The following is a 56477-nucleotide window of genomic DNA, read 5'->3' as shown; positions in this document are numbered from 1 at the left end:
GGTGCCGAACGGCTGGCTCGGCGAGCCCAGCTTGATCGACTTGCGCTTGCGGGCGTCGCGCGACCGCGAGTTGGGGTCGCCGAACACCCGCCGGAACCGCAGGTAGACCCGCTGGGCCTCGCTGTCGGGCTGCGCCTCGGGTTCAGGAGGCGCGGGTGGCGTGGACGCCGGAGGCTGCGGTGCGTCGTCGACGCTCACCGCGCCTCCTCGGTGTCGGCCTCACGGGGCCGCTCGTCGTCGCCCGCCTCGGGGACGACCGCACCGTCACCCGGGCCGCCGGCGGCGGGGGCCTCGTCGACGATCGTCCCCTTGGCGATGCGGACCGTGTGGGCCTTGAGCCGTGAGGGGACGTCGCCCTCGACCGCCGCCGTGATCAACACCTGCTCGTAGTCGGCGACCGCGTCGGCCAGGCGTTCGCGACGGGATCCGTCGAGCTCGGCGAAGACGTCGTCGAGCACGATCACCGGGTCGCCCGTCGGCGAGTCGACCCGCACCACGGCGGCCGAAGCCAGTTTGAGGGCGAGGGCGAACGACCAGGACTCGCCGTGGCTCGCGTATCCACGGGCGGGCAACCCGTTGAGCGAGAGGAAGAGGTCGTCGCGGTGCGGCCCGACGAGCGTCAGGCCCCGTTCGAGCTCGGTCGGTCTGACGCGGGCCAGCGCCTGGCGGAAGACCTCGGGCACCTCGTCGGCGGGGATCGACTCGGTCGGCCCCTCGGCCGCGGTCGTCTCGTCGTCGGGGGTCGCGCCCCGGATGCTCAGGACCGTCGACAACCGCGCGGCGTGGTCGGCGCCGGCCACGGCCGCGTACGCACGAGCCACCTCGGGGGCCAGGTCCGCCGCGAGCCGGTCGCGCGCGACGACGAGTTCACTGCCGAGGGCCACGAGACGTTCGTCCCAGATGTCGAGCGTGCCGAGCTGCCCGGCCTTCACCCCGGAGGCGCGGGCCGATTTCAGGAGCGTGTTGCGTTGCTTGAGCACCCGGTCGTAGTCGGTCTGCACGCCGGCGAACCGGGGCGACCGGGCCACCAGCAACTCGTCGAGGAATCGTCGACGACCCGAGGGCTCGCCCCGGACGAGCGCCAGGTCCTCGGGAGCGAAGAGGACGCTCGTGAAGTAACGCGGCAGTTCGCGCGGCTTGATGGCACCACGGTTGACCTGCGCACGGTTCGGTGACGACCGGTTGATCTGCACCTCGGCCAGGAGTTCGCGGTCGTCGGCGAGCAACCGGGCCCGGACGACGGCCGAGTCGCGTCCTTGACGGATGAGCGCGGCATCGGACGACACCCGGTGGGATCCGAGACTCGACAGGTAGCCGAGGGATTCGACCAGGTTCGTCTTCCCCTGGCCGTTCCTGCCGACGAAGAGGTTCGGCCCGCGCGCGAGGCTGACTTCGGCAGACGTGTAGTTGCGGAAGTCCGTCAGGCTGAGATGCAGTACTCGCACGCGGGCCGGTGGAGGCGCTAGGCCTTCTTGACGGCGTGGCCGCCGAACTGGTTGCGGAGTGCCGCGACGGCCTTCATGGTCGGCGAACCCTCACCCTGACGCGAGACGAAGCGCGCGAAGATCGAAGCGCTGATCGTGGGCATCGGGACGGCGTGGTTGATCGCCTCTTCGAGGGTCCAGCGGCCCTCGCCGCTGTCTTCCACGTAGCCCGAGATCTCGGCCAGCTTGGGGTCGGCCTCGAGGGCGAGCACCATGAGCTCGAGCAGCCAGGAACGCACGACGGTGCCTCGCTGCCAGGCCTTGAAGGTGCCGGTGACGTCCTTGATCAGGTCGCTACGGGCCTCGAGCAGCTCGTAGCCCTCGCCGTAGGCCTGCATGATCGCGTACTCGATGCCGTTGTGGACCATCTTGGCGTAGTGACCCGCGCCGGTGTCGCCGGCGTGGACGAAGCCCTCTTCGCGGGGGCCTTCGGGACGCAGGGCGTCGAAGACCGGCTGCGCCAGGGCGACGTTCTCGGCGGAACCGCCGACCATGAGGCCGTAGCCGTTGTCCTTGCCCCAGACGCCGCCCGAGACGCCGGCGTCGACGTACTTGATGCCCTTGCCGCCGAGGAGCTTCTCGTTGGCGAAGTCACTGGTGAACTTCGAGTTGCCACCGTCGATGACCAGGTCGCCTTCGGAGAGCTCGTTCGAGAGCTCTTCGATGACGCCGGCGGTGATGTCGCCCGCGGGCACCATGACCCAGACGATGCGGGGGGCGGGGAGGGTGGTGGCGAGCTCGGCGAGGCTGGCGACGTCGGAGACGGCGGGGTTCGCGTCGTAACCGGTCACCTCGATGCCGCTGTCGCGCAGGCGGGCGCGCATGTTGTTGCCCATTTTGCCGAGACCGACGAGGCCGATGTGCATGAGGATCCTTTGTTCGTGGCGGTGGGGCCCGGAGGCGGCACCGTTGCGTGCAGAGCGCTCTTAGCGCAGGAGGAGGTTGGGCTGCAGCAGGTACTTGTAGCTGTCAGCACCGGCCTGGTCCCTCGAGGACTGACTGGTGATCAGCACGGGACCGGGCTTGTTCGGATTCTCCGTCTTGGTGAAGGAGATGCGGACGAACTCGGAATGAACCGCTCCGAGACCGTCGAGGAGGAACTGCGGTTTCAACGAGACCACCGTGTCCTCTCCCGTCAACAACGCATCGATCGACTCTGACGCCTGCGCTTGTTCGCTGCCGATGGCCTCGAGCGTGAGGCCGTCGATCGTGAACGTGAACCTGAGTGCCGCCTCGCGCTCGAGCACGAGCGAGACGCGGCGGACCGACTCGACGAGTTCGGCCGTGTTGATCACGGCGTAGTTCTCGACGGTGTCAGGGAAGAGACGCTTCACCGGGGGGAAGTTCCCCTTGATGAGCAACGAGGTGACGGTCTTGTTGTCCGCCTGGAACGCGATGAGTTCGCGCTCGTCGGATCCGGTGATCGAGACCGAGACGGTGCCGGCGTTGCCGAAGGTCTTGCCGACCTCCTGCAGGGTGCGCGCCGGGACGAGTGCGGTCGTCGTGGTCGTGCTGGCCACGGTGCCGGGGTCGAACTCGATGCCACGGACGGCGACTCGGTAGCGGTCCGTGGCGACCAGCGACAGGGCGTTCTCGCTGACCTCGAGCTGGACTCCGGTGATGACCGGGGTGACGTCGTCGCGGGACGCGGCGACCGCGACCTGGGAGACCGCGAGGGCGAAGGAGTCGCCCGGGACGACGCCCGAGCGGTCGCCGACGGTGGGCAGCGTCGGGTACTCCTCGACCGGCATGCTCAGCAGGGAGAAGTTCGCGGATCCGCAGCTGACGGCGATGCGGTTCTCTTCTGTGGAGAAGGTGACCGGTGCGTTGGGGAGACGGCTGGCGATGTCGGCGAGCAGCCGGCCCGAGACCAGGATCGTCCCCGGTTCGTCGATCTCGGCGGGGATGCTCGTCTGGGCGGAGACCTCGTAGTCGAAGGACGAGAGGGTCAGCCCGTCGGGGTCGGCTTCGATCAGCACACCGCTGAGGATCGGCAAGGTGGTGCGCTGGGGCAGCAGCTTGACGGCGAAGGAGACCGCATCGCTGAAGACGTCACGGTTGACCTGGAACTTCACGCGGGGACCCCTATCGACTTCGCTCTCGTGGATGGCCGGTTAATAGTGGCACAGCATCGGGGTCCGCCCTTCCGGCGGGTGAAAGCCGAGGGCCGGGGCCCGGATCGATCCACAAGGTTGTCTCTCCATCAATTTCTTGTAATCGGGATTAACAGTCTTAACCGTTGTGCACAGTGTGGATAACCTGTTTAAAACCCCGTGCCTCAACGGAACTACACGCGTGTGACTTGTGGACGGGGTGTGGAACGGAATGACAAGAATCCTGATGGGTGGTCGTCCGGGCCGAGCGGGATCCCACAGGTCCCCCGGATCCGTGAACAACGTCGTCGAGGTTATCCACGAGTTTCCACAAGTTATCCACACTGTGTGGAACGTGCCTCCTCAGGGCCCCTCGAGACGCGTCCGGCGCCCCCTGGGACGACGAACGGGCGCCGACACGTGGTCGGCGCCCGTTCGGGACGGTCGTGGCGGACGGGCCGGCCTGGCCCGCCGACCGGTCACTTGTAGCGGGTGTCCTGCTTGATGCGGCTGGTCAGCTCGGTCACCTGGTTGTAGATCGACCGGCGTTCCTTCATCAGTTCGCTGATCTTCTTGTTGGCGTACATGACCGTCGTGTGGTCGCGGTTGCCGAACAGCTGACCGATCTTCGGCAAGGACAGGCTCGTGAGTTCACGGCACAGGTACATGGCGATCTGTCGGGCGGTGGCGATGGCCTGCGAGCGGGACGACCCGTACAGGTCGTCGACGGTGAGCTTGAAGTAGTCCGCCGTGTGGTTGATGATGTCGACCGGCGCGATGATGTTGTCCTCGTCGAGCGTGATGAGGTCCTTCAGGACGGTCTGCACGAGGGCCAGGTCGACGGCGGTGCGGTTGAGGCTGGCGAAGGCCGTGACCCTGATGAGGGTGCCCTCGAGTTCGCGGATGTTGCTCGACACCTTGGTCGCGATGAACTCGAGGACCTCGTCGCGGATCTGCAGCTTCTCGCTCTGCGCCTTCTTGCGCAGGATGGCGATGCGGGTCTCGAGGTCGGGAGCCTGCACGTCGGTGATCAGGCCCCACTCGAAGCGCGACCGCATGCGGTCCTCGAAGCCGGTGAGGTGTTTGGGCGGCAGGTCGCTGGTGATCACCAGCTGCTTGTCGTGGTCGTGCAGGGTGTTGAAGGTGTGGAAGAACGCCTCTTGGGTGCTGTCCTTGCCCTGCAGGAACTGGATGTCGTCGATCAGCAGGATGTCGATCTCGCGGTACCTCTGCTGGAAGAGGCTCGACCGGTTGTTGGCGATCGAGTTGATGAAGTCGTTCGTGAACTCTTCGCTGCTGACGTACCGGACGCGGATGCCCGGGTACATGGTCTCGGCGTAGTGGCCGATGGCGTGCAGCAGGTGGGTCTTGCCGAGGCCCGACTCGCCGTAGACGAAGAGCGGGTTGTAGGCCTTGGCCGGAGCCTCGGCGACGGCGACGGCCGCGGCGTGGGCGAACCGGTTCGACGCCCCGATGACGAAGTTGTCGAAGCTGTACTTCGGGTTCAGGCGGGAGTCGTTCCGCTTGCCGCTCGCGCTGGTCTCGACCGGCGCCGGCACGAAGGGCGCCTCGATGTAGTGGACCGGCTCCGACTGCTCGACCTGCTGGGTGAGGGTGTCGGGGGTGATGTCGGGGTTGACGGTGATGGCGAAGCTCGAGACCGTGGTGTCGCCCAGTCCGGCGATGGACTCGAGCAGCGGCTCACGGATCCGTTGTTCGAGCATGCCCCGCGTCAGGTCGTTGGGCACCTCGAGATAGAGGGTGCCGCCCAGCACGCCCTTCGGCTCGACGAGGCTGATGAAGCCGTGCAGCTGCGGCGTGATGCGGTCGTCGGTCGTCAGCGTCGCGAGGACGGAACGCCACAGGTCCTGGACCGGGTCGACGGTGTGCGCCACTGGGAGTCTCTTTCTCGCGGTTCGGCAGCGGACGGATCCGACCGCCTCCGCGTGCGGGTCGCGTTCACCCGCCGGTGTTCGAAGGGTACGAGTGCGGGACGAGTTATGCACAGCTTTCTCCACCGATCGGTTGGCGCCGTTCGGGCCGGGATCGCTGCGTGTTCCCCGTCGTCACGCGGAAGTACCGCGAGAAGTACCCACCTTAGTTCGACCGGGTGTGGAGTCCGCAACCGGAGTTTTCAACACTGTGGACAAGCGCCTCCAGAAGTCGCCGTTTGACCGCGGCTCCGATCACGCGTACTTTTAATCAGTTGATTTCAGCCGCGTTGGCTGTACAAGACTTCTCGGATCGTGGCAACAGGCCTGGTCCGCTTTCCTGGAGGACCACCATGAGCAAGAGAACGTTCCAGCCGAACAACCGTCGTCGCGCCAAGAAGCACGGTTTCCGTGCCCGCATGCGCACCCGCGCCGGCCGCGCCATCCTCGCCGCCCGTCGTGGCAAGGGCCGCACCGAGCTCTCGGCGTAGCCACCTCCGTGTTGGCCCGGGCCAACCGGATCGTCCGCGCAGACGATTACCGAACCACCGTGCGCCGTGGCCGCAAGTCGGGCACGGCGCATTCGGTCGTTTACGTCCGTCGTCGTGACGACGACCTGGTCCGGTTCGGCTTCATCGTGGCCAAGACCGTGGGCAACGCGGTCGTCCGCAACACGGTCCGTCGTCGGCTCAAGGGTGTCTGTCACGAGATGTTGCCGACACTCCCCCGGGGGCTCGACATCGTGATCAGAGCCTTGCCAGGCAGCCCCGACGTTGCGTGGTCTACCCTGCTGTCGGATATCTCCGAGGTCGTCGACAGGGGCGTGAAAGCGTGACAAGAGCTGTGCAGTTCGTCGCGTTGCTTCCCCGCAACGCGTGCGTCCTCGTGCTCCGCGTCTACCGCGCCGTCGTCTCCCCGCTCTACGGAGACGTCTGCCGCTACTACCCGTCGTGTTCCCGGTACGCCCTCGAGGCCATCCAGCTGCACGGCGTCGTGCGGGGCGTGGCCATGGGCAGCTGGCGCATCGCCCGGTGTCACCCCTGGGCAGCCGGAGGCGTCGACGACGTCCCCGAGCCCCGTACACAGAAGTACCGCGTCACGAAGTCCGGCTTCGTGACACCGCGATCCGGCACCACCACCCCCGAACTCGTCGGGGCGGGCCGCATCGTCGCACAGAGCCACGGAAAGGGCTGACCCGAACACCATGGACTTCATCGGCACCATCCTCTGGCCCCTGAGATGGGTCGTCGAGGCGATCCTCGTCGGCTTCCACAACGTCCTCACGGCGTTCGGCATGGACACCGCGGCCGGCAGCACGTGGGTGCTCTCGATCGTCGGCCTGGTCCTCGTGGTGCGGGCCTGCCTCATCCCGATCTTCGTCCGGCAGATCAAGAGCCAGCGACGCATGATGGAGATCGCGCCCCGGCTCAAGAAGATCCAGGACAAGTACAAGGGCAAGCGCGACCAGTTCAGCCGCGAGGCCATGTCGCGCGAGACCATGGCGCTCTACAAGGACACGGGTACCAACCCGCTCAGCTCGTGCCTGCCGCTGCTGATCCAGATGCCAATCTTCTTCAGCCTCTACACCGTGTTGCACAACGCCCAGCAAGAGAAGGTGGGCATCGGCCTGCTGAACTCGGCGTTGTCGAACTCCTTCGGTGAGTCGGCGCTCTTCGGTGCACCCCTGAAAGAGACATTCCTCGGTGCCACCACCTGGGAGGTCCGCCTGATGGCCGGCGCCATGGTGGTCATCATGACGGCGTCGCAGTTCATCACGCAGCTGCAGATCGTCTCGAAGAACATGTCGCCCGAGACCAAGGCGAGCCCCATGTTCAAGCAGCAGCGCATGCTCCTGTACTTCCTGCCCCTCGTGTTCGTCTTCTCGGGTCTGTCCTTCCCCCTGGGCGTCATGTTCTACTGGCTCACCTCCAACGTCTGGACCATGGCCCAGCAGTTCTTGGTCATCCGCAACATGCCCACGCCCGGCAGCGAGGCGGCTCTGGCGCGTGAGGAGCGCCTCGCGCGCAAGCAGCAGCGCAAGGGCCTGCCCAGCATCACCGTGACCGAGATCGAGTCGGCGCCCGCCGTGCCGAAGACGACCCAGCGCACCCAGCCAGTCGGCAAGAACCGCTCCAAGAAGCAGAACGGCCCCAAGAAATGACCTCTGACGACTCCACGACCGACATCGTCGAGCCCGCCGCCGAGAACGACGGTGCCGTCGCCTCGAGCGACGACCAGGAGGCGCGGGTCGGCTCGGACGACGCGGCCGACGTCCTCGACGAGGGCGACATCGCAGCCGACTACATCGAGGAACTGCTCGACATCTGCGACTTCGACGGCGACATCGACATCGAGGTCCGCGGCGGTCGTTCGTACATCTCCGTCGACTCGAGTGGCGAGCAGAAGCTGCGCGTCCTGTCGAAGCCCGACACGGTCAATGCCCTTCAAGAGCTGACGCGCATCGCGGTGCAGACCAAGACAGGCGAGTTCTCGCGTCTCATCCTCGACATCGGAGGCTCGCGTGCCACGCGCGAGACCGAGCTCGGCCGCCTGGTCGACGTCGCCGTCGCGAAACTCGAGGACGGTGCCACGTCGGCCTCCCTGCCGCCCATGTCGTCCTACGAGCGCAAACTCGTCCACGACATCGTGGCTGCGCGGGGCTTCACCTCGGAGTCCGAGGGCGAAGGCCGCGACCGTCACACCGTCATCACCCGTCCCTGAGCGCACCGACATGACCGACACGTCGACCCTCGAGGTCGAGCCGGCCGTCGCGGCGACGATCTTCGGCGACCGACTCGACGTCGTGCGCCGCTATGTCGCCGACCTCGCCCAGCACGGTGAAGAACTCGGCCTGATCGGACCGCTCGAGCTGCCGCGTCTCTGGACCCGCCACGTCGTCAACTGCGGTCTGCTGGCGCCCCTGTTGGTCTCCGGCCGCGTCGGCGACATCGGGTCGGGTGCCGGTCTGCCAGGACTCGTCCTCGCCGCCGCTCGCCCGGATGCCACGCTCGTCCTGATCGAGCCGATGGAGCGACGCGTGGACTGGTTGACGGCCGAAGCCGAGCGCATGGGTCTCGACAACGTCGAGGTCGTCCGTGCCCGTGCCGAAGACGTACAGCTGGACGGTTGGCTCGATCAGGCGACCGCCCGTGCGGTGTCGGCTCTGTCCAAGTTGATCCCGCTGACCGCCCCGCTGGTGAAGACCGGCGGACAACTGCTGTTGATGAAGGGCGCGCGGGTCGACGACGAGATCGCTGCTGCGCGCAAGGTCATCGCCCGCCATCACCTCATCGATGTCGAGGCCCGTGAGCTCGGCGTCGGACTCGTCGACGAGACGACCCGGGTCTTCGTCGCGACTCTGGACTGATCAAGCGGTCAAACTCAGCATGAGGGCCTGCTGACCAGGGATTATGCCCCAACTGGTCGTTCAGGACGATCCGCGGGTGCTAGGTCTCGTCGGGCACGCGGACGCGGGGTCCCTGTCTTTGTCGGGGCCTGACGATAGACTCGGCCTTCGATCCCCGATGATCACCGAGCCGTTTGCGAGCGGCGTGGTGTCACACCTCCGGGCTGGTCGTTTCACGTGAAACATGGCGATACGGAGACCCCTTCAGTGAGTTCCTCGGCTGACGACGACAGAAGCACTCCCCTGGCTCGGGAGCTCGCCGACTTGAATCGACGCAAGCAGGCCCTGTCGCGCGAGCCCCTCCCCTCCCCTGCCGAGACACGGGTCATCACCGTTTCCAATCAGAAGGGTGGTGTCGGCAAGACGACGACCACCGTCAACCTCTCGGCGGCCCTGGCGCGGAGTGGGGCGAAGGTGTTGGTGATCGACCTCGATCCGCAGGGCAATGCCTCGACGGCCTTGGGCGTGGAACACCGCGCCGAGACGCCCAGCGTCTACGACGTCGTGGTGAACGACGGCGAGGTCGCGGACGTCGTCCAGAAGAGTCCCGAGTTCGACACGCTGTTCTGCATCCCGGCCACGATCCACCTCGCCGGTGCCGAGATCGAGCTCGTCTCGCTCGTCGCTCGTGAACAGCGACTGAGCAGAGCCTTGTCCGAGTACCTCAGCGCCACCGAGGAGGCCGGCGAGCGGTACGACTACGTCTTCATCGACTGTCCCCCGTCTCTCGGCCTGCTCACGATCAACGCCTTCGTCGCCGCCAGTGAAGTGCTCATCCCCATCCAGTGCGAGTACTACGCGCTCGAAGGATTGAGCCAGCTGCTGCGCAACATCCAGCTGATCGAGAAGCACCTGAACCCCAAGCTCAAGGTGTCGAGCATCCTGCTCACGATGTACGACGGACGGACGAACCTCGCTCAGCAGGTCGTCGCCGACGTCCGCGAGCATTTCCCTGATGAGGCGTTGAACACGTTGATTCCGCGGTCGGTCAGGATCAGCGAGGCACCTGGTTACGGTCAGACGGTCATCAGCTACGACACCAACTCCCCCGGTTCGATCTCGTACCTCGAGGCGGCCGCCGAACTAGCACGTCGAGGAGCACCCCAGTAATGGCAACGAAGCGAACCGGACTCGGGCGCGGCATCGGCGCCCTCATCCCCGTCTCGGACGAGAGCCAGGACCGCCCGGTCGACGTGTTCTTCCCGACGGCGCAGCAGACGGCCGACGAACTCATCGCCGTGCCGGGCGCACGCCTGGCAAACCTCAACCCGTTGGACATCACCCCGAACGCGCAGCAGCCGCGGGCCGAATTCCGCGCCGAAGAGCTCGCCGAGTTGGTGACGTCCATCCGCGAGGTCGGTGTGCTGCAGCCCATCGTGGTCCGTCCGATCAAGAAGAGCGGCAAAGGGGCAGCGCAGTACGAGCTCGTCATGGGCGAGCGACGCCTCCGCGCGACCAAAGAGCTGGGTCTGGCGACGATCCCCGCCATCGTCAAGGACACTGCAGACGACGCGATGCTGCGCGACGCCCTGCTCGAGAACCTCCACCGAGCGGAGCTCAACCCACTCGAAGAAGCGTCCGCTTATCAGCAACTTCTTGCCGATTTCGGCATCACGCAGGACGAGTTGGCGACTCGCATCGGTCGTAGTCGTCCGCAGATCACGAACACCTTGAGGTTGCTGAGGCTGCCTGCAGCCGTCCAGCGCCGGGTCGCCTCGGGCGTCCTGACGGCCGGCCACGCCCGAGCCATCCTGAGCACAGGTGACCCGGTGCTCATGGCTCGTCTCGCAGATCGCATCGTCAACGAAGACCTCAGCGTGCGTGCAGCCGAGGCCATCGCCGCGGGTGGGAGTGCCAAGCCGAAATCCACGCGGACGTCGACCCCGGGCAAACACCAGGCTCACCTGGACGAGGTGGCCGAGAGTCTTGGCGACCGGTTCGAGACCCGTGTCAAGGTGTCGTTGGGTGCTCGCAAGGGGTCGATCACGATCGACTTCGCCTCCATGCAAGATCTCGATCGCATCCTCGGCCAGCTGGGACACGAGCAGGAGGAATAACGCTGCGTTCACAGGCGCCGCGTGTCGCCTGTTTCACGTGAAACATCGACGGCCCTTGCTCCTTGGAGCAGGGGCTGTTGTTGTCGAGGCAGACCGTCAGTGACTTAGACCGCGTGCTCAGAGTGTTTCACGTGAAACCCCTCGCATTCAGGCGCCTACCCCACTGCTCGCTCGGTCGTCGAATGGACCCTGGATGACAGTCGAACGTGCGCGCTCATGGCAGGCGTAGTCTCCGGCGTCGTGTGGAGGTGACCTTTCCGCTCGTCATGCCGGTGAAGGCTGAGCCTGGTGGTCAGGAACTCCGTCCCACTCTGATGGGTGACCCCCTCATCGAGAGGGACGACGTCGTTTCGGCCGGGCGCGCAAGGCCTCGCCGAGACACGGCGGGTGACGGGGTTCCTCGAGCCATCTCGAGTTGGCAGAACACACGCGGGCCGGCAGAGGTCAGAGGACCAAGCCAAGCTGCTCGATCAGAATGCACTCACGACTCTCAGCCGAGGACGATCAGGCTGGTCACGACCGGTTTGAACCCGATTGCGTCAGAGCTTGGCGGCCATCCCTCTGAGTCGATGGTTCGGTCGTGGCCCGAGCGTCTTTACCTCGGATGCATCAGAACGAGCGCATCAGACGCCACGATGACTGGCCGAAGGGCGTGTCCCCACGGGGACGCGACGCACATCAGGCGGCGCTCATGGTTCTGAAGACAGGACGGTTTCACGTGAAACGAAGGGCGGCGCGGCGCGGCGAGGCGCGGGAGCTTCTCAGCGCCGGTGGTCGGCGACGGCCTTCTCGGCGAGGGCGGCGTAGAACATGCCCAGCTCGTAGCCGGCCGACTCCAGTGCCATCGGAACCAGAGACGTCTCGGTCAATCCGGGCAGGACGTTGACCTCGAGGAACCACGGGGTGCCGGCGGCGTCGACGATGAGGTCGACCCGGGAGAGGTGACGGAGCCCCAGGGCTTCGTGAACGGCCACGGCGGCTCGAGCGGCAGCCTCGGAAGCCGCGGAGTCCATCCGTGCGGGAGTGTAGAACATGGTCTCCCCTGCGTTGTAGCGGGCCTCGAAACCGTAGAAGCCCTGACGAGGCACGATCTCGACCGCAGGCAGGGCGAGGGGTCCGTCACCGGTGTCGATGACCCCGACGGCAACCTCGGTACCCGTGATCTTCTGCTCGACGATGACGTCGTCGCAGTACGTGTACGCATCGACCATGGCCCGCGGCAGCACACCGATGTCGTCGACGACCGTGACGCCCTGGGCGGAGCCACCCCGTGCCGGCTTCACGACGACGGGCACCGGGTGCTCCTCGGCGATGGCGGCCAACACGCCGACGGCGCCGAGCTCGCGGAAGGCGTCGTGAGACAGGGTGATGCCTCGCGGGGTGGAGACCCCGGCACGTCGGGCGAGCTCTTTCGCGGTCGGCTTGTCCCAGGCAAGTCGCGCCGCTGCCGCCGTGCTGCCGACGAAGGGGACGTCTAGTGCTTCCAGCAGGCCGCGCAGTGCTCCGTCCTCACCGCTTGCTCCGTGCAGGGCCGGCCACACGACGTCGGGACGTGATGCGGTCAGGTGACCGAGCAACGCGGCGTCGGGATCCCGGAGCTCGACCTGGATGCCGTGGGTGACGAGACTGTCGACCACGCGCCTCCCCGATCGGAGGGAGACGTCGCGTTCGTGCGAGATGCCTCCGGCGAGAACGGTGACGGTACGCAGCTCACTGGATGCCATGGGGGTCTCTTTCTCGTGTCACGACGGCGGCCGGTCTCGGGTGCGGAACACCCACCACGCACCGAAAGTCCTGGTCAGTTGGTGTTCGGCGGCGGGACGACGACGCTCTGCGGGCGAGTGGCCGGGTTCGAGAGGCTCGCGGGTGAGAACGTGCGCAACAGGTCGAGTTCGCCGTTGACGACGTTCGCCAGGCGGGCCACACCGGTGCGGATCGACTCGGGAGTCGGGTAGCAGAACGACAAGCGGATGTTCTGCCGACCGTCGCCGTCGGCGAAGAACGCCGTGCCGGGCGTGTAGGCCACGAGCTCCTTGACCGCTCGGGGCAGCATGGCCTTCGAGTCGAGTTCGGCCGGCAGCCCCACCCAGACGAAGAAGCCCCCGTCGGGCACGTTCCACGTGAGCGACGGCAGGTACTCCCCCAGCGCCGAGATCATCGCGTCACGCCGCTCGCGGTACAGGTCGCGGAAGGTCTCGATCTGCCCACGCCAGTCGGCCTGGTCGAGGTACTCGGTGATGACGAACTGCCCGAACGAGTTCGGCGACAGCGTGGCGGACTCGTTGGCGAGGATGAGCTTCTCGCGGATGGCGTGCGGGGCGAGGGCCCAGCCCACCCGGAAGCCGGGCGCGAGCGTCTTGGAGAACGACCCGAGGTAGATCACGCCCTCGTCGTCGATCGAGCGCATCGCCTGGGGGGCCGGCTGGTCGAAGTAGAGCAGACCGTAGGGGTTGTCCTCGAGGACGAGGATGCCCGCCGAGCGGCAGATCTCGAGGATCTCGACGCGTCGGGCCCAGGTGAGGGTGACGCCGGCCGGGTTGTGGAAGTTCGGGATCGTGTAGAGGAACTTGATGCGACCCCCACGGGCCGTGACGGCCGCGATGGCCTCACGCAGCGCCTCGGGCACGAGTCCGTGCTCGTCCATCGGGACGTGCACGACGTCGGCCTGGTACGCCTTGAAGACCCCCAGGGCGCCCACGTAGCTCGGAGACTCGGCGAGCACGACGTCGCCGGGGTTCACGAAGAGGCGGGTGACGAGGTCGAGGGCCTGCTGGGAGCCCGTGGTGACGACGACGTCGTCGGCGCTGCCGCGGATGCCCTCCGTCGCCATGATCTGCATGATGTGCTCGCGGATCGCCGGGGTGCCCTGGCCGCTGCCGTACTGCATCGCCATCGCTCCCCCGTCGGCCATGACGCGGTCGATGGCCCCCGTGACGAGCTCACGGGGCAGGGCGGAGACGTAGGGCATGCCGCCGGCCAGCGAGACGACCTCGGGACGCGAGGCGACGGCGAACAGGGCTCGGACCTCGGAGGCGCTGAGGCCGGCCGTACGGTCGGCGTACGAGTCGTACCACGGGTCGAGGTTGGTGCCCTTGTCGCTCATCGGTGTCCCGGTTCTGTCAGAGGGTGATTCGGTCAAGACTATGCCCGTGCGGGCGGGAGACGACGAGAGCCCGCCCAGCGTGTGCTGGGCGGGCTCTCGTCGTGGTGTCGGCGTCGACTACGCGATGAACTCCGCCAGGTCGGCCTCGAGGGCCGGCTTGGGCTTGGCGCCGATGACCGTCTTGACGACCTCGCCGCCGCGGTAGACCTTCATGGCCGGGATCGAGGTGATCTGGTACTTCATGGCGGTCTGGGGGTTGTCGTCGACGTTGAGCTTGACGATCTCGATCTTGTCGCCGTGCTCGGCGGCGATCTGGTCGAGGATCGGCGAGACGGCGCGGCACGGGCCGCACCACTCGGCCCAGAAGTCGACGAGGATCGTCTTGTCGGAGTTGAGGACGTCGGCCTCGAAGGACGCGTCGGTCACTGCTTTGGCGCTGCTCATGGTGTTCCTTTCGTCAGGGTGATCTGGGTTGGCTTCAGGAGGCGCGGGTCAGGCGACCACGGACTCGGACGTCTCGACGCCCTCGGCCGACCCGACGGTCTGCTCGGCCAGGAACGTCTGGTCGAGCGAGGCCAGGTAGTGCTCGACGTCGAGCGCCGCGACGGTGCCCGAGGCCGCGGCGGTCGCCGCCTGCCGGTAGGTCGCGTCGATGACGTCGCCCGCGGCGAAGACACCGGTCAGGTTGGTCTTCGAGCTGCGTCCCTGCACGGCGATCGTGCCGTCGGAGGTCAGGTCGACCTGACCGTGCACCAGGTGCACGCGGGGGTCGTTGCCGATGGCGATGAACAGGCCGTCGAGGTCGAGGTCGGTGGTGCTGCCGTCGACCGTGTCGGTCAGGGTGACGCCGGTGGCCTTCTCGCCGCCGAGGATCGCCGTGACCTGCTTGTCGAAGAGGAACTCGATCTTCTCGTTGGCATGGGCCCGGTCCTGCATGATCTTCGACGCGCGCAGGCTGCTCGAGCGGTGGATCACGTAGACCTTCGAGGCGAAGCGGGTCAGGAACGTCGCTTCTTCCATCGCCGAGTCGCCGCCGCCGACGACGGCGATCGCCTTCTCCTTGAAGAAGAAGCCGTCGCAGGTGGCGCACCAGCTGACGCCACGGCCGCTGAGGCGCTCCTCGTCGGCGAGACCGAGCTTGCGGTACGCGCTGCCCGTGGCGAAGATCACCGTGAGGCTCTCTTCGACGGTGCCGTTGCCCAGGGTGACCTTCTTGACGTCGCCGGTCAGGTCGACGGCGGTGACGTCGTCGAGCAGGACCTCGGCGCCGAACTTCTCGGCCTGCTCTTGCATCTTGAACATGAGCTCGGGGCCCTGGATGCCGTCGGGGAAGCCGGGGAAGTTCTCGACCTCGGTGGTCTTCATGAGCTCGCCGCCGGCCTCGACCGAACTCGCGACGATGAGGGGGCGCAGACCGGCCCGGGCGGCGTAGATGCCGGCCGTGTAGCCGGCGGGGCCGGAACCGATGATGATGACCTGGCGCATGGGCACCTTCCTGGGGAGAACTTCACGAGCGGGAAGACGACCCGCGAGCGGTGGCTCGGGCGGTCGGATCCCTCGATCGTCTGATGGAACGCATCCTACCGACGGGGCATTCCCGCGGGCCTGGCAGTCCGGGGCCCGGCCGTGCTCGGCAAAGGCGCTCAGCGGCGTTCAGCGACGCAGGAGGCGCGAGACGGTCGGTGCGAGACGTGCGGTCACCGGCGTGGTCAGCACCCGCAGCTCGGGGATCCGCGCGAACCAGAGCAGTGCGCCGTAGACCAGGCCCATGACGGCCCCGGCCACGACGACCGTCAGCACGCCCGGCACGCGGCCGGACTGTGCGAAGCCGTCGGCGGAGAAACCACCCAGGACGGTCACGACGACGAGGCCCACGGCCCCGGCGACGAGCGAGAAGACGAAGAACTGGACGTAGCGGCGCAGCACCCAGCGGCCGTCGATGCCGCCCAGCCGCTTCTTGACGACGACGAGCGCGACCACGGCCTGGCTGGAGCCCGCGATCGACGTCGTGACGGCGATGGCCATGGCGATGTGCTCGGGCGACACCACGGCGGCCGAGACCGCGACGCCGGCGACGAAGATGCCCGACTGGACGAGCTGCAGGAAGAACGGCGTGCGCTGGTCGTGCATCGAGTAGAACACCCGCTGCACGATGAACAGCACGCTGAACAGGACGAGGCCGGGCATGTAGCCGAGGATCACCTCGGCGGTGCGGGTCGACCCGGCGAAGTCGACCTCGAAGAACCGGGCGAAGGGGTAGGCCACGACGCACATGGCGACCGCGGCGAACACCATGAACATGCCGATGGCCCGGAGGGACTGCGACATGTCGGTGCGGACGGCCCGCAGGTCGCCGCGCGAGGCGTGGCCGCTCATGCGCGTGAAGTAGGCGGTGCCGATCGACACGGCGATGATGCCGTGCGGCAGCATGAAGAGCAGCCAGGCGTTCGCGAGGACCGCGTTCGAGGCACCCACCTCGCTGCCCAGGGTGGCGACGCGGCTCTGGACCAGCCCGGCGAGCTGGGTGACGAGCACCATGCCGAACAGCCACCCGGCGGCCTTGCCCGTGGCGCCGAGGCCGACGCCGCGCCAGCGGAAGTCCGGGCGGAAGGTCAGACCCGCACGGCGCCAGAACAGCAAGAGGAACGCCGCCTGCGCCAGGACGCCCAGGGTGGCCGTGGCGGCGATGACGAAGATGCGGTCGCCGGTCCAGACGTCGACCGCGGAGTTCTCGACGGCACCGCCGAACATCACCATGAAGACGACCAGGCCGGCGATGGCCACGACGTTGTTGAGCACCGGGGCCCAGGTGAAGGGCCCGAACACCTGTCGGGCGTTCAGCACCTCGCTCAGCAGCGAGTACATGGCGTAGAAGAAGATCTGCGGCAGGCACCAGTAGGCGAAGGCGGTCGCGAGAGCGAGCTGGTCCGAGGTGAATCCGGCGCCGCCGTCCGTGCTCTGTTGCGCGTAGAGCCGCACGAGCACGGGGGCGAGCAGCGTGCCGGCCAGGCCCACGGCCGCGAAGACGATGGTGCCGAGGGTCACGATCTTGTTGATGAACCGCTGCCCCCCGTCGTCGGAGGTCGCCGCCCGCACGATCTGGGGCACGAGCACGGCGCTGAGCAGGCCACCCGCGATCAGCGCGTAGATGTTGTTCGGCAGCTGGTTCGCGAGGGCGAACGAGTCGGCCGCGCGGCTGGCCGACTGCCCGATCGCGGCGGCCAGCACGGCCGCCTTCACGAAGCCGAGGACGCGCGAGACCATCGTCCCGGACGCGAGGAGGATGCTGGCGCGACCGAGACCGCCCTGGTTGCTCACATGGACTCCTGGACGGGCGGCGAGGCGGCCGCATCGGGTGACGGGGCGGCATCGGCCGACGGGCCGTCGCCGGACGACCGGGTCTCGTCGCGCGCCCGGCGGCGCTTGCGGAAGGTGCGGTAGAGGCCGCCGACGAAGAGGGCGGCGAAGGCGACGCCGAAGATCCAGGTGATGGCGGTCTCCCACCCGGCCTGCACCGAGAGCGGCACGTCGACCGGGGTGGCGATCGCCACGCCCGAGAGGCTGACCAGCTGCAGCTGCACCGAGACCGTCCCGTTGGCGACGGACTGCACGGGCACGCTGACCCGCGTCTGGGACTGCGGCTGGATCGTCACCTCGATGGGACTGCGCTCGATCGAGAGGATGGAGTTCGACGGGGTCAGGTTCAACATCACCGTCGCGACCGAGTCGGTCTTGTTCTCGAGGTAGAGGGGGAGGGCCGAGCGGTCGCCGAGGATGGAGATCGGCGAGCCCTGGACGACGGCCACGAGACCCGACGTCGCGGTCGCGTCGGCCACGGCCGAGGCGACCTCGGCGGGGAAGCCGTCGACGTTGTCGCGCCAGGCGTGCGAGGCCAGGGCCATCGTGCGGAGTCGGGCCGACTCGGTGACGAGCTGCGGTTCGGCGAGGGCGGTCGAGAAGTCCACGACCCTCTCGTCGGCGGACACCAGGTCGCGCAGCTGGTCGAGGCGGGCGTCGCTCTCGGGGCTGTCGACGACCGTCGCCGTCGACGGGGTGCTCGCCAAGGCGTCGGTCAGGGTGGCACCGCTGACCCAGGGCAGGCCGTCGACGGCCTGCAGCGTGCGGGTGAGGAACTGACCGGTCGAGGGCCACTCGCGCTCGAGCGTGGTCAGCAGCGTGCGGGCGTCGCTGGGCCGTTCGTAGGCGATGGTGGCGACGGTGGCGGAGAGCCGGGCCATCGTGGCCTGCCACTCGGCCAGGCTCGTCGCCTCGGCGGCCTCGGTGACCAGGTCGGACAACGGGTCGTCCGAGACGACGGCCGGGACGTCACCGATCGTGACCGCGGCGTTCTCGGTCGAGTCGCCGTCGACGTCGACGTTGCCGCTCGAGACGATGGTGGACGTGTACGAGCCGCCGGCGAACGCGGTCAGGTCGGCGGACACGACGGACGACTCGCGCGGCCAGACGACGTCGCGCTGCGTCCACGGGAAGTCGAGCAGCTGGGCGGTGGTCGGCAGGACCACGCCGTCGCCGGGCGTCTCGTCGGGCGACGGCTCGCCGGTCGGCTGGTCGGTGACCCCGTCGCTCGGCAGGGCGGAGGGGTCGGATCCGGCGACGCCGGTGCCCGAGCCGTCGTCCGTGCCCTGGTCCGGGGCCTCGGTGGGCGTGTCGGTCGGTGCGGGCATGTCCTCGAAGCGGTCGGGGTCGACCAGGGTGTCGAGCGAGGTCACGGCCGGGACGGTCGTCGCGCCGGCCTGTCGCAGCCCGGCGACGTCGGCGTCGGCGTACGCCAACGGGAACATGTCGTTCGGCAGCGCCTGCAGCTCGTCGAGCCAGTCGACGGCCGGCTGCGGGGCCTCGGTGCCGAGCAGGCGGATCGACGCGATGATCATCGGGTCGACGCCCAGGGTCGCGCCCGTGCCGGACACCGCGTCGAGTTCGCGTCGCAGCACCCCGCCGTCCGAGGTGTAGGCGGCGAGGGCGGAGGCGTCGAGGACGCCCGTCTCGCTCTCGGGCGTCGTGATCGGCACGGCGACCGCCACGCGGGTCGGCTGGAAGCTGTCGGCGGGGTACCAGACCACGCTGCTGCGGGTCTGCGACACCTGGCCGCCCGAGGCGTCGAGCACGCGGGCCCCGAGGGCGCGCGCCCCGAAGGCGCGGCCGGTCAGGCCGAGGCGGTCGGCGGGCACGACGACGGTGTCGAGGGCGACGGAGGACCCAGCGGGGACCGCGGGCACGTCGACCTGGACGAGCTGTCGCCCGAGGTAGTCGTCGCCCGAGACGTCGTCGGGGTCGAGCCACGAGGCGAGCTTGGACCGTGTCGTGAACGGTTCGCGGTCGAGGTAGATCCGGGCCTTCGTCGCCGCGAGGTCGCTGTCTCCGTCGTTCGTCACGGTGACCCCGAGGGTGAGGTCGTCGTCGGGTCGCAGCACGCCGTCGGAGGCCGGCTCGACGGTCATCGTGACGCCGTCGTCGGAGGGCGCGGACGCCGCTCGTGCCGCGGTGGCGGGCAGCCCCACCGACACGACGAACACCGCCAACAGGGCGGCGATCACGGCGAAGAAGAGTCTCATAGGCGTCAGGTGTCGACGGCGACAGGGGCCGTTCGAGCATGCCGAGTCTAGGCAACGACGACCAAGAAGCAGCGGCGAAGCGCCTGCGAGGTGGGAGGACGGGGTCGCGAGGCGCCGTCGGGGACTCAGCCCGCGCCTCCTCGGCTGTGGCAAGCTGTTTCGTCATGGACAGCGTCGCACGGGCCCTGCAGCGACTGGACGATCTGGCCGCCACCCCCCGCATCGAGAAGCTCGCCGCCGCGTTCGCCGCGGCCGGTCACGAGCTCGCCCTCGTCGGCGGTCCGGTGCGCGACGCCTTCATCGGCCGGCCGGTCAACGACCTCGACTTCACGACCGACGCCGACCCCGACCGGATCCTGGCGATCGTCGTCCCCCTGGCCGAGGCCCACTGGGACGTCGGCCGCGCGTTCGGCACGATCGCCGCCCGCGTCGACGGCGAGACCGTCGAGATCACCACCTACCGCAGCGACGTCTACGACGGCGAGACCCGCAAGCCCGTCGTCGAGTTCGGCGACACCCTCGAGGGCGACCTGGTCCGTCGCGACTTCACGGTCAACTCGATGGCGCTGCGTCTGCCCCAGCGCGTGCTCGTCGACCCGTCCGGCGGCGTCGACGACCTGCTGGAGGCGCGGCTCGCCACCCCGGGCACCGCGGTCGACTCGTTCCGTGACGACCCCCTGCGCATGATGCGGGCCGCCCGGTTCACGGCGCAGCTCGGCTTCACCGTGTCCGACGAGGTGCGCGAGGCGATGACCGCGCGGGCCGAGACCCTGTCGATCGTCTCGGTCGAACGGGTCGCCGACGAGCTGTCGAAGCTGCTCAAGACCGAAACCCCCCGAGACGGTGTCCGCTTGCTGGTCGACACCGGCCTGGCCGACCACGTGATGCCCGAGCTCGCCGCCATGCGCCTCGAGGTCGACGAGCACCACCACCACAAGGACGTGTACGAGCACAGCCTCACCGTGCTCGACCAGGCCATCGGCTACGAGCGGGAGCGGCACCCAGGCGAGGCGCCCGACCTCACCCTGCGCCTCGCGGCACTGCTGCACGACTGCGGCAAGCCGGCCACGCGCCGCCTCGAGCCGGGCGGGGTCGTCACCTTCCACCACCACGACGTCGTCGGCGCCAAGCTCGCCAAGAAGCGCTTGAAGGCGCTGCGCTTCGACAACGACACGATCGCCGCCGTCTCCCGCTTGATCGAGCTGCACCTCCGGTTCTTCGGTTACACCGAGGGCGGCTGGACCGACTCGGCCGTGCGCCGGTACGTCCGCGACGCCGGTGACCAGCTCGAGCGGTTGCACATGCTGACCCGGGCCGACGTGACCACGCGCAACCGACGCAAGGCCGACCGGCTCGGCTTCGCCTACGACGACCTCGAGGCGCGCATCGCCGAGCTGCGCGAACGCGAAGAGATCGACTCGCTGCGGCCCGACCTCGACGGCGACGAGATCCAGCGCGTCCTCGGCATCGGCCCGAGCCGCGAGGTCGGCGAGGCCTACCGCTTCCTGCTCGAGCTGCGCACCGAAGAAGGGCCGCTCGGCGCCGAGGTCGCCACCGAGCGCCTGCTCGCCTGGTGGAACGCACGCGAGGGCGCAGGGGCGTAACCCGTCCTGCGGGTGTCGACCCGCGCCTCCTCGGCTCTCGAAGGCCACTGGCCGCTGCGGCGGCATTGATTCAGGAGGCGCGCTCGGCTACGCTGGGAAGGTTGCGTCTGCCTCACGGTCGACGCCGCGACATGAATACCCTCCTGTCACAGACCGTCTGTGACCGTTAAGTCCGAAGGAGGTGGGTTAGTCATGCACCAGTACGAACTGATGGTCATCCTGGACCCCGAGATCGATGAGCGCACCGTCGCCCCGAGCTTGGACAAGTTCCTCAACGTCATCCGCAACGATGGCGGAACGATCGACAACGTGGACATCTGGGGACGTCGTCGCCTGGCCTACGAGATCAACAAGAAGACCGAGGGCATCTACGCCGTCGTCAACCTGACCTCGAACTCGGCCGCCACGGTCGAGCTCGACCGCCAGCTGGGTCTCTCCGAGGCCGTGCTGCGCACCAAGGTCCTGCGTGCCGAAGAGGCGATCGCCATGGTCGCCGCCGCCAAGAAGGTCAGCGACGAGAAGGCCGCCCGCAAGGCCGCCAACGCCGCTGCCGCGCCCGCCGCCCCGGCTGCTCCCGCCGCCGAGAAGGCTGCCGAGTAGTCCGATGGCTGGCGAGACCGTCATCACAGTGGTGGGAAACCTCACCAGTGACCCCGAGCTGCGCTACACGCAGAACGGGCTCGCGGTCGCGAACTTCACCATCGCGTCGACCCCCCGCACGTTCGACCGCGCGTCGAACGAGTGGAAGGACGGCGAGGCGCTCTTCCTCCGTGCCAGCGTGTGGCGCGAGTTCGGCGAGCACGTGGCCAGCAGCCTCACCAAGGGCAGCCGGGTCATCGCTCAGGGCCGACTCAAGCAGCGCTCGTACGAGACCAAAGAGGGCGAGAAGCGCACCAGCATGGAGCTCGAGATCGACGAGATCGGCCCCTCGCTGCGTTACGCGACCGCTCAGGTGACGCGCGCCGCGTCCTCCCGCGACGGCGCTGCCGGTGGCGGCTCCTTCGGGGGCGGCAACGGCGGTGGCAACCGTGGAGGCCAGCCGGCTCAGGTCGGCGGCGGTCAGGCGCAAGAGCCGTGGGGTCAGCCCGCCGGCGGTCAGCAGGGTGGCAACACCTCTGGCGGCGACGTGTGGAACACCCCCGGTGGCAACGGCACCTACAACGACGAGACGCCTTTCTAGGCATCGCCGTTCCCTTTTAGTACTTCTTCATTCATCGAAAGTAGAAACCAATGGCTGGAAAGAGCAGCGGCGACCGCCGCAAGCCCCTCCGCGGCAAGGGCGGCAAGAACGCCGCTCCCGCGAAGTCGATCCGCGTCGGTGTCATCGACTACAAAGACGTCGCGACCCTGCGCAAGTTCATCTCGGAGCGTGGAAAGATCCGCGCCCGTCGCATCACCGGCGTCTCCGTCCAGGAGCAGCGCCTCATCGCCCGTGCCGTGAAGAACGCCCGTGAGATGGCGCTCCTCCCCTACGCCGGCTCCGGCCGCTGATCGGAAGGACCACCATGTCGAAGGTAATCCTGACCCACGAGGTCTCCGGCCTCGGTTCCGCCGGTGACGTCGTCGACGTCAAGAACGGCTACGCCCGCAACTACCTGGTGCCCCAGGGCTTCGCCGTGGCGTGGAGCCGCGGTGGCGAGAAGCAGGTCGCTCAGATCCGTACGGCCCGCGAGACCCGCGAGCTCAAGACGATCGAAGAGGCCCACGACCTCAAGCAGCGCCTCGAGGCCCAGAAGATCCGTCTCACGGTGAAGACCGGTGCCGACGGCCGTCTGTTCGGCTCGGTCCGCCCGGCCGACGTCGCCGACGCGGTCACCGCCCAGGGCGTCGCGACGATCGACAAGCGCAAGGTCGAGATCCCCACGACCATCAAGGTGACGGGTGAGCACGAAGCCACCCTCCGCCTGCGCGAGGACGTCATCGCGACGATCACGCTGACGGTCGTCTCGGCCAAGTAGCACCCCGGCGCTTCGGCGCCTGCTGAACGCGAGAGCGGCGGTCCCCCTCGGGGGGCCGCCGCTCTTCTGCGTGCCGGGTGCGTGCGGTGCGCCGGCCTGGTGGCGGGTCGCGATGAACCCCGTTCCGTGCGATGAACCACGAAACGTCGTGGTTCATCGCACGGAACGGGGTTCATGGGCTGGGCTGGGCTGGGCTGGCTGGCTGGCTGGCTGGGCTGGCTGGGAGGGCTGAGCTGGGCTGGGAGGGCTGAGCTGGGCTGGGAGGGCGGGGACGGGGAGGCGCGGGGCGGCTGGGGCGGGCACCGCGCCTCCTCGGGGGGCGTCTTGTGTCGCGATGCACCCGGGTTCGAACGATGCACCGCGTTGCAACCGGGTGTTCGGTTCGAAACCGGGTTCTTCGGCACTCGGGGCTCGCGTTGACAGGAGGAGGTGGCTCGTCTACTGTCGTGGAATCGGTTCCATGGAATCGATTCCACGCAGCGGACACGCCCTGCGACCCGCACCACTACGACGAGGTAGAGCCCGATGAACACCGTGACGATCAGGGACGTGGCGCAGCGCGCCGGCGTCTCGGCCGCGACGGCATCGCGTGTGCTGTCGGGCAACCCGGCCACCTCCGCCGAGTCGCGGGCCCAGGTCGAACGAGCCGTGCGCGAGCTCGACTTCCGCCCGAACGCCCAGGCCAGGGCGCTGCGCTCGACCCGCTCCGACACGGTCGGCCTGCTCGTCTCGGACGTCCGCAACCCGTTCTTCGCCGACCTCGCCCACACCATCGAGCAGTCGCTGCTCGAGCTGGGCTACGTCACCCTCCTCGGCAACGCCAACGAGAACCGCGAGCAGCAGGACCGCTACCTCGACACCCTCATCTCGCGCCGCGTCGACGGCGTCATCGTCGCTCCGCAGGGCACCGACTCCGCCAGCATCGACTCGCTGCTCGCCCGCGAGGTGCCGACGGTGTTCGTCGACCGCACGATCCCCGGCGTCGACGTGCCGAGCGTGACGACCGACAGCGTCCCCGGCATCCGAGCCGCCGTGCAGCACCTCGTCGACCTCGGCCACGAGCGCGTCGGCTACGTCGCGGGCCCGCAGAGCGTCTCCACCGGGCGCGAGCGACTCGAGGCGTGGACCGCCGCGGCCGCCGAGCTGGGACTCAGCACCGACCCCGACCTGGTCTACGTCGGCGACTTCCAGTCCGCCAGCGGGTCGGCCGCCGTGCACGCCCTGTTCGAGCTCGACGAGCCGCCGACCGCCCTGCTCGCCGCCGACAGCCTCATGGCCGTCGGAGCGATCGCCATGCTCAACCGGCTCGGCATGCGCATGGGCACCGACGTCTCGGTCGTCGCGTTCGACGACATCGAGTGGTTCTCGCTGCTCGACCCGGCCCTGACCGTCATCGCGCACAGCGTCGAGGAGATGGGCCGCATCGCCGTCCAGCTGCTGCACGAGGTCATCGACGGGCGCACGCCCGACTCGGTCGTGCTGCCCAGCGAACTGATCGTGCGCGAGTCGACGACCCGCGCCTCCTCGACCTCGACGGACCCGACAGACCCCACCCCACCCCGACCCCTCGGCAGGAACTGACCCATGCCCCACTCGATCGACGACGATCGCCCCCTGCTCACGCTCGAGAACGTCAGCAAGTCGTTCGGCCCCGTGCGGGTCATCGACGACGTCACCGTGCACGTCCGGCCCGGCCGCGTGCAGGTGCTGCTCGGCGAGAACGGCGCCGGCAAGTCCACCCTGATCAAGATGATGTCGGGCGTGTACCAGCCCGATGCCGGCCGTGTGCTGGTCGACGGCGAGGCCGTCCACCTGCCCAACACGCACGCCGCCGAGAAGCTCGGCATCGCGACGATCCACCAAGAGCTCAACCTCGTCGCGTCGCTCAGCGTCGCCGAGAACGTGATGATGGGGCGGTTCCCGACCCGGTTCGGCCTGGTCGACCGTCGCGAGCTGAAGAAGCGGGCCCGCGCGGCCCTCGACCTGATCGGGCTCGACGTCGACGTCGACCAGAAGGTCGGCGAGCTCGGCATCGCCCGCCAGCAGCTGGTCGAGATCGCGAAGGCGCTGAGCATCGACGCGCGCATCCTGATCCTCGACGAGCCGACCGCGGCGCTGACCCGACACGAGACCGAGATCCTCTTCCGCGTCGTCGAGCAGCTGCGCGCCCGCGGCGTCGGCATGCTCTTCATCAGCCACCACCTGGACGAGATCGCCGAGATCGGCGACACCGTGGCCGTCCTGCGCGACGGTGCGTTCGTCGCCGAGGTGCCCGCGTCGACCGGCGAGGACGAGCTCGTCCGCCTGATGGTCGGTCGCGACATCGCGCACCAGTACCCGCGCACCCCCGGCAGCGAGAGCGACTCCCCCGTCGTCCTCGAGGTGCGGGGCCTGACGTCGAAGACCTTCCGCGACGTCTCGTTCGAGGTGCGGGCGGGCGAGGTGCTCGGCATCGCCGGGCTCGTCGGCGCCGGTCGCACCGAGGTCGTCCGCGCGATCGCGGGGGTCGACAAGTACGACTCCGGCAGCGTGACGGTCCGCGGCAAGCGACTCAAGAAGGGCGACGTCGCCGGGGCCATCGCCGCGGGCGTCGGCCACGTGCCGGAAGACCGCAAGGCGCAGGGGCTCGTGCTCGGCGCCTCCGTCAACGACAACCTCGGCTACGCGACGCTCGCCAGCAGCGCGAAGGCCGGCCTGGTCGACTTCGCCGGCCAGCGTGCGAAGGCCGACGAGGTCGCCTCGACCCTGCGCATCCGCATGCGCGACATCGACCAGGAGATCGGCTCGCTATCGGGCGGCAACCAGCAGAAGGCCGTGTTCGGCCGCTGGATCATCGCCGGCTCGACGGTGTTGCTGCTCGACGAGCCGACCCGCGGCGTCGACGTCGGCGCGAAGGTCGAGATCTACGAGCTGGTGAACCGCATCACCGACGCCGGAGGCGCGGTCGTGATGGTCAGCAGCGAACTGCCCGAGGTGATGGGCATGAGCGACCGCATCCTCGTGATGCGCGACGGAGTCGTCGCCGGCGAGGTCGCCGCGGCCGACGCCACCCAGGACACGCTGATGACGCTCGCGGCACGCGACGTCCCCCCGACGAACTGACCCGAGAAGCACGGACCCGAGGACGACACCCATGACCACCACCACCGTGAAGGCGCAGCGACGCTCCTTCGACATCAAGACCTTCCTGGCCGCGAACGGGGCCCTCGTCGGGCTCGTCGTGCTGTGCCTGGCCCTCTTCATCGCGACGCCGGACTTCCTGACCGGCCGCAACCTGCTGAACATCGGCATCCAGGTGTCGACCGTCGCCGTGCTGGCGTTCGGCATGACCTTCGTCATCGTCGCGGGCGGCATCGACCTCTCGGTCGGCTCGGTCGCCGCGCTGTCGGCGATGGTCTCGGGCTGGTTCTTCGCCACGGCGGGGCTGCCCGGCGGCCTGGCGCTCGCCCTCGGGCTCGGCACAGGCCTCGTGGCCGGCCTGGTCAACGGGTTCGCCAGCGCGTACGGCAAGCTGCCGTCGTTCATCGCGACGCTCGCCATGCTGAGCGTGGCGCGCGGCCTGACCCTGGTCGTCTCGGACGGTCGCCCGATCGCGACTCCCCCGGCGGTGTCGTTCCTCGGAGGCAACATCGGGCCGGTGCCCGTGCCGATCATCGTGCTCGTGCTGGCCGCGATCGTCGCGTCGTTCATCCTGAACCGCACCGTCATCGGCCGTTCGATGTACGCCGTCGGCGGCAACGCCGAGGCCGCCCGCCTGTCGGGTCTGCCGGTCAAGCGCATCGTCGTCACCGTCTTCGGCCTGGCCGGGCTGTTCGCCGCCCTCGCCGGTCTGCTGCTCGCCGGCCGCCTCGACTCGGCCCAGCCGCAGGCGGCCTCGGGCTACGAGCTGGACGCCATCGCCGCGGTCGTCATCGGCGGCGCGAGCCTGGCCGGCGGCGTCGGACGCATCTCGGGCACCATCATCGGCGCCCTCGTGCTCGTCGTCATCCGCAACGGCCTCAACCTGCTGAACGTCACGTCGTTCTGGCAGCAGGTCGTCATCGGCCTCGTCATCGCCCTCGCCGTGGGCGTCGACGTGCTGCGGCGCAAGACGCGCAGCAGCTGAGGCGACCGGCCGGCCGTGCCGGGTGCTGCCGCGCGGGTGGCACCGCCAGCCGAGGAGGCGCGGTGCGGCGCGGACGCGCGGCGTCGCGTCTCAGCGGGGCGGCGGCAGTTGCGGGGCCCGGCCCTGGGGCTGCGGCGCAGCCACGGCGACGGTCCCCCACCAGATGACCCGCGCCTCCTCATTTTTTCCTGAACACCCAACCCAACCCGAAGGACACACGATGAAGTTGACCTCGTTCCGCAAGGCCGCCACCGTCACGGCGATCGCCGCCCTGGTCGCGACCGGCACCGCCGGCTGCAACCGCACTCCCGCCGGAGAGGCGGACCGCCCCACGGTGGTCCTGTCGCTCAGCACCCTGAACAACCCCTTCTTCGTCGAGCTGCGTGACGGCGCGACCGCCGAGGCGAAGAAGCAGAACGTCGACCTCGAGATCGTCGACGCCCAGAACGACTCGGCCACCCAGGCCAACCAGCTGGCGACCGCGGCCTCGACCGCCGACGCCGTCATCCTCAACGCGGTCGACAGCGACGCGGCCGGCCCCGCCGCCAAGGCGCTCAACGAGGCCGACGTGCCGATCGTCGCCGTCGACCGCGCGGTCAACGGTGCCGACGTCGCGTCGTTCGTCGCGAGCGACAACGTCGCCGGTGGCGAGCAGGCCGCCAAGGCCCTCGCCGAGGCGATCGGCGAGAAGGGCGAGGTCATCGTGCTGCAGGGCGTCGCGGGCACCTCGGCCAGCCGCGACCGCGGCGAGGGCTTCACCAAGGGCATTTCGGCCTACCCGAACATCACCGTCGTCGCGCAGCAGACCGCGAACTTCGACCGCGCCACCGCGCTCGACGTGACCACCAACCTGCTGCAGGCGCACCCGAACGCCGTGGGCGTCTTCGCCGAGAACGACGAGATGGGCCTCGGAGCGATCCAGGCGCTCGGCTCGCGCGCCGGCACCGACGTCCAGGTGGCCGCGTTCGACGGCACCGAGGACGGCCTCAAGGCCATCGAGGCCGGTACGCTCTCGAGCACGATCGCGCAGCAGCCCGCCGAGCTCGGCGCCCTCGCGGTCGACCAGGCCGTCAAGGCCGTCAACGGTGGCAGCGGCGACGAGGGCCCCTCGGACCAGGCCGTCGAGGTCATCACCGTCACGAAGGAGAACGTGGGTGACTTCACCGAATGAGTGGTTCTGAATCGCAGGGCGCCGGCACGGTCGTCGTGGTCGGGTCGATCAACGTCGACCAGGTCGTGACCGTCGACCGCCTGCCCCTGCCCGGCGAGACGCTGATCGGCTCGTCGATGACCCTCTCCCCCGGTGGCAAGGGCGCGAACCAGGCCGTGGCCGCCGCCCGCCGCGGAGCCCGCACCGTGATGATCGGTGCGGTCGGCGACGACGGACGTGCCGACGACGCCCTGCCCTACCTCCGCTCGAGCGGTATCGACGTCAGCGGCGTCGACACCGTCCCCGGGCCCACCGGCCTGGCGATCGTCAGCGTCGGAGGCGACAGCGAGAACACGATCGTCGTCGTCCCCGGGGCGAACGGTGCCGTCTCGGCGTCGTTCGTCGGAGGGCACGCGGGCGCGTTGGCCGATGCTGCGGTGGTCGTCCTGCAGGGGGAGATCCCCGTGGACGGCATCGCCGCCGCCGTCCAGCACGCCGGAGGGCGCGTGGTGTTCAACCTCGCCCCGGTGATCGACGTGCCGGCGGACGTGGTGAAGGCCGCGGATCCGCTGGTCGTCAACGAGCACGAGGGTCGGCTGCTGCTGGCCGCGTGGGGCGCTTCTGGTTCTGCCGCGGCTTCCGAAGCCGAGGAGGCGCGGGTCGACGACGAGTCGGTCGTCGCGTCCCTGCGCGCCCAGGGAGTCAGCTCGGTCGTCATGACCCGCGGTGCCGCCGGCGCGATCGTCTCCGACGCGTCGGGCACCGTGCTGGTGGCCTCGCCTCGCGTCGCTGCCGTCGACTCCTCCGGAGCCGGGGACGCCTTCGTCGGTGCCCTCGCCGCCGGGCTGGCCGCGGGTGCGTCGCTGCTCGAGGCCGCTCAGGACGCCGTGCGGGTCGGGGCCTTCTCGGTGACGGGCGTCGGCACGCAGGCGTCGTACCCGACGCTCGAGGACGAGCTGCCTGCTGCTGCCGGGGTGACCTCGTGAAGCGCGGTGGCCTGCTCAACGCCCAGCTGAACCACGCCGTCAGCGGCCTCGGCCACGGCGACCTCGTGGTCGTCGCCGACTGCGGACTCCCCCTGCCTGCCGGAGTCCCCGTGGTCGACCTCGCCGTCGTCCATGGCCTGCCCGCCTTCTCCGACGTGCTGGATGCCCTGACAGCCGACGTGGTGTTCGAGGCCTGCACGGCCGCGGACGAGAGCCGGGGCCGCGAGGCCGGCGACTGGATCACGTCCCGGTTCGACGACGTGGCCTACGTCTCGCACGACGAGCTGAAGCGGCTCTCGGGTGGGGCGCGCCTCCTCGTCCGGACGGGTGAGGCGACCCCGTACGCCAACGTCGTCCTCCGCTGCGGCGTCCCCTTCTGAGGCACCTGCTCCCCCTCGAACCCCGTTCCGTGCGATGAACCCCGAACCTTCGTGGTTCATCGCACGGAACGGGGTTCTTCGTCGTCCGAGCCCGTCAGGAGGCGCGGTGCCGGCCCCCGATACCGCCCTGACCAGCCTCTTCGCAGGCCCCCCTTCGGGGGTTACGGGAAGCTGAACGCGCGCTGCGTCGCTACCGGTTCAGAAGCCCGAAAGTCAAATCCCTTGTGCACAGGCGGATGTCAAATCGGATGTCTCAACCCCCGGTTTAGACAATTTTCTCCACACAGGTGTGGAATGACGAAACCCCAGGTCAGAAGCCCCTAGTTTGACTAAAGTATCTCGTTGTCCACAGCACGATCCACAGTTCTCCCCAGGGTTGTCCGGCGTTGCTCACCTGTTCTCCCCAGAGTTATCCACAGGTGCATTTGCTGTGGAGAACTCGGTGTCCATAAGGTGTACCCGCGCTCGTCAGGGGTGGATCACGGCGGTTCGGCAGGGGGATGTCGGGGGTCTGTCGTACAACTGCCTTGAGCGTCTTCGGTGCTGCCCCGCACCCACCCGATTCTCGCTGGAGGACCCATGTCGATCGCCCATCTCGGTCTCGCTCCCGATGCGTCGAACGCCCGCGATCGCGACCGTGGTGGCCCCGTCAACATGGACCGCGTCCCGCCGCACGACCTGCTCGCCGAGCAGAGCGCGCTGGGCGGCATGCTGCTCAGCAAGGACGCCGTGGCCGACGTGATCGAGACGGTCCGCGGCATGGACTTCTACGTGCCCAAGCACGAGGTCATCTACGACGCGATCCTGGGGCTGTACTCGCACGGCGAGCCCACCGACGTCATCACGGTCAGCGACGAGCTGATGAAGTCGGCCGACCTGTCGCGTGCCGGGGGAGCGGAGTACCTCCACACCCTCACCGGCGTCGTGCCCACTGCGGCGAACGCGGGGTACTACGCGTCGATCGTCGCCGAGAAGGCGGTGCTGCGCCGTCTGGTCGAGGCCGGCACGCGCATCGTGCAGATGGGTTACGCGAGCGAGGGCGAGGTCGTCGACCTGGTCAACAACGCGCAGGCCGAGGTCTACAACGTGGCCGGTGGCGTGCAGACCGAGGACTACGTGCCGCTGAACGAGGCGGTGACGGTCGCGATCGACGAGATCGAGGCGGCCAAGGGTCGTGACGGTCAGATGACGGGTGTGCCGACCGGGTTCGCGCAGCTCGACGCCCTGACGAACGGGTTCCACCCGGGTCAGCTGATCATCGTGGCGGCGCGACCAGCGCTCGGTAAGTCGACGTTGGCGCTCGACCTGGCGCGGGCGGCGTCGATCAAGCACGGGCAGGCGTCGGTGTTCTTCTCACTCGAGATGGGGCGCAGCGAGATCGCGATGCGTCTGATGTCGGCCGAGTCGAGTGTGCCGCTGCAGAACATGCGTAAAGGAACGGTCGACGCGCGGGACTGGACGAACATCGCGCAGGTGCGCGGCCGGATCAACGACGCGCCGCTCTTCATCGACGACTCGCCCAACATGACGTTGGTCGAGATCCGGGCGAAGTGCCGTCGCCTGAAGCAGCAGCACAACCTCAAGCTCGTGGTGATCGACTATCTGCAGCTGATGACGTCGGGCAAGCGGGTCGAGAGCCGTCAGCAAGAGGTGTCGGAGTTCTCGCGTGCGCTGAAGCTGATGGCGAAAGAGCTGCAGGTGCCGGTGATCGCGCTGTCGCAGCTGAACCGTGGTCCCGAGCAGCGTGCCGACAAGAAGCCCGCGATCAGCGACCTGCGAGAGTCCGGTTCGCTCGAGCAGGACGCCGACATGGTCATCCTGTTGCACCGCGAGTCCGCCTACGAGAAGGACAACCCCCGCCAGGGCGAGGCCGACTTCATCGTCGCCAAGCACCGCAACGGCCCCACAGACACCATCACCGTGGCGTTCCACGGCATGTTCTCCCGCTTCGTGGACATGCCCAGCTAGCGAATCGCCTCGCGGACGTCGGGCTCGGGCACGCACATGGTCAGCTCTGCGCCAGGTTCGTCACCAGGTTCAGGGTGGTGGCGATCAGGACGGTGCCGAAGAAGTACGACAGCAGGGCGTGGGGGAGTGCGGTGCGTCGGGTGCGGGTGTCGTCGGGTTCGACGTCCGGGGCCGAGTACGCCATGCCGATGGTGAAGGCCAGGTAGGCGAAGTCGCTGTAGGTGGGAGGCGCCTCCTGCTTGGCGTCGAAGCCGTCGCGGTCGTGGTCGACGTAGTAGATCCGGGCGTACTTGAGGGCGTACATCGTGTTGACGAGGGCCCAGGCGACCATCGTCGCGAGGATGCCCAGCACGACGGTGACGACCGAGACGGGGTCGCTGGCGTCGCGTGCTTGGACGAGCGCCAGCAGCATGGCCCCGACGCTCGCGAGGCACGCCACGACGAGGGCGTCGTCGGTGAGGCGCGAGCTGGACTCCTCGTTCGCCAGGCGCTCGGTGCCGGCCGCGTCCTGTGGCCAGCAGCCCCGCCAGACGTGCACCAGGGCGATGAGGCCGGCCGTGCACCAGGCCGCCAGGGGGCCCAGCGTCGGTGCACCGGCCAGCCCCACGCCCACGCCGACGGCGACCCCGATGGCGACGTAGAGGCCCGTCCGTCGGGGGGACAGGATGCGGTCGTCCATCGGTGCTCCTCGGTTCTCGGGCCGGTTCGGGTCCGGTCCGGGGTAGGGGTCGGGGTCGGGGTCGGGGTCGGGATCGGGTTCGGTCGGATCAGCCGGCCGACGGCACGGCGTCGGGGTGCAGCACGACCTTCGTCCAGCCCTCGCCGCGGGCGTCGAAGTGCTCGTAGGCCTGCGGGGCCTCCTCGAGCGACAGCTCGTGGCTGACGATCCACGACGGCTTCGCCTTGCCGCCGGCGATCAGGTCGCGCAGGGCCCGGTTGTACTTCTTGACCGGGCACTGGCCGGTAGCCATGGACTGCCCGCGGAACCAGAACTGGCCGTAGTCGAACGGGATGACGCCCTGCTTCGCCAGTTCGTCGGGCGCGCCCGGGTCCTGCGGCACGTAGACGCCGACGACGCCGAGGTCACCGGTGAACCGCACCGACTGCACGAGACGGTTCAGGGTGAGGTTGGGCTGCTCGGCACCGTCGGGGTCGTGGGCCTGGTAGCCGACGCACTCGCAGCCGTTGTCGGCCCCGAGTCCCATCGTCAGGTCGAGGACGGCCTCGACCGGGTCGACGGACGAGTCGTCGATGGGGATCGCGCCGATCTCCTCGATCGCCGCGAGCCGGTCGGGGTGCCGGTCGACGACCATCACCTTGCTCGCCCCCTTGAGGATCGCCGAGTACGCGGCCATCGCGCCGACCGGCCCCGCCCCGTAGACGACGGTCTGGTCACCCGGCGTCACGTGGGCCATCTCGGTCGCGTGGTACCCGGTGGGGAAGATGTCGGCGAGCATGACGTAGTCGGTCTGCCGTTCTTCGGCGTCCTCGCCGAGGCGCAGGCAGTTGAAGTCGCCCCACGGCACGCGCAGCAGTTCGGCCTGCCCGCCGGGCCACGGGCCCATGTCGGCGAACCCGAAAGCGGCGCCGGCCCAGGCGAGTTCGGGCTGGGCGGTGAGGCAGTAGTTGGTCAGGCCGCGTTCGCAGTTCTTGCAGTGGCCACAGGCCACGTTGAACGGCAGGACGACCCAGTCGCCGACCTGCACCTTGTCGACGGCCGAGCCGACCTCGATCACCTGGCCCAGGTTTTCGTGGCCGAACCAGCGGCCGGTCTCGAAGTCGGTGCGGCCTTCGTACATGTGCAGGTCGGACCCGCAGATGTTGGTGCTGGTGATGCGGACGAGGACGTCGGTGGGCCGCTCGATGCGGGCGTCGGGGACGTCGCTCACCGACACCTTCCTCGGCCCTTCGTAGACGACTGCTCTCATGATCTCTTCCCTTTCTTCGGTGGTGGGGCGACGGAGGCGCGGTGTCGGGTGGTGGGGGAGGCGCGCGTCGGGTGCCGGGGAGGCGCGCCTCCTCGGGTGGGTGGGTCGCGCCTCCTCGGGGTGGCGGGCACGGTGTCAGGTGCCGGGGCGGAAGACGGCGCGGACGCAGCAGTCGTCCTTGTTCTTGAACATCTCGTAGCCCTCGGGCCCCTGCTCGAGTGGGAGGACGTGGGTCGCGAGGTGCTCGGTGTGGAGTTCGCCGGCCGCGATGCGGTCGAGGATCATCGGGATGTAGCGGTGGCCGTGCTGCTGGGCCCCGCGCAGGGTGAGGCCCTTGTTCATGACGGCTCCGAGCGGGAACTTGTCGACGAGCCAGCCGAAGACACCGAGGCTGAAGACGCTGCCGCCCTTGCGGCAGGCGTAGATCGCCTCGCGCAGTGCGGTGGGCCGGTCGGTCTGCAGTCGCAGCTGCTGTTTGACCTGGTCGTAGAGGTGTTGCGCGCCGGTACCGTCGGCTTCCATGCCGACCGCCTCGATGCAGACGTCGGGGCCGCGGCCGCCGGTGCGCTCCTTGAGTTCGGCGAGGACGTCGTCCTGCGCGAAGTCGAGGATCTCGGCGCCGACGTGCTGCCGCACCTGGTCGAGCCGTTCGGGCAGCTGGTCGATGACGACGACCTGTTCGGCCCCGAGCAGCATGGCCGCACGGGCGGCCATCTGACCGACGCCGCCGGCACCCCAGACGGCGACGGTGTCGCCGGGCGTGATGCCGGCGAGGTCGGCGCCGGTCCAGCCGGTGGGGGCGGCGTCCGAGGCGAACAGCGCTGCTTCGTCCGAGACGCCGTCGGCGACGGGGAAGGCGCCGTGGTCGCCGTAGGGCACGCGGATGTACTCGGCGTGGCTGCCGGCGTAGCCGCCGAGGGCGTGGCTGTAGGCGAAGCATCCGCCGATGGGGGAGCCTTAGAGGGTCTCGGTGAGGGCGGGGTTGGGGTTGCCGTTGTCGCACAACGAGTACAGCTCGTGGGTGCAGTACCAGCACCGGCCGCAGGCGACGAACGAGCAGACCACGACGCGCTCGCCGACCTTGCGCTTGCGGACGCCCGACCCGACCTCGACGATCTCGCCCATGAACTCGTGGCCGAGGACGTCGCCCGACCGCATGGTGGGGATGTACCCGCCGAGCAGGTGCAGGTCGGACCCGCACGTCGTGCTGAGGTGGACCTTGACGATGACGTCCTGGTCGTTGAGGATCGTCGGGTCGTCGACGGTCTCGACCGAGGTCTCGTTGACGCCGGTCCAGGTGAGGGCCCTCACAGCAGTCCCTCCTCGTCGGCACGGTCGGTGGCTTCGTCGACGAGGGCGCCGGTGGGGGTGGCCTTGCGCTCGCCGTGGGGAGTGGGGTCGACCCGCAGGACCTCGCCGGCCTCGATGACCTGCTTCGCCCGTCGGAGCGCCACGCGGATCTCCTTGGCCGCCTCGGCGGCGTCGTCCTCGGACGAGGCGGGTTCGCGGAGGCGGGCGCGCAGTTCGGTGCCCTTGTCGGCGGGTGCGGGCCGCGCCTCCACCTCGACGGTGTCCCGGAGGTCGTCGAAGAAGGGTGGGGTGTCGTCGGCACCGAGCACGTCCTGCGGCTGGGCGAGGATCGTGACGGCCTGCCACCGGGAACGGGACTCCTGGGGGGAGCCGGCGCCCTCGTCGGGGCGGCGGCGGTGTCGTCGTCCGACGACGGCGGCTGCGGCGGTCGCCACGGCGGCGACGCCGACGCCGGCTCCGGCGCCGGCCAGGCGGCCGGCCATCAGGCGGCCCACCTCGTCGGGGGAGCGGGGGTGTCCCGCTGCGGATCGGTGGTGTTCATCTCGACCTCCTCGGTTCGCGCGAGTGCGCAGTTCTCTGGATGGGTGAGCGGGCGACCGGTCCCTGGATCTGCCCCCCGGCCGCCCGTTCGACCCCAGTGTGCGCACCGCGCGGCCCGTGCTGCGAGAGGAATTTTCGACCCTTGACACCGCCCGGCCGTCAGTTGTTACGTGGATCGGATGGGGTCCGGGAGGAGGCACGGGGCGGGTCGCCGGATCGGCCCGGCTAGCCAAGACTGTCGGGGTCGGGAGGCGCGGTGAGCGTCGTCGTCGAGAGGTGTCGGGGGGCTCGTGCGGGCTGGCACGGGTGGTGACGGCGGCGCAGGTGCAGGTGCAGGTGCAGGTGCAGGTGCAGGTGCAGGTGCAGGTGCAGGTGCAGATGCAGATGCAGATGCTCGTGTTCGCGTTGTCGCAGCTGAACCGTGGCCCTGAGCAGCGTGCCGACGAAAAGCCCGCGATCAGCGACCTGCGAGAGTCCGGTTCGCTCGAGCAGGACGCCGACATGGTCATCCTGCTGCACCGCGAGTCCGCCTACGAGAGGGAGAACCCCCGTCAGGGCGAGGCCGACTTCATCGTCGCCAAGCACCGCAACGGCCCAACTGACACCGTCACGGTGGCGTTCCACAGGATGTTCTCGCGGTTAGTCGACATGGCCAACTAGGTTTCACTGGATTTGTGACTGCCACAGGTCAGTGTCGTGTTCCAGGCCTTCTTGTCGTGACGTTGGGCTGATTCAAGCGGCTTCGCGTCATAATTTAGTTTTGCTCGCCTTCCGCGGTGCAAGCAGGAAACTGGGTAAAACGCATTGGTTCCAAGATTCCGGAGATGACGGTCAAGTCAAGCCGGAAGAGCCTCGAACGCTGCAGGCGAGATCATGTTCACGTGATGAAACCGACTCTCGATCTGTGGGCATGGTTCGTACTGCGTTCAGTTCTGGTGCGACTACTGTGCGAAGCAGACGGGACAGCACCCAACGGTGCACATGGCAGGGCTGGCGACAAGATTCAGCAGGTCGCCCACATCTACGAGCCTATGCCCGGTAACATTTTATTTTTACCAATTTGATCGGCGATTCCGTCTGTAAATCGGTGCTCACGCCGAGGACCCCCGGAACTCCATGGTCCCAAGCTCACTACTAACCGATCGGGGCAGTTAGGGACTCGACATTCTCGGCACCGAACCAGTCAGTGAGAACCATATGCGCTTCCGAGCTCAGTTTTTGAGTAAAAAGAACGGCCAAATTTGTCGTGGGTCTTGAGGCACATACGTAGAGCAGATTTCGAGCTCGGCGATAACCGGACTGGTGTTTGGCGGCTACTTTGTCCGGGTGCGCTGCATAAGCCAGGAATCTCGGGAAGTTGTACCAGTTCCAGCCGCCCCCAAGGAGAACGACGACGTTCTCGAATTGGGCGCCCTTCACGCCGTGCTCTGTCTCGTATGGAGAGTGATGGTTGACGTATTCGCGAAGCGCCACTATTTCGGCGTAGGCGACAGTCAGAAGCGTCTCCAGTTCGGCTTGTCTTGGGGAACGCTCAGCGTCTTCGTCCAAATCCAGGAGTTCGTCGAGTCGTCTGATGACATCTGCCGGACAGTGGAATGGTTCAGCGCGAAAGAGCTCTAACATTCCGGCGACAGTTCCAGTTTTGGCGGTCTCGACAATTTGGTCTAGCGCAGTACGCAGGCGCGCTTTATCGCTCGGTTTGTGGACGTAGGGGCGATTCATGCCCAGGGCCTCGTAGATTTGTCCGGTTCGGCCGGCTTGGTAGTGCATCAGCGCAAGTTCCACGTCCTCAACGAGAAACCGAACAATGGGGTTTTCTAGCTTGGCGAAGTCATCGTTGTTGTCGAACAGTTCTGCGATCTGCGGATACCCTTGACGCGCAGCGATTGATTTGTGCGTCAAGATCAGGGTCTTGGTCTTCTGCGGTGTCAGATCCCAGCCGTTCTTAGCAAGGATCTCGCGGACCTGTTCCAGCGCGACGTCGATAAGGTCGGCGTCGAGGTCGTCCTGCGTGTGAGGACCCGGCACGCGCCCGGCTTCCCATTTGTCCGTATGGAAGACGAGCGTTTCTCCCCCGGGTTTCGTCGTTGGTAGCGCCTGAGGCAAAGCCGGCCGCATGGCGTTCAAGAGTTTGACTACTGGAGCGCCGGATCTAAAGTTGGTGCCCTTCAGAATGACTTCCAAGTTTTCGTGGCTCAGTTGGCCCACCGAACCTGGGTGAATCTGCTGCCAGTCGTCGCCGAAAAATCCAAAGACCGGGCCAACTGCTGGAACGACGCAGTGAGCCATGATGGCCCGCGCTAAAGCGTCATTTGTGTCCTGATATTCATCGATTAGAACAATGGGGTATTGGCTCTTGAGTCGCGTCACGAACTTGGGGCGGCTAAAAAGCGCAGCAGCTAAGAACGGCACGTCGTCGTGGTCGAGGGAGATGACTGCGTCCGTGACGCGACGATGACCTCGGGCATACTCGATTCGCTGATTCGTGAATCCTTCCAGCCCGGCCTTCTGCAGTGCGCTGGCAAATTTTTCTGAATCAAGGAGATCTCGCATGTCCTTTTGAAACGGCTGGATGACTGACCAGAAAAATTCGTGGATAGTGGCCACGAGAAAGCGTTGGTCCGCGTCGATCCGCTCGAGGATTTCGGCCTTTGCAACATTCGTGTAGGTGATGCATGCGACTTTATGGCCAGGACGAAGGCTACCCAGAGATGACACCTGAAGAAACCTAAGCGCTTCGATGAGTGAGGCGGTCTTCCCGGCGCCGGCACCAGCCTCAACGAGGAAGTTTTTGGAGTTGCTTAGACACTCAGAAATGCGCGCTTGGGCTTGAGTAGCCAAATGGAACGCATTCGTGGCCACATTCTCAGAGCTCATCGGCGTGCTCCATTGCATCTCCTACAGCCGCCGAAGCTACGCTGTCCTCGAGATCTTCTCCAGTCTCCTCGGGCGCGAAGAGCCAGTCCAAACCTTCCGTGAGGTAGCGCGGTGTTTGCCACCCTGTTTTGTCGACCGCGAACTCCACTGCAAAGTCGCTCTTCTTGTACTGCAGAGCCAACTCTCGGGCTGCCGTCTCTCGTTCGTAGAGAGTGCCCGCCGCAGGCTTGAACAACTCGGGGTTCGCGAGAATAAAGGCATCCTCAAAGGTTCTTCCGCAGGGGCCTTCATCGATCTCGGGCACTTGAAATGCAATACGTCGATGCTGGAAGACTTTGTCTGAAGCCTTTGTGGTCAGCAGAATCGCGGGGGTAAGGGGCGGCTCGGTCCCGAACCACGCCTTGATTGCCTCGTTACTTGTCGCACTGCCTGCGTGGACCGTTGACGCCGTCAGGCGATTATTTTGATTTCTCGACACGGCATCCAGGTCCGTCACGATAAGACATTTCAGCTCAAGGAAATCGATTAGGGGGAAGAACTTATGTGCGTAAGCGCCTCCTACCTCAAGGAGGGTTACGTAGTCGCTTCGGGCCTCCTCGGACATTTCAGCAATGAGTTTCGGCACGATGAGGCGTTCGGTCGTTCCTTCGATCAGTATCGCCTTATCCGCGAAAAAAAGATCTGAACTCGTCAGCGTCAGATACTGATGAAGAAATCGAGAATCGATTTGACTGTCTCGGTCTGCTGCGAGCTGCAGGTCTTTGACGACTGTGTGCCTGATGCCTCGTCTGACAGGTTTGTCTAGGAAGTAGCGCACCGCTTTGAATTCGACGGCGTTCGCGATGTGCGAGGAGTGTGTCGAAACAACAAATTGGGCAGGCCACTTCTGCGGAGCCTCAGCGGAAAGCTTCTTGACAATCTCTCCGAGTTGACGGATAAAAATTTCCTGCATTTGAGGGTGCAGATGAGCTTCCGGCTCTTCGATAAAAATGAGGTGGAGTCCGGCCTGTTGGCCTTCTTGCAGCCAGGTGCGGTGCAGGCCGACAAGTTGAAGAAGGATGTGAAGCAGATTTCTCGTTCCGAGCCCGTTATACGCCTCTGGCAGCGAAGGGCCTATCTCGGACGGGTAGCCAACTTTCGTATAGTTCGAGAGCATGCTTTGAATATTCAAGGTGGTCTGTGTCGCGATTCGCGTGCCCGCGGCTCCTGGGAACCCGAACAGCTTGAAGATGGGCTCTAGGGCGACCAGGTTGTCATTAAAGTTGGTGTCGATGGTCTTGTGGACATTCACGAGGGCCTCATCCACAAGGGTGCTTGTTCGACTTTCCGCGGATTCTCCGTCGGTCATCGAAGTGTTGAAAAGACGCTCCATGACTTTCGCGAGGACGTCGCTGTCCTTTGTAGTCACATCATCCAAGCCTCGTTGAGCCCCAACGTGACCGATCTGAATGACTTTCTCTACGTCAGAAAACTCCAGTTGCCGGACATTCGTCGAGTCTCTCGAGTCCTCCGCCCAAACACGGCGACGGTAAGTCTTGGCGATCCGCGTGGTCAAGGCGCGGTAAAACTCTGTTGGTTCTTCGTCTTTGGTCGGGATGGCCAGGCCGTCGAACAGGCGGTTCAATCTGCCGGGAGCGAGCTCGTAACTGACAACTATCAGTGCGTCGGTGCGAGTGTCGTCTAGGTCGATGATGAAGGGAGACAGGGCCCCGTAGTCGTCTATGTTGTCGGAATAGTCGATGTGCATACGGATTTCGATGCGGGGAAGGGATTTGCGCACCTCTTCGTTCTCAGCGTCAGTCTTGTACATACTCAGGGCAGCTTGAAATTCACTCCAGGCAGCAGCGGAGAAGTCCTCAGCGTTGAAAGGCGCGCTAGAACCAGCAAAAATGCGCTTTACAACTTCTCCGAGCGAGGTCTTGCCGCTGTTATTCCGGCCCACCACGACTGTTGTCCTGGCATCTAATTGCACCGAGACCTCGCGAAGAAGGCGAAAGTTCTTTATCTCGAGTTTGGTGATTCTCATGTTTCTCCCCCGGAAGTGACTTCGTCGTAACCCCTCAATACTAGGGCAGTCCCCTGTTGCTCACGGGAATGTCGAAGCCTCAAGTTGCATATGCACTCGTGTTGACCAAAGCAGCGTTCCGGTGAAGCCGCTCCATCAGGAGCCGGAGCGCTTGGAATGAGAGCTCTTGGGTGCTTCTTGAGGGAAGATCAGCGACGCCGCCCCCGTTCCCACTCGCTACGAATTGCAGTGGACGGTCGTCCTGAACTGCTCCGTCCTCGCTCTCATGGGCGGCGTCCAGTCCGTCGACCCGGAGGGGTCGGTCTTCTTGGGGCTCCTCATCATCGGGCTCATGAACCTTCAGATCGTCCAGGCGACACGGCCCGAGCGCCCCGCGAAAGCCGCCCGTCAGGAGGCAGATGATGCGCCGGAGGTGCCTGGCAGACGAGCTACGAGGGCTGACCAGGTCAGGTGGCCTTCGTCGTCCGTGTCTCGCCTCGGGTCTAGGCCGTCGCGGAGGCGGGGGTCGGCTGCTCGTCGACAGCGTCTTGGGCGGACTCGCTCTCGCGCGATGAAGCGATCGCGCCGAGGTCGAGTGACGGCGTGGGCTGAAGGAGCTGTCGGAAGTCGTCGAGGAAACTCTGGCTGTCGTGGTTGGCCAGGACGGCACTCAAGGCTCCCAGCAGTCGCTGTTGGTGCGCCTCCTTCTCGTGAGGGCTTCCGAAGGCCGGGAGGTCTTCCCGGAACGCAGGTTCGTGTTCTAGATGGCCGATGAGAGAACGGAAGTAATCGAGACCGGTACGCCGCTGGAAACCGAAGGTCAGGTGCAAGGAGTGGTCGCCCGAACCGCGGACGGCGTGCCACCAACCACGGGGGAGGTAGACCACCTGGCCAGGAAACAGATTGCCGCTCCACACGGGAAGGGAGGGGCGTTCGTTGTCGGCGTCGACCTGATGATCGAGGGGTGCCCGCGTTCCGGGTCCGAAGATGTCCCAGTACTTCTGGCCCTCGACCTGGACGATGAGGACGTCGTGGTCATCCCAGTGCGGATCGAACCCCCGTGTCTTGCCCCAGGTGGCATACGAATTGGCCTGGACCCGCTCGTGGGTCAGCTCGGACAGTGCTCGAGCCGCCTCAGTGACCCTGGGAGCGATCTCTTGCAGGTCGTTGATGACGAGCGTTGCACCCTTCGAGAGGATGGCTTCAAGCTTCCCCGCGTCGACTACGGGTTGCTGCCGGCGGCGGGGCGAGCTGGCCTGATCCAGGTACGCGCTCGCCGGGAACGACCGGCCGTCGTTGACCACCTTCAGGTGGGGCGGCACGAGTCGACGCGTGGTGACCAGTTCGTCCAGATCTGACCACGAGATCAATGTCGACGGGTCGACGGGACTCGTCCCGACGAGGTGACGCTCGCCCAAGGCAGCACGAAAGGTGTCCGGGCCGCCGAGGGCCCGAAGGATGGTGTCGAAACTGTTCATGATCGCCCCTGTGTGGTCACGTGCATCGGTGCACTAGCCGGATCTTCGGTCAGGTACATGTCGTCGAGAGCGGCGCCGTCGACGCGGTCGAAGAAGCCCCGCGTCTCTTCGGTCGTGCCGTGCTCCGCGATGTCGAAGTCGCATGCCACCCAGAGATCGTCGAGTTCCTCCGTCGGCCGATAGCCGTCGCTGAGTGTGCCCACCGCCCACTCGGCCCGACCGGCGGTCTCCCACGAGCTGTAGAGGAGCCCGTCGGCGTTGACGACGGCACCCTGGGCGCCGCCCTTGACCCCGCAATAAGGACAATCCGTGAGCGGTTTCGACACGGGTACGGTCATTCCTGCCCCAATGGCCCGCGAGTTGAGTTCGATGAAACGCTCGGCGTTCTCCGCGCTGTAGACGACGTCGTTGTCATAGCCCAGGCCGACGTCGTCTATCAAGGCCAGATGGAAGCTCGCGGTCTTGCCGCACAACGCCTGCTGCAGATCGTCGATGACCGTCTCGAGGCCGTCCAGGTTCCGGTGCGAGACGTTGACCCTGAAGTTCCACGTGAGATCGGTCGAAGCCACGGCGTCGGCGACGTTCGACAGGATCTTGTCGTACGTGGGACGTCCGTTGCGAGTGACGCGGATCGTGTCGTGCACGTCCCGCCGGCCGTCGAAGGTGATCTGGACGCGATGCAGACCCGCGTCCTCGAGCTCTCGGGACAGCTGCTTCTTGAGGAGAACGCCGTTGGTGACGATCTCGGACATGCGCATGTTGTTCTGCCCGAACTCGTGCAGTACTCCGAGAGCCCCGCGAGGGTTCAGCAGGGGCTCCCCACCGAAGATGAGGACGCTGCTGGTCTCCAGTCGACTACTGGTCATCTGCTGTCTGACGAAGGCGCCCACCTGCGTGACCAGAGCAGGGGTCAGGACGGCTGTCTTGATGCGGGGCGGCGCGGAGCTTCCTTCTTGCGGCAAGGCGGTGTTCTGGAAGCAATAAGCGCAGCCAAGATTGCAGGCCGTGGCGGTCAAGACGGTGACGGCGTAGTTGGAGTCCTCGACGACGCGAGGAAAGCCCTTCTCGGCCAGTGCTGACATCGCGACCTCGGTCAGGCGGCGCGAAGTGACGTCGGGCACAGCTTCTCGGGGCAGCCGTGCGATCTGCGAACCAGAGACAGCCCACCACCCTTCGGCGCCGGGAAGGACTCGGATGGAACTGTCGACGACCTGTTCGACGGTGGCTTGGTTCATGAGCCTCTCATTTCTCGCTGTTCGAGTCCGATCATCGAGTGGTCCTCCTGCTCGGGGGAGGACCACCCGACGGTCGGGCCAGGCGGTGGGCCGATGAGTTCAGCGGCCTCGAGCCCCGGTCGAGCCCTGGTTCAGCCCTTGACGCCGCAGACGTCACGCGCTTCGTCTTCCATCTCGTACACGTCGATCTCCATGTTCCCCACCCCCTTTCACCTCATATACCTGACGCTAGATGGCCGTCGAAAGTAGACGCAAGAGCGATTGCGCAATATTGTTTGCGTAACTGAGAGGCGGGCCCATGACGGACGAAACCGGGCGGATCAGAGAACTCGAGACCCTCCGGGTGATCGCCCACCCGCTCCGCGTGAGGCTGTACGAGCTGCTGGCCACCGAAGGTCCGTCGACGGCCACCCAGCTGTCTCGACAGCTGTCTATTCCGTCGAACACCCTCAGCTACCACCTCCGTCAGCTCTCCAGCCACGACCTCGTGCACGAAGCCGACGACCTCTCGCGAGACGGGCGCGAACGATGGTGGCGCGCATCACCTGGGGGGCTGCACTGGTCGGCCGAGGACTTCCCGGATTCACCGGGGTCGCGCGCCGTCCTCCGAGCTGCGGAACACGTCATCGCGACCCGTCGAGTCGCACGCCTCCGAGAATGGCTCGACTCGGGCTCCGCCGAGTGGGGACCTGCATGGTCGGCCGCGGCTCGCAGCTCGGACTCCATGCTCACCTTGTCGCAGGACGAACTCGAGCAGTTCGGGGCCGAGATGGAGACCGTCGTCGCCCGCTGGGTCGATCGATCACGGGCCGCCAAGGCGAACCCAGCCGACGACACGGCACCCGTCCGGGCGCGCATCTTCACGTTCTTCCACGCCTTCCCGATCGGCTCGGAGGGTGGCGGTGTCGATGAGCTCGGCACCTAGACGCGGCAACGCCGTTCGAAACAAGCCGTTCCGGGTCTACATCGGTGGTTTCGGCGCCTCCCTCGTCGGCGATCAGATCTGGTTCGTCTCCCTGGCCTGGGCAGCGAGTCAGCTGGGCTCACCGGGACAGACGTCTCTCGTCATGGCCGCCGGCTCGGTTCCTCGAGCGCTCTTCCTGCTGGTCGGAGGGGCGGTGGCAGATCGCTTCGGGGCACTCACGGTCACCCTCAGAAGCCAGATCGGCCGCATCCTCGTGATGGCGACCGGCGCGGTGCTCGTGTTCGTCATCGGTGCCGGAGAGCTGTGGCCGCTGCTCATGATCGCCCTGCTCTTCGGCGTGCTGGACGCGGCGCACATGCCGGCCGCGGCCGCTCTGCCGCCCCAACTCCTCGAGCCGGACGACCTGCCCGCCGGTCAGGGGTTCGTCCAGTCCCTCGAGCGAGGCGCTCTCGTCGCCGGAGCGCCCCTCGGTGGCCTCGTCGTCGCGTTCGGCGGACTGCCCACCGCCATGGTGGTCAACATGGTGCTGTTCTCGGTGGCGTGGCTCATGCTGCGATCGCTCCACCGAGTCACGGACGGGCCCGCGACCCTCCCCGAGCACAACGCCGACGACGAATCGATCTGGGCTTCCCTGACGGGCGGGTTGAGATACGCGGCCACGGACAAGGCCCTTCTGAGCACGCTGATCGTCGTGACCGCGCTGAACCTCGGCCTGGCAGGACCTTTGAACGTCGGGCTCGTGCTCCTGAGCGGCGAAAGGGGCTGGGGGGCGGCGATGTACAGCCTGGTGCTGAGCGCCTACGCCCTCGGTGCCATCTCGGGTGCGCTGACCGTCGCCTTCCAAAAGCGCGTCCGGCGCCCGGCCCTGGTGGCGCTCGTCTGGATCATGCTCGGCGGATTCGCCATCGGGCTCGTCCCTCTCGCACCGAACCTGCCGCTCGCCGCGCTCGCGGTGGCGTTCGCCGGTTTCGCTTTCGGCCCGGGGAGCGCACTGCTCGTCGGCCTCATCCAGGCGCGAACAGAACGTCGCTACCTGGGACGCGTCATGGCACTCGTCAACTTCTCGGCGCTCGGCCTCACCCCGGTTGCCTACGTCCTCTTCGGTCAGGGCGTCACGCTGTCCAGCCTCGACGCCACCTTCATGACGAGCGCGGGCCTCGTGGTCCTCGCTGCCGCCGCAGCCTTCTTCATCGGGCCGCTGCGCCGGGCCCGACTGACGACGGACTAGCGGCGCGTGCCCTGCCGTCCGGAGGGCGATCAGAACGACACCTGTCGTCCACGTCTACCCTGGTGGGCATGACCGATCTGCCTGCCCGCACCCGTTTCGCCACCGTCGACGCCGAGCGTTCGGTCGCCTTCGCCGAGGTCGACCTCGAGGCTCCGGGGGAGCAGCAGGTCGTGGTGCGCATCCGCTACACGGGCGTCTGTGCCACCGACACCCACGGGTGGGCGTCCGGCGGGCTCATCCCGGCCGCAGTGTTCGGCCACGAATGGACCGGCACCGTCGTCGCGGCCGGCAGCCGGGTCACCACCGTCGCCGTGGGGGACCGCGTCGTCGCCAGCGTCGGCCCGCCCTGCGGCACCTGCGCCATGTGCCGCGCCGGACACCCCGACCACTGCGACACCGCCTTCGCCGAGGCCAACGGCATCTCGCCCGACGCCCCCACCCACGGAGCCTTCGCCCAGCACGTCACCGTCCACGAACGCCGTGTCCAACGCGCCCTCGACGGCCTCACCGAGGAGCAGCTCGCCCTCGTCGAACCCACCGCCGTCACCTTCCACGCCGTCCGCCGCGCCGGCCAGCGCCTCGGCGACGTCGTCGTGGTCCAGGGCGCCGGCCCCATAGGCCTGCTCACCGCCCAGCACGCCCGTCACGCCGGCGCTGGAGCCGTCGTCATCGTCGAGCCCATGGAGGCGCGGCGCGAGACCGCCCGCCGCCTCGGCTTCACCGACGTCCACGAACCCGGTGACGCCTTCCGCGCCCGCGTCCTCGAGCTGAGCGACGGGCTCGGGGCGGACGTCCTCTACGAGTGCACCGGCGCCTCCTCGCTGTTCCAGTCGAGCGCCGAGCTGGTCCGCCGCGGCGGCACGCTCGCGCTGCTCGGCTACCCGATGACCACCTCGGAGGTCTCGTACGGCGACTGGCAGAGCCGCGAGCTCACCGTCGTCGGCAGCCTCGCCTACACGCACTCCGACTTCGTCGGTGCGATGCGCGCGCTCGCCGACGGCTCGGTCGAGGCGGGGCCGCTCATCACGGGCACGGTCGGGCTCGACGAGCTGCCGGCCCTGCTCGTGGAGCTGGACAGCGGGGAGACGCAGCACGCGAAGGTGCTGGTCTCTCCGAACGGGTGAACCGAGGGCGCGGCCGCCGGGCTCTACGTACTGCGGGCCCTGGGATGATGGGGCGGACTCCCTAGACGTGAGGAATGCACGAGATGACCGAGCCTGCTGTTCCCTCCCACGAGGTCTCGACTCCGGAGGAGTCGGATGAACTCGCGCCCCCGTCGGCGCTTCTCTCCGAGACCACGTTGCGACTCGTCACGCCGCTGACCCTTCAGGCCGGACTTCGCCTCATCGGCGTCGTGTGGAGCGTCAGTGACGAGGAAGTCGCCGAGAGCACCGGTCTTTATTGCTGGGTTCATGGTGCGCGCGACGACGACCCGTTGCGATCAGGTGTGCTCTACATCGGCATCGCCGAGGGTGAAGGTGGTCTGAAGACGAGAACCACCAACGAGGAGAGTTGGCGAGGGGGAGACCACGCGCACGGCATCGCGCTCGAGCGCACTCACGCCGTGGTCGTCACCGGCAGCGTCGACGCTGCAGTCGCCGTCGATCTCGGCTGGGTGGACGACCTGATCTCGGACGGTCGACTCTCCCCGACGGCGCGCCCGTTCGTGGATGAATGGCGAGAGGAAAAGGTGTTGAAAGAGGTCGAGGAAGTCGCCATCCGCCTCGCCATCCATCTGGGCGACACCGGTGCTCCCGTCAACTCGTTCCACGCCGGCGCCTGGCGAAACGATCGCCCCGCCGACTGGGTGGCCTTCGCCATCGCGCGCGAGCTCACTCGTCGGCACGGGGGTGGCTGAGGCCATCCACCCTGCGGGACCGCAGGAGGCGCTGGTCGCGTGACCCGCGCCTCCTCTGTTCACTGCTGGTCGGGCACGCAGGCGTAGTCGTCGCCGAAGGCGTCGGTGACGCGGCGGATGGCCTCCGGGGTGCCCCACTGCTCGACATACTCGCAGGCGTGGTCGGCCCGGGACGCGTACATGCCGAACGCCCCGACGTCGACGTAGCCGTAGTCGTAGCGCTCCGAGGGGCGTCCGCCGGCGCCGGGCTCGTCGGGCAGGTCGATGACGAAGCCGTCGGGGAAGCGCAGCTCGACCCCGTGCGGTGAACAGGACGGGAGGGTCTCCGTCGTGAGGTCGGCCACGATCACCGGCTCGTACGTCGTGCAGTACGGGAGGCGCGCGTCGGAGCCCGACAGCACGAGCGGCACGTCCGGGTCGGCCCGCACCGCGAGCACCAGCAGCACCGACACCACGAGCAGCGCGGTGACGATGCCGGCCAGGACCTTCATGAGGTGAACCTACCGCCCACCCGGTGCCGGCGAGGCGGAGGGAACGCAGCCGCGGGAGGCGCTGGTCACCTGACCCGCGCCTCCCGCCCCCAGCCCCGATGCGGTGGCCGTCTCGTTCGCGCGGATTCCATCGCCCGGCGGAGATTCCTGAGGATCACGTCAATCGGCTGGCGTCGCTCGCCGAGGGCGTTCTAGCGTTTTTCCAGACCGATCAGTACACCAACGGAATCCGACCGAGAGGACGCAGACCAATGACCTGTACCCGAAAGATCTCCACCACATTCCTCGCCGGCACCCTGGGCATCGCCCTTGCTTTCGGTGGGGCGACGGCCGCGCAGGCCGCACCGACCCCGACCTCGTCGGCGCAGACCGTGTCGGCGACCCCCCAGGAAGCCGCGCCCGCCCCCACCGAGGCGCAGCTGGCCGAGATGGAGGAGGCGCTCTCGATCATCGAACGCATCCCCGATTCGGTCCTCCAAGCCGGAGACGCTGCCACGCAGCAGTGGCTCGCCGAGAACGCCCCGGCCCCGAGCGCAGGCGGGGGAGAGGTCACCCTCCAGGCGAACGTCCTCGGCTGCGCCGGCGCCATCGCCACCGTCATCGCCTCGACCGCCTTCCCCGCGGCGAAGATCCTCAAGGCCAAGGCGCTCATCAAGCAGCTGGGCGGTGTCACCGAGGCGGCCAAGATCATGTGGGGCGCGAGCTTCTCGTACGAGAAGGTCAAGGCGTTGGGCGGCGCCGCTGCCGCACTCGCCGGTGAGCTCATCGGCATCACCCAGATCAAGGAGCAGTGCTTCTCATGACGAACTGGCTCCGCGCCCTCGCCCCGCTCGCCCTGACCGCGATCGCCCTGGTGGTCTTCTTCACGGCCGATCGCACCGTCGGCATGCTGCTGATCGTGGCCGCCCTCGCCTCGGCGTTCATCGCCGGCAAGAGCGCTCTCGGCCGCCCGTCCCGACGCCCCGAGCGTGACGTCGACCCCGCCGAGGTCCGTGCCTACCGCGAAGCCCACCCGGGCAGCACCATCAGCGATGCCGTCAGCGCCGTCGGGGGTACCGCTCGCCCCTGATCAACGACACCGACACGACGAGCCGCACCCGAGAAGGGTGCGGCTCGTCGTCGTCGATGGGCTCGTGGCGTCGACTGCGTGACGGGCGCCGGCCAGCCGTACCGAGCCTCCTGGGCCAGGCCCCTACGCGGCGACGTCGAAGACGACGACCCGGGCGGACGCGTCGCCGAGGTAGCTCGCGACCGGCTGGTGCGCGGGGTGGGGCAGATAGCCGTCGCGGGCCGCGGCGTCACGGAAGCGCACCACGAGCATCCAGTCGAAGCCGGCCTCGAGCTGCTCGGGGCTGACGCTGCCGCCACTCGACACCGACAGCACGCCGTCGATGCCGGTCAGGTGCTCGGTCGACAGCCGCGTCGCCTGCTCGGCCACGTCGGCCGGGGCTCCCTCGGCCCACTCGACCAACACCACGTGCACGATCTCGTCCGTGTCGGCCATCCGCGCATCCCCTCGTCGTCGCCGCTCGTCGCGGCAGGTCACCCGATCCTGACACGGGCGTCGCCCCGGCGGTCGGCCCGGGCGGCATCGCCCCCACGCGCGAACGCAGGAGGCGCGGGTCACGCGACCCGCGCCTCCTGCGTTCCCGTCGTCGCGATCTAGCGGCGGACGGCGTCGATCTTCAGCATGCGCGCGATGACCGAGTCGAGCTGGCTGTCGTCGAAGATCTTCTTCCAGTCGTCGCGGACGATCGACTCGCGGCCGTAGTCCATGGCGATGTGGCAGGCGTCGCTGAACGGGTTCGAGCCGCGCAGGCCGTTCGTCAGCGCGATCCAGGTGTGGCCGTAGAGCATCGCGCGAGCGGCCTCGTAGGGGACCCCGACGCCGTCGACGGTCTCTTCGAGCGCCTCCTTGAGGAACGCGCCGATCATGCAGGCCATCGTCTCGACCAGCGTCGGCTCGAGGACGGCCAGCTGCTTGACCGTCACGTAGTGCACGGCGATGACGGGTGCGTAGATCGTCGAGATGACCTGCGTCATCAGCTCGCGGACGGGGGAGTCCTCGGCCACGCCCTCGAGCGCGGCGACGACCTCCTGCGGGGCGGCCACGCCACCGAAGGTGTCGGCCCACTCCTCTTTCGTGGTGCGCTCGAGGAACACGCTGGGGTGGCAGGGGTGCGCCACCGCGTAGTGGATGTCCTCGCGCACGGCGAGCAGGCCCGCGTAGGCGGCCGCCGGGTCGAGGGTGAGGATGACGGCGCCGGTCTTCATCGCCGGGACGACCTGCTCGGAGACCTTGCCGAGCACCACGTCGGGCACGGCCAGGATGACCACGTCGGCGTCCGCCACGGCCACGTCGGTCGCGGTGACCGTGCGGCCGAGCGACTCGATCAGCTCGACGCCGGCGGGCGACGCCTCGCTGTAGAGGGTCGTGTACGCGCTCTTGGCGAGGTTGTTCGAGACGCGCTGGCCCATCTTGCCGCCGGCGCCGATGACGGCGACGGTGACGTCGGACGAGCCCTGCCCGTCGGCGTAGGTGACGGTGCTCTCGGGGGCGGTCGTGTCGTGGGTGTCAGTCATTGTTCTTGCTCCTCAGTTCAGAGATGGTTCGTGTCGTCCACTCGGCTTCGAGCCGCGTGGTGGTCTCGGGGTCGCCCTGCCAGGGCAGCCAGTGCTCGACGACCTGGTTGACGGGTCTGGTGCCGCCGTCGCGGGCGTCGAGCGCGGCACGGATGCCGTCGTAGTCGAGGAGGCCCTCGCCGAGCGGCGTGCTGGTCAGGGCGAACCCCACCCAGCCGTCCTTCCGCGAGAAGGCGAAGTCCTTCACGTGCCAGTTCGCGACGTGGGGCAGACAGCGCGCGGTCACGTCGGCCGGGTGCTCCAGGTTCGCGACGGTGTTGGCCGGGTCGAGCACGATGCCGAGCCGCGGGCTGGCGACTGCCCGTACGACGGCCACGAGCTCGGTCGAGCCGACCTGCTCGTAGGTCTCGAGGGCGAGGGTGACCCCCGCCTCCTCGTACTCGGGCAGCACCTCGCGCAGCCGACGCTCGGTCTCGGCCGCGTCGGGACGGTCGTCACCCGCCGTCCACATGCTGCGGACCAAGGAGGCGCGCAACGCGACCGCGAGACGCAGCCACGTCCGCAGGACGGTCGGCCCGGTGCCCCGGGTGCCGAGTTCGAGCGTCAGCCCGAGCTCGTCGGCGAGGTCGCGCAGCGCGGCGAGCTGCTCGTCGGTGTAGCCGGTCAGGGCCTCGTGGTCGCAGATCTGGAACAGCCGGACGCCCTGCGCGGCCGTGTCGCGCAGCATGTCGTCGAGCGTCATCGGCCCCGGGACGAGGTCGCTGCCCCGCCAGAAGTACGCGTAGGTGCTGAGGCCGATCACGAGGCCACCTCGTCCCGGCGTGCGGCGTCGAGCGCCAGCGATTCGTCGAGCGCGAGCGCCTCGTCGAGGATGCGCTCCACCGCGGAGGCGTCGTGGGCGAAGCGACCGAGGAACAGCCCCCGGACCTGGCCGCCCAGACCGGTCAGCAGTCCCGGACCGGCGCTGCCGCCGTAGATCACCCGGCTGCCGGCGCGATCGGGAAGCCCCGCGAGGTGGTCCTCGACGGCCGCCACCACCGCGGTGATGTGGCCCGCGGACGCCGGCACCGGTGCGCCGATCGCCCAGAGCGGCTCGTACGCGACGACGAGGGCACCCGGGAGGCCGGCCTCGTCGGCCGCCGCGAGGGCGAGGTCGATCTGCTGCGTCACCTCGAGCGCGGCGAGGGCGGGCGACGTCTCGTCGGCCTCGCCCACGCAGAGCAGCGGGGTGATGCCGTGGCGCAGCGCCGCCGCCGTCTTGGCCGCGACGACCGCGTCGTCCTCGTGGAAGAGCGTCCGCCGTTCGGCGTGGCCGATCTCGGCGAGGGCGCAGCCGATCTCGGCCAGCTCGGCGCCGCTGACCTCGCCCGTGAAGGCGCCCGCGTCGTCGGTCGCGAGGTCCTGGGCACCGAGGCGGACCGAGGTGCCGGCCAGCGCCTCCTGCACGGGGACGAGCGACGGGAACGTCGGCACGACGAACAGGTCGACGACGCCCCGCCGGACGGCCGGGTGGCGCCGCGCGATCTCGGCCACCTCGGCGCTCCACGCGAGGGTCCTCGCGTGCGAGAAGTACATCTTGAGGCTCACCCCGATCGTGAAGCGGGCCGAGGGGGGCCGGACGGGGGCGGTCACCGGATCGCTCACGCCGCGTCGATGCCGACGGGCTCGCCCGACCCGTCGTAGCCGCAGATGGCCGCGACCTTCTCGGCCGAGGCGCTCGAGGTGTCGAAGCGGTAGGTGAGGAACTCCTTCGCCAGGCGGCGCATGAGCTCGACGCCGATGACGCGCTGGCCCATGCAGAGCACCTGGGCGTCGTTCGAGAGGACGGCGCGTTCGACCGAGAACGTGTCGTGCGCGGTCACCGCCCGGATGCCGGGCACCTTGTTGGCCGCGATGGCGACGCCGAGACCGGTGCCGCAGATCAGGATCGCGCGGTCGGCGCGGCCGTCGGCGACCATGCGGGCCGCCTCGACGGCGACGTGCGGGTAGGCGGTGTGGCCGTCGGCGGCGACCCCGACGTCGGCGACGCTCGCCACCCCGTCGTTCGCCTCGAGGTCTTTCTTGAGGACCTCTTTGTAGTCGTACCCGGCGTCGTCCGATCCGACGACGATGCGCAGCTGGTCAGCCATGGTGGTGCCTTTCGTGGAGGGTGGGGAGGGGAGGGTCACGCGGCGGGCTGCGGCGCGAGGACGCGTCCGACGGCCCGCGTGATGAGCCCGAGCGAGGTGGCGCCGGCGTCGGGCGTGCCGAGGCTCTTCTCGGCGTGCGGCCGGGCGCGGCCCATCTTGGGCAGGAGGTCGGCCGTCGCCGCGGCCGCCGTCACGGCGACCTCGGCCGCGGTGGCCCACGCCGTGGCGAGGTCGGCCCCGTCGTCGACCGCCGCGGAGAGGGCCGCGTCGAAGGGGACGAGCACGTCGACCATGGTCTTGTCGCCGACCGTGGCGCCGAACTCGAGGATCGCCTCGGTGGCGGCGGAGACGCCGCGGGACACGGAGGCGCGGTCCGGGGCCGCCTCGTCGCCCACGGCCGCGCCGAGGCTCGCGAGGGCGGCACCCCAGAGGGCCCCGGAGGTGCCCCCGGCCCGGTCGGACCAGGCGTCGCCGGCGAGGTCGAGGACGGTGCCCGCCCCCGCACCGGCGAGCACGGCCTCGCGGGCGGAGGCGACGGCGGCGTGGACCCCGCGCTGCATGCCGATGCCGTGGTCGCCGTCCCCGGCGACGGCGTCGATGCGTCCGAGCTCGTCGACGTTCTCCTCGACCGTGGCCCGCACCGCCTCGAGGGCGCTCAGCACCAGCTGGGCGGCCTGCCGGGACGCCGGGGTCGCGGGCGGGATCGCGATCTCGACCCGCGCCTCCTGCTCGGCGTCGTCCGTCCGCGACGCGACGTCGACGGAGCCCTTCTTGTAGGCGGGGGCGTCGACCGGGGCCGCCCAGAGGCGCTCGAGTTCGTCGTCGAGCCAGAACAGGGTCAGCGAGACGCCGGCCATGTCGAAGCTCGTGACGAGCTCGCCGACCTCGGGCTCGACGACCTCGACGCCCGCCTCGCGCAGCAGGGCGTCGACCCGGGCGTAGACGACGAAGAGCTCTTCGTACTTGACCGAGCCGAGTCCGTTGAGCAGCACCGCCACCTTGCGCCCGCGCGCCTCGTCGACCCCGTCGGGCAGTTCGTCGCTCGCGAGCAGCGCCTCGACGAGCAGCTCGGCGAGGCCGTCCGCCGTGGGGACGTCGGTCTCGCCGATGCCCGGCTCGCCGTGGATGCCCATGCCGACGGCCATGCGGCCCTCGGGCACGGTGAAGAGCGGTTCGTCGGCCCCGGGCAGCGAGCAGCCCGAGAACGCCACGCCGACGCTGCGGGTGCGTTCGTTCGCCTTGACGGCAACGCGGACGACGTCGTCGAGGTCGGCGCCCTCCTCGGCGGCGGCCGCGGCGGACTTGAAGACGGTGAGGTCGCCGGCGATGCCGCGACGCTTGTGCTTGTCGGCGATCGACGCGCTCGAGATGTCGTCGGTGACGGCGACCGTGCGGGTCTCGATGCCCTCGTCGATCAGCTTCTGCTGGGCCTTGTCGAAGTTCAGGACGTCACCGGCGTAGTTGCCGTAGCTGAGCAGGACGCCCCCGCCGTTCTGCGCCGACTTCGCGACCGACCTGACCTGCTGCCACGAGGGCGAGGCGAAGAGGTTGCCGAGGGCCGCGCCGTGGGCGAGCCCCTGCCCGACGAGTCCGCCGAAGGCCGGGTAGTGACCCGAGCCACCGCCGACGACGAGCGCGACGCTGCCGGGGGCCGAGCGGGTCGCCCGGACCACGCCGCCGTGCACCCGTCGCACCCAGCGCTGGTTGGCGGCCACGAAGCCGTCGATCATCTCGTCGGCGAAGTCGCCCGGATCGTTGAAGAGGCGTGTCATGAGAACTCCAGGAGGCGGTGGTCCGGTCGACGGCGCGACGGCACGGCGACGGGGTGCGGAGGGGGCGGGGCCCGGGTCGGGGATCATCCGGGCCCCGCGGGGGGAGAGGGGTGAGCGTCGGTCAGTCGAGCCCGGCGGTCGCCGCCAGGTCGGCCTGCTCGCGGGGGCTCAGGGTGCCCTCGGGCTTCTTCATCCGGCTGAGCGCGATCATCAGCGCGGCCGACAGGAGCATGAAGAACCCGACGATGAACATCGGCACCCGGTAGTCGCCGGTGACGTCGGTGACCAGGCCCGTGATGTACGGGGCGCTGAAGCCGGCGAGGTTGCCGACCGTGTTGATGAGCGCGATGCCCGCGGCCGCCGCGGCACCGGTCAGGAACTGCGTGGGCAGGGTCCAGAAGTTGGGCAGTGCCGCGAAGATCGCCATGGCGGTGACCGCGATCACCGCGATGGTGAGGGCGGGGGACTGCGCGTACAGCGCCAGCGGGATGCTCAGACCGCCCACGACGGCGGGGATGACGATGTGCCAGGTCTTGAGGCCGCGACGCGAGGCGTCACGCGACCAGAAGTACAGGGCGATGGCCGCGGGGACGTAGGGGATGGCCGTGATGAAGCCGCGCTGGGTGACGGTGAACTCGGTGCCGAACTGCTCCTGGAAGCCGCCGATGATGGTGGGCAGGAAGAACGCGAGCGCGTAGAGGCCGTAGATGAAGCCGAAGTAGATGAACGAGAGCATCCAGACGCGGCCGTTCTTGAAGACGACCCCGAGGCCCGGGTGCTTGCCGGTGGTCGAGACGGCACCCGTCTTCGTCGAGGCCTCCTTCACCAGCGCCTGGGTCAGCCAGACCTGCTCTTCCTTGGTGAGCCACTTGGCGTCGGCGGGCTTGTCCTTGAGGTAGAACCAGGCGACGATCCCGACGACGATCGCGGGGATGGCGACGCCCATGAACATGAAGCGCCAGCCCTCGAGGCCGAAGAAGACGCCGTCGTGGCTGATCAACCAGCCGGCGAGCGGGGCACCGATGACGGTGGTGAGGGGCTGCGCCAGGTAGAAGAGGGCGAGGATCTTGCTGCGGTGGGCGGCCGGCACCCACAGGCTCAGGAAGAGGATCGCGCCGGGGAAGAAGCCGGCCTCCATGACGCCGAGCAGGAAGCGCAGGGCGACGAGCTGCTCGAAGTTCTGCACCCAGGTGAAGAGCAACGCCACGATGCCCCAGGTCACCATGATGCGGGCGAGCCACTTGCGGGCACCGAACTTGTGCAGGGCGAGGTTGGACGGCACCTCCAAGAGGATGTAGCCGATGAAGAACACGCCCGAGGCGAAGCCGAACTGGGCGGCCGACAGGGCCAGGTCGGACTCCATGCCGTTCGGCGCCGCGAAGCCGATGGCGGTGCGGTCGAGGTAGTTGATGAAGAACATCAACGCCACGAACGGCACGAGCCGGACGGCGACTTTCTTGATCGCGGACTTCTCGACCGCGCTCTGCTGCGCGCTCGTTCGGGTGGTGGTGTCCACATCGACTCCTTCGGATCTAACGACGTTGTTGGATGACGCCTTCGACCGATGCCGGTGGCGCGCAGGAACCATCGTGCCTTTTTCCACGAAAGCTGTCAACCGGTTGACCAATTGAGCGACGGAGCGAGGCGGAGCGAGCGCCTCGAGAGGTGGGCCCATGGGCCCCGAGAGGTCGACCCCTGGGCCCCGAGAGGTGGACCCGTGGGCCCCGCTGACTAAGCTCGCAGCGTGCCGGCATACCCAGAGAGCGACCCCGCGAGCCTCGATCTCGAGCTCGAGATGGTCCCGCGCGGCACCGCGGTCAGCGAGGTCGTCAAGCAGCTCGTGGCCCTCCTGACGGCCGGCGAACTGACCCCCGGGTCGCGCCTCCCACCCGAGCGGCAGCTCGCCGAACGTCTCGGCGTCGGGCGGTCGGCCGTCCGCGAGGCCCTGGCCGCCCTCGAGATCCTCGGCATCGTCACGGTGCGTCCGGGCTCGGGCACCTACCTGCGCGACCAGACCTCGGAGTTGCTGCCGACCACCCTCAGCTGGGGTCTCATGCTGAACGCGGCACGCACGCGCGAGCTCATCGAGGTGCGGGGCGGGCTCGAGATCCAGGCGGCCGCCTACGCCGCCGAGCGGGCCTCCGACGCCGACGTCGAGAAGCTGCGCGGCTACATCGAGGTGATGGCCGACTCGCTCGAGGACCTCGACGCGTTCCTCCAGGCCGACATCCGGTTCCACCTGCAGATCGCCGTCAGCGCCGACAACGTCGTGCTCAAGGACCTCCTGCAGAGCACCCGGTCGCTGCTGCGCCTCTGGGT

At 68.1% G+C, this 56477-nt stretch carries 55 protein-coding genes and 1 pseudogene (2 of these 56 cut by a window edge); 28 read left to right on the top strand and 28 right to left on the bottom strand.

All coding sequences use genetic code 11. The features are described 5' to 3' along the window. The 5 genes from IFT88_RS00845 to dnaA form a co-directional block, all read right to left on the bottom strand. A protein-coding gene (locus tag IFT88_RS00845) for a DUF721 domain-containing protein (protein ID WP_082060004.1) crosses the window boundary here: on the bottom strand, positions 1-198 show its beginning. Its footprint begins 357 nt before the window's first position; only the first 198 of its 555 coding nucleotides appear in the window; the start codon lies at positions 196-198; its stop codon lies beyond the left edge, outside the window. Beyond that, complete coding sequence (gene recF, locus IFT88_RS00840) at positions 195-1445, bottom strand: DNA replication/repair protein RecF (protein WP_192118376.1); 1251 nt, start codon at positions 1443-1445, stop codon at positions 195-197. Before recF ends, IFT88_RS00845 begins: the two co-directional genes overlap by 4 nt. A gap of 17 nt (positions 1446-1462) precedes the next feature. Further along, positions 1463-2350 (bottom strand): phosphogluconate dehydrogenase (NAD(+)-dependent, decarboxylating), encoded by an 888-nt coding sequence (gene gnd, locus IFT88_RS00835; protein WP_056228003.1) that lies wholly within the window; start codon positions 2348-2350, stop codon positions 1463-1465. Between the two features lie 60 nt (positions 2351-2410). Then, entirely contained in the window at positions 2411-3559 is a 1149-nt protein-coding gene (gene dnaN / locus IFT88_RS00830) for a DNA polymerase III subunit beta (protein WP_192118374.1), read from the bottom strand. Between the two features lie 497 nt (positions 3560-4056). Further along, complete coding sequence (gene dnaA, locus IFT88_RS00825; protein WP_043595301.1) at positions 4057-5472, bottom strand: chromosomal replication initiator protein DnaA; 1416 nt, start codon at positions 5470-5472, stop codon at positions 4057-4059. Positions 5473-5861: 389 nt separating this feature from the next. Here dnaA and rpmH point away from each other — a divergent pair, with 389 nt between their 5' ends. The 8 genes from rpmH to IFT88_RS00785 all read left to right on the top strand — a co-directional run bounded on the left by rpmH (position 5862) and on the right by IFT88_RS00785 (position 10971). Beyond that, positions 5862-5999: a 50S ribosomal protein L34 gene (rpmH, locus tag IFT88_RS00820; RefSeq protein ID WP_043595303.1), complete on the top strand. Its 138-nt coding sequence runs from the start codon at positions 5862-5864 to the stop codon at positions 5997-5999. A gap of 8 nt (positions 6000-6007) precedes the next feature. Next, positions 6008-6343 (top strand): ribonuclease P protein component, encoded by a 336-nt coding sequence (gene rnpA / locus IFT88_RS00815; protein ID WP_054145717.1) that lies wholly within the window; start codon positions 6008-6010, stop codon positions 6341-6343. Next, positions 6340-6702 (top strand): membrane protein insertion efficiency factor YidD, encoded by a 363-nt coding sequence (gene yidD / locus IFT88_RS00810; protein WP_056228001.1) that lies wholly within the window; start codon positions 6340-6342, stop codon positions 6700-6702. The genes rnpA and yidD overlap by 4 nt, the downstream gene beginning before the upstream one ends. 10 nt (positions 6703-6712) lie before the next feature. Continuing rightward, positions 6713-7669, top strand: coding sequence for a membrane protein insertase YidC (gene yidC, locus IFT88_RS00805; RefSeq protein WP_043595308.1), 957 nt, complete (start codon positions 6713-6715; stop codon positions 7667-7669). Then, positions 7666-8229 (top strand): Jag family protein, encoded by a 564-nt coding sequence (locus IFT88_RS00800; RefSeq protein WP_192118372.1) that lies wholly within the window; start codon positions 7666-7668, stop codon positions 8227-8229. The genes yidC and IFT88_RS00800 overlap by 4 nt, the downstream gene beginning before the upstream one ends. A gap of 10 nt (positions 8230-8239) precedes the next feature. Then, the gene (gene rsmG / locus IFT88_RS00795) at positions 8240-8875 is read left to right on the top strand and encodes a 16S rRNA (guanine(527)-N(7))-methyltransferase RsmG (protein WP_043595310.1); all 636 of its coding nucleotides are present in this window, start codon (positions 8240-8242) and stop codon (positions 8873-8875) included. 216 nt (positions 8876-9091) lie between these two features. Next, on the top strand, positions 9092-10024 hold the full coding sequence (locus tag IFT88_RS00790) for a ParA family protein (RefSeq protein ID WP_342212035.1): 933 nt from the start codon (positions 9092-9094) through the stop codon (positions 10022-10024). After that, positions 10024-10971, top strand: coding sequence for a ParB/RepB/Spo0J family partition protein (locus tag IFT88_RS00785; protein WP_192118370.1), 948 nt, complete (start codon positions 10024-10026; stop codon positions 10969-10971). The genes IFT88_RS00790 and IFT88_RS00785 overlap by 1 nt, the downstream gene beginning before the upstream one ends. Positions 10972-11732: 761 nt before the next feature. On the opposite strand, the gene IFT88_RS00780 is transcribed toward IFT88_RS00785, so the two are convergent. The 6 genes from IFT88_RS00780 to IFT88_RS00755 form a co-directional block, all read right to left on the bottom strand. Beyond that, complete coding sequence (locus IFT88_RS00780) at positions 11733-12695, bottom strand: D-alanine--D-alanine ligase family protein (RefSeq protein WP_192118368.1); 963 nt, start codon at positions 12693-12695, stop codon at positions 11733-11735. A gap of 74 nt (positions 12696-12769) precedes the next feature. After that, positions 12770-14074 carry an aminotransferase-like domain-containing protein gene (locus IFT88_RS00775; RefSeq protein WP_192118366.1) on the bottom strand — a complete coding sequence of 435 codons (1305 nt, stop codon included), beginning with the start codon at positions 14072-14074 and terminating at the stop codon, positions 12770-12772. Positions 14075-14191: 117 nt separating this feature from the next. Next, positions 14192-14518: a thioredoxin gene (gene trxA / locus IFT88_RS00770; RefSeq protein ID WP_043595317.1), complete on the bottom strand. Its 327-nt coding sequence runs from the start codon at positions 14516-14518 to the stop codon at positions 14192-14194. A gap of 48 nt (positions 14519-14566) precedes the next feature. After that, positions 14567-15559 (bottom strand): thioredoxin-disulfide reductase, encoded by a 993-nt coding sequence (gene trxB, locus IFT88_RS00765; protein ID WP_043595319.1) that lies wholly within the window; start codon positions 15557-15559, stop codon positions 14567-14569. Positions 15560-15727: 168 nt separating this feature from the next. After that, complete coding sequence (gene murJ, locus IFT88_RS00760) at positions 15728-17392, bottom strand: murein biosynthesis integral membrane protein MurJ (protein ID WP_056227988.1); 1665 nt, start codon at positions 17390-17392, stop codon at positions 15728-15730. Next, positions 17389-19647 carry a DUF6049 family protein gene (locus IFT88_RS00755; protein WP_192118364.1) on the bottom strand — a complete coding sequence of 753 codons (2259 nt, stop codon included), beginning with the start codon at positions 19645-19647 and terminating at the stop codon, positions 17389-17391. Before IFT88_RS00755 ends, murJ begins: the two co-directional genes overlap by 4 nt. Before the next feature lie 164 nt (positions 19648-19811). On the opposite strand from IFT88_RS00755, the gene IFT88_RS00750 reads away from it, so the two are divergent. The 12 genes from IFT88_RS00750 (at position 19812) to dnaB (ending at position 31798) form a co-directional block, all read left to right on the top strand. Beyond that, positions 19812-21251, top strand: a complete 1440-nt coding sequence (locus IFT88_RS00750) for a CCA tRNA nucleotidyltransferase (protein ID WP_043595322.1) — start codon at positions 19812-19814, stop codon at positions 21249-21251. Between the two features lie 192 nt (positions 21252-21443). After that, positions 21444-21851 (top strand): 30S ribosomal protein S6, encoded by a 408-nt coding sequence (gene rpsF / locus IFT88_RS00745; protein ID WP_043595324.1) that lies wholly within the window; start codon positions 21444-21446, stop codon positions 21849-21851. A gap of 4 nt (positions 21852-21855) precedes the next feature. Next, positions 21856-22431: a single-stranded DNA-binding protein gene (locus IFT88_RS00740; RefSeq protein ID WP_043595325.1), complete on the top strand. Its 576-nt coding sequence runs from the start codon at positions 21856-21858 to the stop codon at positions 22429-22431. Positions 22432-22481: 50 nt separating this feature from the next. Then, positions 22482-22742, top strand: a complete 261-nt coding sequence (gene rpsR, locus IFT88_RS00735; protein ID WP_043595327.1) for a 30S ribosomal protein S18 — start codon at positions 22482-22484, stop codon at positions 22740-22742. A gap of 14 nt (positions 22743-22756) precedes the next feature. After that, complete coding sequence (gene rplI, locus IFT88_RS00730) at positions 22757-23209, top strand: 50S ribosomal protein L9 (RefSeq protein WP_043595329.1); 453 nt, start codon at positions 22757-22759, stop codon at positions 23207-23209. Positions 23210-23734: 525 nt separating this feature from the next. After that, positions 23735-24790, top strand: a complete 1056-nt coding sequence (locus tag IFT88_RS00725; protein ID WP_192118362.1) for a LacI family DNA-binding transcriptional regulator — start codon at positions 23735-23737, stop codon at positions 24788-24790. A 3-nt stretch (positions 24791-24793) separates the two neighbouring features. Beyond that, a complete protein-coding gene (locus tag IFT88_RS00720; RefSeq protein WP_043595332.1) occupies positions 24794-26311 on the top strand; it encodes a sugar ABC transporter ATP-binding protein in 1518 nt (505 codons plus the stop codon). A 31-nt stretch (positions 26312-26342) separates the two neighbouring features. After that, positions 26343-27314, top strand: coding sequence for an ABC transporter permease (locus tag IFT88_RS00715; protein ID WP_043595333.1), 972 nt, complete (start codon positions 26343-26345; stop codon positions 27312-27314). 220 nt (positions 27315-27534) lie between these two features. Next, positions 27535-28485: a substrate-binding domain-containing protein gene (locus IFT88_RS00710; protein WP_192118360.1), complete on the top strand. Its 951-nt coding sequence runs from the start codon at positions 27535-27537 to the stop codon at positions 28483-28485. Beyond that, positions 28482-29450 (top strand): ribokinase, encoded by a 969-nt coding sequence (locus tag IFT88_RS00705; RefSeq protein WP_192118358.1) that lies wholly within the window; start codon positions 28482-28484, stop codon positions 29448-29450. The genes IFT88_RS00710 and IFT88_RS00705 overlap by 4 nt, the downstream gene beginning before the upstream one ends. Beyond that, positions 29447-29830 carry a D-ribose pyranase gene (gene rbsD / locus IFT88_RS00700; protein WP_192118356.1) on the top strand — a complete coding sequence of 128 codons (384 nt, stop codon included), beginning with the start codon at positions 29447-29449 and terminating at the stop codon, positions 29828-29830. The genes IFT88_RS00705 and rbsD overlap by 4 nt, the downstream gene beginning before the upstream one ends. A 579-nt stretch (positions 29831-30409) precedes the next feature. Beyond that, complete coding sequence (gene dnaB, locus IFT88_RS00695) at positions 30410-31798, top strand: replicative DNA helicase (protein ID WP_043595340.1); 1389 nt, start codon at positions 30410-30412, stop codon at positions 31796-31798. Between the two features lie 40 nt (positions 31799-31838). On the opposite strand, the gene IFT88_RS00690 is transcribed toward dnaB, so the two are convergent. From IFT88_RS00690 to IFT88_RS00675, 5 genes are all read right to left on the bottom strand, one after another. Beyond that, positions 31839-32477, bottom strand: a complete 639-nt coding sequence (locus IFT88_RS00690; RefSeq protein WP_192118347.1) for a DUF1345 domain-containing protein — start codon at positions 32475-32477, stop codon at positions 31839-31841. An 88-nt stretch (positions 32478-32565) separates the two neighbouring features. Beyond that, positions 32566-33687 (bottom strand): glutathione-independent formaldehyde dehydrogenase, encoded by a 1122-nt coding sequence (locus IFT88_RS00685; protein ID WP_342212034.1) that lies wholly within the window; start codon positions 33685-33687, stop codon positions 32566-32568. Positions 33688-33861: 174 nt separating this feature from the next. Then, positions 33862-34605 carry a zinc-binding dehydrogenase gene (locus tag IFT88_RS16915; RefSeq protein WP_342212033.1) on the bottom strand — a complete coding sequence of 248 codons (744 nt, stop codon included), beginning with the start codon at positions 34603-34605 and terminating at the stop codon, positions 33862-33864. A 78-nt stretch (positions 34606-34683) separates the two neighbouring features. Next, positions 34684-35037 carry an alcohol dehydrogenase catalytic domain-containing protein gene (locus IFT88_RS16910; protein WP_342212032.1) on the bottom strand — a complete coding sequence of 118 codons (354 nt, stop codon included), beginning with the start codon at positions 35035-35037 and terminating at the stop codon, positions 34684-34686. Continuing rightward, entirely contained in the window at positions 35034-35519 is a 486-nt protein-coding gene (locus IFT88_RS00675) for a hypothetical protein (protein ID WP_192118343.1), read from the bottom strand. The genes IFT88_RS16910 and IFT88_RS00675 overlap by 4 nt, the downstream gene beginning before the upstream one ends. 439 nt (positions 35520-35958) lie before the next feature. Between IFT88_RS00675 and IFT88_RS00670 the strand changes: the two are divergent. Then, positions 35959-36237: pseudogene (locus IFT88_RS00670) on the top strand (DnaB-like helicase C-terminal domain-containing protein); the annotation flags it as partial. Between the two features lie 474 nt (positions 36238-36711). Here the strand turns inward: IFT88_RS00670 and IFT88_RS00665 are convergent. The 4 genes from IFT88_RS00665 to IFT88_RS00650 form a co-directional block, all read right to left on the bottom strand. After that, on the bottom strand, positions 36712-38454 hold the full coding sequence (locus IFT88_RS00665) for a UvrD-helicase domain-containing protein (RefSeq protein WP_192118341.1): 1743 nt from the start codon (positions 38452-38454) through the stop codon (positions 36712-36714). Next, positions 38444-40480 (bottom strand): ATP-dependent nuclease, encoded by a 2037-nt coding sequence (locus tag IFT88_RS00660; protein WP_192118339.1) that lies wholly within the window; start codon positions 40478-40480, stop codon positions 38444-38446. Before IFT88_RS00660 ends, IFT88_RS00665 begins: the two co-directional genes overlap by 11 nt. Positions 40481-40962: 482 nt before the next feature. Next, a complete protein-coding gene (locus tag IFT88_RS00655) occupies positions 40963-41937 on the bottom strand; it encodes a JmjC domain-containing protein (RefSeq protein WP_192118337.1) in 975 nt (324 codons plus the stop codon). Beyond that, positions 41934-43172, bottom strand: coding sequence for a radical SAM protein (locus IFT88_RS00650; RefSeq protein WP_192118335.1), 1239 nt, complete (start codon positions 43170-43172; stop codon positions 41934-41936). Before IFT88_RS00650 ends, IFT88_RS00655 begins: the two co-directional genes overlap by 4 nt. 298 nt (positions 43173-43470) lie before the next feature. Between IFT88_RS00650 and IFT88_RS00645 the strand changes: the two genes are divergently transcribed. The 4 genes from IFT88_RS00645 (at position 43471) to IFT88_RS00630 (ending at position 47183) form a co-directional block, all read left to right on the top strand. Then, positions 43471-44097, top strand: a complete 627-nt coding sequence (locus IFT88_RS00645) for an ArsR/SmtB family transcription factor (RefSeq protein WP_192118333.1) — start codon at positions 43471-43473, stop codon at positions 44095-44097. Further along, positions 44081-45325, top strand: coding sequence for an MFS transporter (locus IFT88_RS00640; RefSeq protein WP_192118331.1), 1245 nt, complete (start codon positions 44081-44083; stop codon positions 45323-45325). The genes IFT88_RS00645 and IFT88_RS00640 overlap by 17 nt, the downstream gene beginning before the upstream one ends. A 68-nt stretch (positions 45326-45393) precedes the next feature. Next, positions 45394-46449: a zinc-dependent alcohol dehydrogenase gene (locus tag IFT88_RS00635; protein WP_192118329.1), complete on the top strand. Its 1056-nt coding sequence runs from the start codon at positions 45394-45396 to the stop codon at positions 46447-46449. A gap of 83 nt (positions 46450-46532) precedes the next feature. Beyond that, on the top strand, positions 46533-47183 hold the full coding sequence (locus IFT88_RS00630; protein WP_192118327.1) for a hypothetical protein: 651 nt from the start codon (positions 46533-46535) through the stop codon (positions 47181-47183). A gap of 59 nt (positions 47184-47242) precedes the next feature. Here IFT88_RS00630 and IFT88_RS00625 read toward each other — a convergent pair whose 3' ends face one another. Further along, complete coding sequence (locus tag IFT88_RS00625) at positions 47243-47674, bottom strand: hypothetical protein (RefSeq protein WP_192118325.1); 432 nt, start codon at positions 47672-47674, stop codon at positions 47243-47245. A gap of 251 nt (positions 47675-47925) precedes the next feature. Here IFT88_RS00625 and IFT88_RS00620 point away from each other — a divergent pair, with 251 nt between their 5' ends. Both IFT88_RS00620 and IFT88_RS00615 read left to right on the top strand, forming a co-directional pair. Beyond that, complete coding sequence (locus tag IFT88_RS00620) at positions 47926-48477, top strand: hypothetical protein (RefSeq protein WP_052505280.1); 552 nt, start codon at positions 47926-47928, stop codon at positions 48475-48477. Beyond that, a complete protein-coding gene (locus tag IFT88_RS00615; RefSeq protein WP_192118323.1) occupies positions 48474-48743 on the top strand; it encodes a hypothetical protein in 270 nt (89 codons plus the stop codon). Before IFT88_RS00620 ends, IFT88_RS00615 begins: the two co-directional genes overlap by 4 nt. A gap of 123 nt (positions 48744-48866) precedes the next feature. Here the strand turns inward: IFT88_RS00615 and IFT88_RS00610 are convergent, their stop codons facing one another. From IFT88_RS00610 to IFT88_RS00580, 7 genes are all read right to left on the bottom strand, one after another. Next, on the bottom strand, positions 48867-49178 hold the full coding sequence (locus IFT88_RS00610; protein ID WP_192118320.1) for a Dabb family protein: 312 nt from the start codon (positions 49176-49178) through the stop codon (positions 48867-48869). Between the two features lie 158 nt (positions 49179-49336). Beyond that, positions 49337-50257 carry a phosphogluconate dehydrogenase C-terminal domain-containing protein gene (locus IFT88_RS00605; RefSeq protein WP_192118318.1) on the bottom strand — a complete coding sequence of 307 codons (921 nt, stop codon included), beginning with the start codon at positions 50255-50257 and terminating at the stop codon, positions 49337-49339. Continuing rightward, on the bottom strand, positions 50250-51059 hold the full coding sequence (locus IFT88_RS00600) for a sugar phosphate isomerase/epimerase family protein (RefSeq protein ID WP_342212026.1): 810 nt from the start codon (positions 51057-51059) through the stop codon (positions 50250-50252). The genes IFT88_RS00605 and IFT88_RS00600 overlap by 8 nt, the downstream gene beginning before the upstream one ends. Continuing rightward, the gene (locus IFT88_RS00595) at positions 51056-51901 is read right to left on the bottom strand and encodes a triose-phosphate isomerase family protein (RefSeq protein ID WP_342212025.1); all 846 of its coding nucleotides are present in this window, start codon (positions 51899-51901) and stop codon (positions 51056-51058) included. The genes IFT88_RS00600 and IFT88_RS00595 overlap by 4 nt, the downstream gene beginning before the upstream one ends. Beyond that, positions 51898-52386, bottom strand: coding sequence for a ribose-5-phosphate isomerase (locus IFT88_RS00590; RefSeq protein WP_056260280.1), 489 nt, complete (start codon positions 52384-52386; stop codon positions 51898-51900). Before IFT88_RS00590 ends, IFT88_RS00595 begins: the two co-directional genes overlap by 4 nt. Before the next feature lie 35 nt (positions 52387-52421). Next, positions 52422-54158 (bottom strand): dihydroxyacetone kinase family protein, encoded by a 1737-nt coding sequence (locus IFT88_RS00585; RefSeq protein WP_192118316.1) that lies wholly within the window; start codon positions 54156-54158, stop codon positions 52422-52424. 121 nt (positions 54159-54279) lie between these two features. After that, the gene (locus IFT88_RS00580; RefSeq protein WP_043597719.1) at positions 54280-55674 is read right to left on the bottom strand and encodes an MFS transporter; all 1395 of its coding nucleotides are present in this window, start codon (positions 55672-55674) and stop codon (positions 54280-54282) included. A gap of 228 nt (positions 55675-55902) precedes the next feature. Between IFT88_RS00580 and IFT88_RS00575 the strand changes: the two genes are divergently transcribed. Further along, a protein-coding gene (locus tag IFT88_RS00575; protein ID WP_231567194.1) for a FadR/GntR family transcriptional regulator crosses the window boundary here: on the top strand, positions 55903-56477 show its 5' portion. Its footprint extends 163 nt past the window's final position; the window shows 575 of its 738 coding nt (coding positions 1-575); the start codon lies at positions 55903-55905; its stop codon lies off the right edge, out of view.

It is taken from the genome of Frigoribacterium sp. CFBP 8751 (assembly GCF_014841545.1).
Taxonomy (GTDB): Bacteria; Actinomycetota; Actinomycetes; order Actinomycetales; family Microbacteriaceae; genus Frigoribacterium.
The sequence above is the reverse complement of the archived record's forward strand: the minus strand, read 5'-3'. Positions and strand labels throughout refer to the sequence as shown.

Coding starts and splice junctions, on each gene's coding strand:
- IFT88_RS00690 (WP_192118347.1), bottom strand. CDS start 32,477: ATGGACGACCGCATCCTGTCCCCCCGACGGACGGGCCTCTACGTCGCC.
- IFT88_RS00590 (WP_056260280.1), bottom strand. CDS start 52,386: ATGGCTGACCAGCTGCGCATCGTCGTCGGATCGGACGACGCCGGGTAC.
- IFT88_RS00675 (WP_192118343.1), bottom strand. CDS start 35,519: ATGGCCGGCCGCCTGGCCGGCGCCGGAGCCGGCGTCGGCGTCGCCGCC.
- IFT88_RS00705 (WP_192118358.1), top strand. CDS start 28,482: ATGAGTGGTTCTGAATCGCAGGGCGCCGGCACGGTCGTCGTGGTCGGG.
- IFT88_RS00725 (WP_192118362.1), top strand. CDS start 23,735: ATGAACACCGTGACGATCAGGGACGTGGCGCAGCGCGCCGGCGTCTCG.
- IFT88_RS00655 (WP_192118337.1), bottom strand. CDS start 41,937: ATGAACAGTTTCGACACCATCCTTCGGGCCCTCGGCGGCCCGGACACC.
- IFT88_RS00775 (WP_192118366.1), bottom strand. CDS start 14,074: ATGAGCGACAAGGGCACCAACCTCGACCCGTGGTACGACTCGTACGCC.
- IFT88_RS00750 (WP_043595322.1), top strand. CDS start 19,812: ATGGACAGCGTCGCACGGGCCCTGCAGCGACTGGACGATCTGGCCGCC.
- IFT88_RS00660 (WP_192118339.1), bottom strand. CDS start 40,480: ATGAGAATCACCAAACTCGAGATAAAGAACTTTCGCCTTCTTCGCGAG.
- IFT88_RS00710 (WP_192118360.1), top strand. CDS start 27,535: ATGAAGTTGACCTCGTTCCGCAAGGCCGCCACCGTCACGGCGATCGCC.
- IFT88_RS00650 (WP_192118335.1), bottom strand. CDS start 43,172: ATGAACCAAGCCACCGTCGAACAGGTCGTCGACAGTTCCATCCGAGTC.
- IFT88_RS00615 (WP_192118323.1), top strand. CDS start 48,474: ATGACGAACTGGCTCCGCGCCCTCGCCCCGCTCGCCCTGACCGCGATC.
- IFT88_RS00665 (WP_192118341.1), bottom strand. CDS start 38,454: ATGAGCTCTGAGAATGTGGCCACGAATGCGTTCCATTTGGCTACTCAA.
- IFT88_RS00605 (WP_192118318.1), bottom strand. CDS start 50,257: ATGACTGACACCCACGACACGACCGCCCCCGAGAGCACCGTCACCTAC.
- rpsR (WP_043595327.1), top strand. CDS start 22,482: ATGGCTGGAAAGAGCAGCGGCGACCGCCGCAAGCCCCTCCGCGGCAAG.
- yidC (WP_043595308.1), top strand. CDS start 6,713: ATGGACTTCATCGGCACCATCCTCTGGCCCCTGAGATGGGTCGTCGAG.
- IFT88_RS00740 (WP_043595325.1), top strand. CDS start 21,856: ATGGCTGGCGAGACCGTCATCACAGTGGTGGGAAACCTCACCAGTGAC.
- rplI (WP_043595329.1), top strand. CDS start 22,757: ATGTCGAAGGTAATCCTGACCCACGAGGTCTCCGGCCTCGGTTCCGCC.
- rsmG (WP_043595310.1), top strand. CDS start 8,240: ATGACCGACACGTCGACCCTCGAGGTCGAGCCGGCCGTCGCGGCGACG.
- IFT88_RS00780 (WP_192118368.1), bottom strand. CDS start 12,695: ATGGCATCCAGTGAGCTGCGTACCGTCACCGTTCTCGCCGGAGGCATC.
- IFT88_RS00715 (WP_043595333.1), top strand. CDS start 26,343: ATGACCACCACCACCGTGAAGGCGCAGCGACGCTCCTTCGACATCAAG.
- trxA (WP_043595317.1), bottom strand. CDS start 14,518: ATGAGCAGCGCCAAAGCAGTGACCGACGCGTCCTTCGAGGCCGACGTC.
- IFT88_RS00640 (WP_192118331.1), top strand. CDS start 44,081: ATGAGCTCGGCACCTAGACGCGGCAACGCCGTTCGAAACAAGCCGTTC.
- gnd (WP_056228003.1), bottom strand. CDS start 2,350: ATGCACATCGGCCTCGTCGGTCTCGGCAAAATGGGCAACAACATGCGC.
- IFT88_RS00645 (WP_192118333.1), top strand. CDS start 43,471: ATGACGGACGAAACCGGGCGGATCAGAGAACTCGAGACCCTCCGGGTG.
- IFT88_RS00585 (WP_192118316.1), bottom strand. CDS start 54,158: ATGACACGCCTCTTCAACGATCCGGGCGACTTCGCCGACGAGATGATC.
- IFT88_RS00755 (WP_192118364.1), bottom strand. CDS start 19,647: ATGAGACTCTTCTTCGCCGTGATCGCCGCCCTGTTGGCGGTGTTCGTC.
- trxB (WP_043595319.1), bottom strand. CDS start 15,559: ATGCGCCAGGTCATCATCATCGGTTCCGGCCCCGCCGGCTACACGGCC.
- dnaB (WP_043595340.1), top strand. CDS start 30,410: ATGTCGATCGCCCATCTCGGTCTCGCTCCCGATGCGTCGAACGCCCGC.
- IFT88_RS00635 (WP_192118329.1), top strand. CDS start 45,394: ATGACCGATCTGCCTGCCCGCACCCGTTTCGCCACCGTCGACGCCGAG.
- IFT88_RS00785 (WP_192118370.1), top strand. CDS start 10,024: ATGGCAACGAAGCGAACCGGACTCGGGCGCGGCATCGGCGCCCTCATC.
- IFT88_RS00610 (WP_192118320.1), bottom strand. CDS start 49,178: ATGGCCGACACGGACGAGATCGTGCACGTGGTGTTGGTCGAGTGGGCC.
- rpmH (WP_043595303.1), top strand. CDS start 5,862: ATGAGCAAGAGAACGTTCCAGCCGAACAACCGTCGTCGCGCCAAGAAG.
- IFT88_RS00800 (WP_192118372.1), top strand. CDS start 7,666: ATGACCTCTGACGACTCCACGACCGACATCGTCGAGCCCGCCGCCGAG.
- IFT88_RS00620 (WP_052505280.1), top strand. CDS start 47,926: ATGACCTGTACCCGAAAGATCTCCACCACATTCCTCGCCGGCACCCTG.
- IFT88_RS00630 (WP_192118327.1), top strand. CDS start 46,533: ATGACCGAGCCTGCTGTTCCCTCCCACGAGGTCTCGACTCCGGAGGAG.
- rpsF (WP_043595324.1), top strand. CDS start 21,444: ATGCACCAGTACGAACTGATGGTCATCCTGGACCCCGAGATCGATGAG.
- IFT88_RS00625 (WP_192118325.1), bottom strand. CDS start 47,674: ATGAAGGTCCTGGCCGGCATCGTCACCGCGCTGCTCGTGGTGTCGGTG.
- IFT88_RS00720 (WP_043595332.1), top strand. CDS start 24,794: ATGCCCCACTCGATCGACGACGATCGCCCCCTGCTCACGCTCGAGAAC.